Consider the following 57,671-nt stretch of genomic DNA (forward strand, 5'->3'; position numbering starts at 1 on the left):
CCGACCTCGGGCCCGGCCACCCGCCACCACTGACGAGATCCGTTGCACTGACCCCCACACGATTCCGCAACAGCCCGCCATATCGAAAAACCGTGCAACAACTGGCCATTCGGCGCCGGGTACGCTCATGGCATGCCAGATCCCACTTCCACAGACTGGGCAGCCGGCCATTACGAGGCTGTCGGTGAACGCATCGCAGGCATCGCGGCCCAGGTGGTCGCCACCGTGGATCGCACCCGGGCGCTGCGCGACGCGGCAGTTGTCGACCTTGCCTGCGGCACCGGCAGCGCGGCACTCGCAGCGGCCGCTGCGGGAGCCCGCGCCACCGGGGTGGACCTCACCGCCGAACTGATCGCGATCGCGAAGGACAAACCCGGCGCGGACACCGTTGCCTGGGTGGTGGCCGATGCGGCGCACACCGGCTTGCCCACAGCCGAATTCGATGCGGTGGTGTCGAACATGGGCATCATCTTCGTCGAGCCGGACAGCCTGGTCGCGGAGGTGGCCCGACTGCTGCGCCCCGGCGGCATCTTCGGTTTCTCGTCGTGGATTCCCGACGCGGACAGCCCGTTCTTCACCCCCATCGTCGAAACGCTGGGGCCGCCGCCGGACTCCGGCCACTCGCCCGATCAATGGGGCCGGGCCGACGTGCTGCGGGCGCGGCTCGCCGACGGCTTCGACGACATCACGATCGGAACCGGCAGCCATACCTGGTTGTTCGAATCACTGCCCACCGCAATGGCTTTTCTGACCAACGAGTCACCGATGCACGTCAACATGCTGGGCCGGCTGGACGACGCACAGCGCAGCGCGCTGCTGGGCGCCTTCGAGGCGGCGTTCGGTCGCCATGTCAAGGACACCGGCCAGGTGGTGTTCGACAGCCCGTACCTGATCGCCACGGCCCGTCGACGCGGGTAGCTTCGGCCCTACCCGAGACGTCGAGCGGCCAGTTATGGCACGCCGATCCCGGGAAATCCGTGCACAAGTGGCCACTCGCGGGCGCAATGGCGCGGCTAGTCCGAACGGGGACGGCCGGACAGCAGGGTTTCGACGCTGTCGGCGAAGGCGCCCGTGGTGAAGCACGTCGGCTCGGCGAACTCCTCCAGCGTGAGGGCATCGTTCCAGCCGGCATCCGCGGCGGCACGCAGCAGCGGCTTGGTCATCGCCACCGCATGCGGCGGCATCGCCGCGACGCGCGAACACCATTCGTCGGCCACGGTGAGCAGCTGATCGTGGGGCACGACCTCGTGGACCAGCCCGAGGCGGTGCGCCGTCTGCGCGTCGATGTGGTCGCCACGCAGGTAGTAGGCGAGCGCCCCCTGATACCCGAGCCGACGCGTCAACGCCCAGCTGGTGCCCACCTCCGGGATCAGGCCGAGGCGCCCGAACGCGGGCACGATCACGGCCCGTTCACTGGCGATGGCCAGATCACAGGTCAGCGCCCAGGCCAGGCCGACGCCGGCCGCCGGACCGTTGAGGGCGGCCACGAAGATCGTGTCGGATCCGGCGATGAGCCGCGCGATGCCGCCGAATTCCCGGCGGATCCACCGCCAGACGTCCGCGGTGCCCTCGGCCTCGTTCTGGCGCTGCACGGCCGTGCGCATCATCCGCAGGTCACCACCCGCGCTGAAGCCCGGATCGGTACCGGTCAGCACGACCGATCGAATGTCGTTGTCGGACACCAGCTCTTCCAGCGTCCGCCGCAGCTGCCGAACCAGCGGTGCGGACAGCACGTTGAGCCTGCCCGGCTCGTCCAGCGTGACCACCGCGCGGTCGTCGCGACGCTCGACGTGCACGCGCTGTGGCGCCGCCGGGGCATCCCCGTCGGCGATCATGTCGCGGTACAGACTCATTGGGCATCCTCCTCGATCGGCTTGGCGCGCAACGCGGCCCACGCCGCGTCGGCGAACGTGTCGATGGTCCCGGCCTCGATCTCGGTTCCATTGCCGGTGATCCAGTAGCGGGCGTACTCCTGGGCCGGGCCAAGCCACAACGCGGCGGTCACCCCCGGCTGCATCGCCACCAACGCTCCGTACGTGTGATGAGGACGCCACCAGTCGCGGATCGCGGCGAAGAAGACCCCGTTGGCCTCCTGCAACTCCTGGCTGTCCAATCGGTCGCCCAGCAGCAGGCGCACCTCGCCACGGTGTGCGGCAACCCATTGCAGATGCTGCCGGACGCCGGCGCGGATTCCCTCCTCGGCGCTGTCGCAATCCCGCAGTGCCGCAAGGAATACGGCCTGATATTCGGTCATCACCTGGGCGTACACCGCGGCCGCGAGCGCGGATTTGTCCGGGAAGTGGTGGTAGAGGGCGCCGACGCTGACCTGCGCCTCGCGCCGGACCTCGTCGAGCGTCGGGCCGAGCGCGCCGTCGGCCGCGAACCGCCGCCGCGCCACCGCCAACAACCGGCCGCGTGCGTCCAGCCTGGCAGCCTCAGACCCAGCCACGAGGAAAACTCTACCAGGACCGAGAAATCCTCTGCCGACGAGTTATATTGCGGGCCCTATTCCGCCTGGTAGAGAATGCCGCGTCCGATCGCCTCGCGGACCTCGGGTAACGCGGCCTGGGCCAGCGCATCGGCGTCGACACCGTGATGCGCCGCGAGCAACTGAATGAGGGTGCCGAGCGGGACCTCACCGCGGCAGCCGGCCATCAACGCCCGCAGCACCTCGTCCACACCGATGATCGCGCCGGGGCCGCCCGGGCGGCGCACGGCGGCCCCGAGCGATTGCCAGCCGTCCGGACCCGGCAGGAACTGTTCCTCCAGAAACACCGGCGCCGTCGAGAGCCGGGCGCCCAGCAGCGCGTCGTCGCCGGTGTCACGCAGATAGGCCCGACGGGCGAAGAACGCGTCCACTTCCGGCCCCGTCACCACCTCGTCGGCGCCGGTGATCTCCTCCAGAATCTGCTCGGGAGCCTCGTCGCCGCGCGGCTTCCGCAGCGAGATCATCCCCATGCCGACACCCGTAATACCCTGCTCGGCAAACCAATCCAGCCACGGACCACCGCGCTGCGCCGCCTGCTCCGGCGTCTCACCGGCGTCGGACAGCCACAGCGACACGTAGCTGACCGGATCGGCCAGCTCCCGCTGCACCACCCAGGCGTGCAGCCCGGTGCCTGCCAGCCAACCGCGCACCCGGTCACGCCAGTCATCTTCCCGCACAATCCAATTGGCCAAGATGTGAGCGGTGCCGCCAGGGTTCAGGTGATCGCTGACCTGTTCGACAATGCTCTGGCACAACGCATCCCCGGCGACACCCGAGTCACGGTAGATGTAGTCGCGGGCACCGGAACCCACCACGAACGGCGGATTGGAGACGATCAGGTCGAACCGCTCCCCTGCCACCGGCTCGAACAGGCTGCCGGCGCGCAGGTCCCACGACATGCCGTTGAGCCGGGCCGTGGCCGCGGCGAGCGCGAGCGCCCGGTCGTTGGTGTCGGTGGCAACGATCTGGGCGCAATGGGCATCGAGGTGCAGCGCCTGGATGCCACAGCCGGTGCCCAGGTCCAGCGCCCGGCCGACCGGGGTGCGAACCACGGCACGGGCCAGTGACATGGACGCGGCGCCGATGCCGAGCACGTGGTCGTGGCGCAGCGGCCCGCTGCGCAGCGCCGCATCCTGATCCGACACGACGTAGTACTCACGGACGCCGTCACTGTGCGGACGGATGTCGAGCGCCGCGCGCACCGTGCCGCCGCCGGAAATCTCCAGCACGCCGTTGGCAGCCAGCGTCGCCAACGGAGTCGACGGCAGCGCCGCCTGCACCTGCTCGTGCGGTTCATCGGCACCCAGCAGGAACAGCCGGATCAGCACCGCGAGCCGTTGCCGGGCGGCGGGAGCGGCACGTGTCGCCCGCAGCACCGGCCACCACACGCCACGCCCGAGCGCCGCGTTGGCCTGCTCGCCCAGCAGTTCGGCCACCCCGTCGATCGTGTACCCGGCCTCCCGCAGGTCGGCACCGATCGCGTCGACCACCGCGGGTTCGAGCGCGCCGGGTTCAAACGACCCGGTCAAAACAGTCCCGCCTCTTCGGGTTCTGGCTTGGCCGGCTCGATGAGCTCCGGGCCGTTGTTGCGCACGCTGTTGACCAGCCGCGTCACCTCACGGATGGCGATCCGGTCCAGGTCGCCGTGGCCTCGTAGCAGGCCTTCGTCGATCGGGGCGTCCGGGTCCAGCCAGCGGTCCCAATCCGATTCACTGATCGAGAGCGGCATCCGGTCGTGGATCTCGGCCAGCGGCCCGGCCGCGTCGGTGGTGATGATGGTGCAGCTCAGCAGTGGCGGCGCGTCCTTGGGCGCGCCATGTGGGCGCCACGTCGACCACAGGCCTGCCATGAACAACGGCTCGCCGTCGGCTCCGTACATGTAGAACGGGGTCTTGCTCGCCTTCTTGCCCGCCTCGGCGGCGTTGGGCCGCCACTCGTACCAGCCGTCCATCGGGATCAGGCAGCGCTTGTTCTTGGCCGAGTTCCGGAACGCCGGTGAGCTGGTCACCTTGTCGGCGCGGGCGTTGATCAGCAGCGGCCCCTTGTTGTCCGGGCCGCCGTCCTCGGCCGTCTTGACCCACGGCGGGATCAGCCCCCAGCGCATGGACCGCACCCGGCGCGTCGATTCATCGTCGGGTTCGGTGTGCCGCTTGACCACGCTGCTGATGGTCGTCGTCGGCGCCACGTTGTAGTTGGGACCCGCCAGATCCTTGTCGCCCGAGGCCGCCGAGCTCGATGCACTGGCCGCACTTTCGTCGAGGGCCTGGATTTTCTGCGCCAGCAGCGCCGGATCGGTGGTCACCGCGAAACGTCCACACATGGAGCCCATGGTTGCAGAACTCCCGGACAAGGCAGGATGTAGCTGTGCAAACACGCGGACGCGAGGAGCAGAAGACCTACTGGCCCGCCCCCGCGACAACGAGCCCGGTCGACGCCACGGTGACGGTCCCCGGCTCCAAGTCGCTGACCAACCGGGCGCTGGTGCTGGCCGCGCTGGCCACCGCCCAGGGCCCGTCGACCATCACCCGTGCGCTGCGCAGCCGCGACACCGATCTGATGATCGAGGCCATCCGCTCGCTCGGCGTCACCGTGGACGACAGCGCGGGCGACGGCACCAGCCTCACCGTCAGCGGGCGTGTTTCCCCGGCCGACGACGCCCACGTCGACTGCGGGCTGGCAGGCACCGTGTTGCGGTTCGTCCCTCCGGTGGCGGCGGTGAGCACCGCAAGCGTGACCTTCGACGGCGACGAACAGGCCCGCGCCCGCCCCATCTCGCCGCTGCTGAACGGGCTGCGTGAGCTCGGCGTGGACATCGACGGTGACGGGCTGCCGTTCGCGGTCCGGGGTCGCGGCACGGTGGCCGGCGGCACGGTCCGCATCGACGCGTCGGGCTCCTCGCAGTTCGTATCCGGCCTGCTGCTCTCGGGTGCGGCGTTCACCGATGGCCTCACCATCGTCCACACGGGCACATCGGTACCGTCGGCTCCTCATGTGACCATGACGGTGACGATGCTGCGCGACGCCGGGGTCAAGGTGGACGACAGCGTGACCAACCAGTGGCGGGTCGAGCCCGGCCCGGTCGCACCCCGCGCCTGGCACATCGAGCCTGACCTGTCCAACGCCACCCCGTTCCTGGCGGCCGCGCTGGTGACCGGCGGCATGGTTCGGATCGCCGGTTGGCCGCAGGTCAGCATCCAGCCTGCCGAAACCATCCTCGCCCTGCTCGCGAAGGTGGATGCGACTGTGCGCCAAGGTGATTCGGGCTTGGAAGTCACCGGCGCCGAAAGCTACGGCGGGTTCGAGGCCGATCTGCACGACGTCGGCGAGCTGGCACCCACGGTGGCCGCGCTGGCCGCACTCGCCGCGGAGGGATCGGTCTCCCGACTGAGCGGTATCGCCCACCTGCGCGGGCACGAAACCGACCGGCTCGCGGCACTGAGCACCGAGATCAACGGGCTGGGCGGCGAGTGCACCGAGACCGAGGACGGCCTGCTCATCACGGCTCGGCCGCTGCACGGAGGGGTGTGGCGGTCCTATGCCGATCACCGGATGGCGACGGCCGGCGCGATCATCGGCTTGAAGGTGCCCGGCGTCGAGGTGGAAAACGTCGAGACGACGGCCAAGACCCTGCCGGACTTTCCGGGGATGTGGGCGGCCATGGTGACGGGTTCAGGCGGGGAACAACTGATTTGAGCCCACGCGGCGGCAATTTTCGGGACTACGACGAATCCGACGTGCGCATCAGGCCGGGTCGGGGCACCCGTCCGCGTACCAAGACCAGGCCCGAACATGCCGATGCCCGCTCGGCGATGGTGGTCACCGTCGACCGCGGCCGGTGGGGCTGCGCCCTGGACCGGGACCCTGACCGCGTGGTCACGGCCATGCGGGCGCGTGAACTGGGCCGCACCCCCATCGTGGTCGGCGACGACGTGGACGTCGTCGGCGATCTGTCCGGGCGCCCCGACACCCTTGCCCGCATCGTGCGGCGCGGCGAACGACGAACGGTGTTGCGCCGCACGGCCGATGACACGGACCCCACCGAGCGGGTGGTGGTCGCCAACGCCGATCAACTGCTCATCGTGGTGGCGCTGGCCGACCCGCCGCCGCGCACGGGGTTCGTCGAGCGCTCACTGATCGCGGCCTATGCGGGCGGGCTCAAACCGATTCTGTGCCTTACGAAGTCGGACCTGGCGCCACCGGAACCGTTCGCGTCCCAGTTCGCCGACCTCGACCTGACCATCGTCAACGCCGGACGCGACGACCCGCTCGACGCGGTCGCCCCCCTGCTCGGCGATCAGGTGACGGTGTTCCTCGGGCATTCCGGGGTGGGCAAGTCCACCTTGGTCAATCGCCTTGTGCCCGAGGCAGATCGCGCGACCGGCGAGGTGTCGGGTGTCGGAAAGGGTAAGCACACGTCGACCCAGTCCGTGGCCTTGCCGCTGGACGGCGAGGGCTGGGTGATCGACACCCCGGGTATCCGCTCGTTCGGACTGGCCCACATCGAGCCCGACGATGTGCTGCTCGCGTTCTCCGACCTGGCCGAGACCATCGCCGACTGCCCGCGCGGCTGCGGGCACATGGGGCCGCCCGCAGATCCCGAGTGCGCGCTGGACCAGCTGTCGGGACCGGCCGCGAACCGTGTCGCCGCGGCACGGCGCCTGCTGGCCGTACTGAAAGAAACGTCAACTACCCGGCCATGACGGCGCCCTCAGGTACCGGTCAGTGCTTCTTGGTGGTGTCCTCAGCCGCCTGCGCCTGGTCCTGGGCCGCCTGCTGCTGCGCGGCCTGAATAGCCGCCCGCCCCTCGGGGCTGGCCGCGGAGTTGCCCGGCTGGGTCGCCGTCGCAACACTGGCGCTGCAGTTCAGGTTGAGCAGCACGGTATCGGTGACCGGCGCGAAGCTGTCACCCTTGATCCACGGCGCTTTCTCCGAGCTGGTCACCACACACTTGTCGTCGGGCTGCGTGTCCCCGGAGCGGGTGGCGACGACGCCCTTCATCCCGGCATCGGACAGTGCCGACTGCGCGTCGGCGTAGGTCTTGCCCGCGTAGTCATCCGCTGACGCCACGCCGGTCGCCAGGATTCCCACCGGAATGGCCGACGTACCGATTGCTATGGCAGCCATACCAACCAGCTTCTTCATCCCGTCCTCCTAGCCGTCTCACAGTGAGGGCCTGAGGTTATGTGGGGTAGCTGTCAAGACTCTGGGAATTCGTGGCACAGTTGCTTGGAATCCTCACAGCTTGGACTCGCAGGTCCGCCCATCCGCGTGATCATCCACATACCAGCAGCTAGCTGCGTTGACCATACCCAAATTGGACGATAAAGTTCAGTTTTGTTGAGCTCGCCAAGAGACAGGACATTCGAGATGACCACAGGCCGATTCCCCCGCCGACTCGCCGCAACCGCAGGCCTGGCAGCGCTGGTCACCCTGGGCGGGCTCACCGCTGCGTGCAGCACGTCAGGTGAGAAGGCTCCGAGCACGCCGACCACCACGACCACGACCACCACCACGACGCCGGCGCCCACGCCGACGACAGCGGCGCCCAGTGTGGCGCCCACCGAGAAGAGCATCAGCCCCGGCGGTGGCAACCTGTTCACCCCGACCGTGCTGGCGCCCGCCGCCCCGACCGAAGAGCCTGGTCGGCGCAAACACTAAAGCGCTTGCGCCCCAGTCTGATACGACTTGATCTGGGCGATAGCGAGGTTCAGCGCCGACTGCATCAAGCGCGGGTCATGCGCGGTTTGCGACAGTAGGTAGCCGCCCTCGACAGCGGCCAGCAAGCCGGTGGCCAAGTCTGTCGTGTCAATGTCGGCGCGCAACACACCGGTGTCGCGGATACGTCCCAGTGCATCGGCGATCAGGTCACGCCACTGGGCGAAGTGTTGCGCCAAGGCCACGCGTGCGCGGTCGTCGCTGTCCGAGAGTTCCGCGGCCAGCGACCCCAGCTCGCAGCCCCACAGGCCGCGACGCAGCGTGCAGCGTTGGACCATCGCGTCCCGCCACAGGTCCAGGCCGCGCAGTGTATCCACCTTCTCCAACCGCGGCCGCTGCCAGGACAGCACCTCACCGGCCTGCAGTGTGATGACCTCGTAGACCAGCTCCGACTTGTCCTCGAAATGCTGGTAGAACTGCGACTTGCTGGCCGCGCTGGCGGCCAGCACCTCATCGATGGTCGTTGCCGCAACGCCTTTGACGTACATCAGCTCCGCAGCCGCTGCCACGATCCTGCCGCGGGTGGCGGCCCCGCGGGGCGTCAACCGCCGACGCGTCACCGGCTGCTGTTCGGACACCATCCCACTGTAAACCGGACACTTCGGTCCACTTCACCCCGAAACGACAACTGCGGCGAGATCTCGGTCCGGATGGACCGCGATCTCACCGCAGTGTCAACGCGTCAGCTACGCAGCGTGCCTGACGGCACGCTTGGCCGCCCGGCGTTCACGACGCCATTCGCGGGCCGTCTCGAACGCGGTCTTGAGGCCGCGACGGCGCCCGGTGACGGGATCGGTCTGGCCGAATCCGCCTTCCACGGCATCGAGTTCGAGGAACATCCGCTCGCTGTGGGTCTCCGGCGCATCGTCGGCGGTGTCCCGCAGGAACCGGTCCGGCAGCGACAGTTTGGCGATGGTGCGCCACGACTTGGCGTACTGCACCAGGAACGAACCTGTGGTGTAGGGCAGGTCGTACTTGTCGCACAGCGCCCGGACGCGGATCGAGATCTCGTAGAGCCGGTTGCTCGGCAGGTCCGGGTACAGGTGATGCTCGATCTGGTGGCACAGGTTGCCGCTCATGAACCGCAGCACCGGGCCGTTCTCGAAGTTGGCGCTGCCCAGCATCTGCCGCAGGTACCACTGGCCACGGCTCTCACCGACCATGTCGGTCTTGGTGAACTTCTCCGCGCCGTCGGGGAAATGGCCGCAGAAGATCACGGCGTTGGCCCACACGTTGCGGATGATGTTGGCCATGGCGTTGGCCTTCAGCGTGGACTTGAACGTCGCACCGGGCGACAGTGCCGTCAGCGCGGGCCAGACGACGTAGTCCTTGGCCACCTGATGGCCTGCCTTGATGCCGAATTCCTTGACCCTGATCAGCGTGGCGTTGCGGTTGTCGCGGCCCTTGAAGATCTTGCCGAGCTCCAGGTGCTGCAGCCCCACGCCCCACTCGAACAACGTGCACAACATGGTGTTGTAGAACAGGTTGAGCAGGTTGAACGGCTTCCACTTCTGATCGCGGGTGACGCGGATCAGGCCGTAGCCCACATCGTCGTCCATGCCGAGGATGTTGGTGTACTTGTGGTGCATGAAGTTGTGGGTGAACCGCCAGTGCTTGGACGCCCCGCTCATGTCCCACTCCCACGTCGAGGAGTGAATCTCGGGGTCGTTCATCCAGTCCCACTGGCCGTGCATGACGTTGTGGCCGATCTCCATGTTCTCGATGATCTTGGCCACGCCCAAAGTCGCGGTACCTGCCCACCAGGCAGAACGCCGCGAGCTCGCCGCCAGCATCAGCCGGCCCGACACCTCGAGGGCGCGCTGGGCGGCGATGGTACGGCGGATGTAGCGCGCGTCGCGCTCACCACGGGAGTCTTCGATGTCCTGACGGATCGCATCGAGCTCGATGCCCAGGTTCTCGATATCGGCATCGGTCAGATGCGCGAACGCGGGAACGTCGGTGATAGCCATCGTCAGCCTCCTCTCTCTTGCCTACGGTAGCGTAACCTACGATACCGTAGGTTACCAGTCAGTAAAGCTTAAACGTCGAGTACACAATCGCCGGAAGCCGCCGAAACACAGGTCTGAATCCGGTTCCCGGGCTCATATTCCACACCTGTACGCAGGTCGCGGACGTGCCCGCCGACCAGACCCACGACACAGGACTGGCAGATACCCATCCGGCACCCGAAGGGCATCCGGATGCCGACCTGTTCGCCCGCGTCCATCAACGGCGTCGCACTGTCGACTTCGACGGACTTGCCACTGCGCTCGAACGTCACGGTGCCCCCCACACCGTGCACCGCAGCCCGCGACACCGCGAACCGCTCCAAGTGCAGATGTTCGGGGATACCCGCCGCAGCCCACACTTTCTCGGCGTCGTTGAGCATGCCTTCCGGCCCGCACGCCCAGGCCTGGCGGTCCTGCCAGTCCGGCACCACGTCGGCCAGCCGGGACAGATCCAGGCGCCCCTCGGTGCGGGTGCTGCGCAGGTGCAACCGGTAACCGGGATGCGCGTCGTGCAGCTCGGCGAGCTCGGCCCCGAACAGCACATCGGCCTCCGTCGGCGCCGAGTGCACATGGATGATGTCGGTGATCTGGTCGCGACGCACGAGCGTGCGCAGCATCGACATGACCGGCGTGATACCGGAACCGGCGGTCAGGAACAGCACCGACGCCGGCGCCGGATCGGGCATGACGAAGTTGCCCTGCGGGGCGGCCAGCCGCACCACGGTGCCGGGCGCCAGGCCGTTGACCAGGTGGCTGGACAGGAAGCCCTCGGGCATCGCCTTGACGGTGATGGCGATGGTGCGCTGACCGGCGATCGGATGCTTGTCCGGCACCGAGGTCAGCGAATAGGAGCGCCACCGCCACCGGCCGTCCATCAGCACGCCGATGCCGATGTACTGCCCCGGCTCGTAGTCGAACGAGAATCCCCAGCCCGGCTTGACCACCAGCGTCGCCGAATCAGCGGTCTCCTGCCGCACCTCGACGATCCGCCCCCGCAGCTCGCGGGCCGACCACAGCGGGTTGGCGAGCTTCAGGTAGTCATCGGGTAGCAGCGGTGTGGTGATCCGGCCCGCGATGGTGCGCAGAGCATGCCAGCCGGGACGCTCCTTGGCACCGGCGACAGTGGGACGGACGGTGTCGGCCACATTGGCCGAGACTTTGATGGAGTTCTTGGCCATGACAACCTACGGTACCGTAACTTACGGTGCCGTAGCTAGTCGTAGCATCCGGCCTGCGGCACAAATCATGGTTTGATTCTCCACCAGATCAACCGGTTCGGCGACTACGAGACCAGGGAGTTCTTGTAGATCTTCCCGTCCTTCATGATGATCTTGAAGTTGCGTCCCGGATCGGCGACCAACTGCAGATTGCTCAGCGGGTCACCGTCGACCAGCAGCAGATCGGCGAGCGCGCCCTGCTCCACCACACCCAGCTTGCCGCTGTACGGGCTGCGCTTGCCGGACAGTGCCAACAGCTCTGCGTTGGTGCCCGTGGCCATCGTCAGCGCTTCGGCCGGGGAGAACCATTTGCCCAGCTTCGCCAACAGCGCACCCTGCTGCGGCGCCAGCTGCGGGGAGAACAGGATGTCGGTGCCGAACGCCGTCTTGAGGTGGTACTTGCGGGCCAGCTGGTAGACGTTGGCCACGCCGTCGATGACCTCCTTGGCCTTCGCGGCCTCCTCCGAGCCCGGCGGGAACGCGCCGATCATCTCCTCCGGCAGCGGCTGGGTGCTCAACCAGATGCCCTTGTCTGCCATCTCCTTGGCGGTCGCGTCGTCCATCAGGTGGGCGTGCTCGATGCAGGCGACCCCGGCGCGGATCGCCTGCGAAATGGTGGCCGGCGTGTAGGCGTGCACCGTGACATAGGTGCCCCAGTTCGTCGCCGCCTCGACCGCGGCACGCACCTCGGGTTCGGTGAAGGTGATCACGTCGATCGGGCTGTGCGGCGAGGACACCCCGCCCCCGGCCGTCAGCTTGATCTGCGATGCACCTTGAAACAGCTGCTCACGCGTGCGCATCCGCACCTCGTCGGGGCTGTCGGCGACCACGGAAGCACCGAGTTCCTCCTGACGCGACACCGGACCGCCCGCAGTGCGCGGCAGGTCCGCGGGTGTGCGGAAGTCACCGTGGCCGCTGGTCACGGTGATGATGGCGCCCGAAGGGAAGATCCGCGGACCGGCGATGACGCCTTCGTCGACGGCCTGCTTGAGGCCGAAACTGGGTCCACCCAGATCACGCACCGTGGTGAACCCACGCATCAGGGTGTCGGTGGCCTCGGCACCGGCCAACAGGTTGAGGTATCCCGGATCCGCGGTTGTCAACTGTGTCACCGGCGGCCGCACGAGCATCGTGTGCCAGTGGTTGTCGATGAGGCCCGGCATCAAGGTCCGGCCGCCACCCTCGATGACGGTGGTGTCCGGTCCCGCAGGCAGCGTCTCTGTCGAGATCTTCTCGATCCGGTTGCCCGTCACGAGCACGTTCGACGGCGCCGACAGCTTGTCGCTGTGGCCGTCGAAGACGCGGACGTTGCGGAACTCCACCCGGGCAGCCGCCTTCTGCCCTGGTGCCGGGGGCGGTGCGGAAGGCGGCGACCCCGCGGGCAGCGGCGGGCTGCTCGGTGCAGACTGCCCGCCACCCGACGAACACGCGACACCCGCCAGTACGACGGACAACACGACAGCCAGGCGTAGATGTCGCATTCGGCTTCCCCTCTTCCCGGCCGCTACGGCGTCGCTAGAGCAGTTCGAGCAGAAACGGCAGTTCCTGCGGCGCATACCAAGCCAGGTCGTGATCCTGGGCGTCTCCGACGGTGAGCTCGGCATCCTCGTCTCCCAGGTCGGCGTCATCGATCACGTCCACTGCCGCCAGCACCGCGGATTCGGCGGCGGCGTTGTCGACGTAGGCCGCGATGATGTCGTCGATGGGCACGGGCCCCGACAGGCGCACGACCGCGTCGTCGAGATCGGGTCGCGGCGTCGCCGACGCCACCTCGGCGACCACCACCGCCCGTCGCGGCGGTAGCCCGGAATCGCCCCCGGAGGCCAGCAGGCGCAGCGAGGCCAACGCCGCCTCCTGCAGCGCCACCTCGGCGAGCTCGTCGTCGTCACCCTCGGCGTAGGCCTCCCGCAGTGTCGGCGTGACCGCGAACGCGGTCCCGTTCGTCACGAGCAGGAACCGGTCGGCGACGAGCTGCTGCAGGCCGGCCAGAGTCGCCGGGATGTACACGCGCACCCCGCGAGACTAGCCGTCGGGACCGGCGTTCACTCGCGGTCCCCGATCAGGGTCGCGACATGATCGTCGACGTATCGCGCCAGATCCCGCGACGGACGCCGGTAGTCGCCCGTCAGCACAGGTCGATCCGGCAGTGTCACGTCGGGCCGCTCGACGTCGTGGTAGTCGATGGTGGACAGCAGATGCGCCATCATGTTGAGCCGGGCATGCTTCTTGATGTCGGATTCGACGATGTACCAAGGACTTTGCGGCGTGTCGGTGTGCACCATCATCTGGTCCTTGGCCCGCGAGTAGTCCTCCCAGCGGTACACCGATTCCAGATCCATCGGCGAGAGCTTCCACTGCCGGACCGGATCGTCCTTGCGCGACCGGAACCGGCGCAGCTGCTCATCGTCGGACACCGAGAACCAGTACTTGCGCAACAGGATCCCGTCTTCGAGCAGCATCTGCTCGAATATCGGGGTCTGCCGCAGGAACAGCTGATGCTCGTGCGGCGTGCAGAAGCCCATCACCTGTTCGACGCCGGCCCGGTTGTACCAGGACCGGTCGAACAACACGATCTCGCCCTTGGCGGGCAGATGCGCGATGTAGCGCTGGTAATACCATTGGCCGCGTTCGCGTTCGGTCGGCGCCGGCAGCGCGGCCACCCTGGCGATGCGCGGGCTGAGGTATTCGGTGATCCGCTTGATGGTGCCGCCCTTGCCCGCGGCGTCGCGGCCCTCGAACACCACCACGATGCGGGCACCGGTGTGCCGCACCCACTCCTGCATCCTCACGAACTCTGTTTGCAGCCGGAACAACTCGGCCTCGTAGACCTTGTTCGAGAGCTTCGGCTTGCCGTTGCGCTTCTGCCCGCCGGCCGGTCCGTCGTTCGATGCTGCACTCATGCGCGAATTCTAGGTGCGCGCAGCGCCATTGCCGCGCGGATCGGGCCGTGCCGGATGGCGGCGGCTCATCTGGCCGCGTCGAGCAATTCCTCAAGCGATTCGCGCAGCAGGCTGGGCAGCACGTCGACATCGCTCATGGCATCCCGGTCGGCGTTGATCCCGAAGTAGAGCATGCCGTTGTACGACGTGACGCCGATGGCCAGCACCTGGTTCTGCAGCAGCGGCGGCACCGCGTAGGTCTCCAGGAGCTTGGTCCCGGCCACGTACATCTGCTTCTGTGCGCCCGGAACGTTGGTGATCAGCAGGTTGAACAACCGGGCCGAGAAGCCCGTGGCCACGCGGATTCCCATGGCGTGCAACGTCGGCGGGGCGAACCCCGACAGCGTGACGATCGTCCGCGCGTCGACCAGGCTGGCCGCGGTGGAATGCGATTCGGTGGCGTGGGCGATCTGCGAGAGCCGCACGACGGGGTTGCCCTCCCCCACCGGCAGGTCGACCAGGAACGGTGACACCTCGCTGATCGCCTGCCCGGGCGCGGTCGAGTCCAGTTCGGCGTCGGGATACACCGACATCGGCGCCATCGCCCGCACCGTGGTTGTGGGCGTGACCGGCTCTCCCCGGGACAGCAGCCAGTTGCGCAGCGCCCCGGCCACCACCGCGAGCACCACGTCGTTGATATCGCAGTCGTAGCGGGCGCGCACCGTCCGGTAGTCCTCCAGCCGGTGCTCGGCCACCGAGAACCTGCGGTTACGCGACACCGTGGTGTTCAACGGACTGTTGGGCGCGGTGCCGCGGGCCACGGTGCGTACGACATCGGCCACCCGCCGACCGACCGCCGCCAGCTCACCGCTGTTGGTGGCCAGATCGAACACTGCTTCCCGGACGGCGGCCAGCTGGCTGGTCGGCCGCGCGATCCACTCCCCGATGGCGCCGAGCACCAACTGCCTGTCGCTGGGTTCACGGGCCGGAATCCAGATGTCCTCGCCGAACTCCGGCGGCTTCTGCGTGCGGTCGGCGATCACATGGCCGATCTCCAGGGCCGTCATCCCGTTGACCAACGCCTGGTGAGACTTGGTGTAGATGGCGATGCGGTTCTTGGTGAGCCCCTCGACCAGGTACATCTCCCAGAGAGGACGAGTCTTGTCCAGCGGGCGCGAGCCCAGCCGGGCGACCAGATCATGCAGCTGAGCATCGCTGCCCGGCGAGGGCAGCGCCGAGCGCCGGATGTGATAGGTGATGTCGAAGTCACGGTCGTCGACCCACACCGGCCGGGCCAGCCCCAACGTCACCTCACGCACCTTCTGCCGGTAGCGCGGAATCTGCGGCAGTCGCTGTTCGACGGTCGCCAGCAGCGTTTCGTAGCTCAGTCCGGCGCGGGGTTTGCGCAAGATCGCCAGAGACCCCACATACATCGGGGTCGAGGTGTTCTCCAGGTGGAAGAACGTTGCGTCGGACGCCGACAGCCTGCTCACCATGCGGCGCCAACCTCCCCTTCAGTCGCCATGATCCCCGTCACGGTAACCGGCCCTTCTGGCAGCGCGCAGCACGGGTGCTGCGGGCCTGCTCAGCGCATGGGGGCGCCGTCGGCGATCGCGGTCGATACGGCGCCGTCGCGGGCAATGGCCGAAAGCTCCCAGTGCCCGCCGCCGGTCAACTGCAGCCTGCAGCGGTGATGGCGGTCGATCGTGGACCTGTGCCCCACGCTGACCACCACGCAGTCGGGCAGCCGCTCACGGACCAGGGTGTACATGGCGTCCTCCAGCCCCTCGTCCAGCGCCGATGTCGACTCGTCGAGGAACACGACTCGGGGCCGCACCAACAGCACCCGTGCGAACGAGACCCGCTGCTGCTCGCCCAGCGAGAGCACCGATGCCCAGTCCGCGTCCTCGTCGAGGCGTTCGGTCAGATGCCCGAGGGCCACCGCGCACAGCGTTTCCTGCAGTTCGCCATCGGTGACGTCGGCAATGGGCAGCGGATACACCACCGCGGCCCGCAGATCACCCAGCGGCAGATACGGCAGCTGAGGCAGGAACAACGTCGCCCATCCGGCCGGATACCGGGCCAGACCCGTTGTCTGCGGCCACAATTCGGCCAGACTGCGCAACAGGGTGGTCTTCCCGCACCCGGACGGCCCCTTCACCACCACGCTGTCACCCGCGGTCAGCACCATCGTCAGATCGGTGATCAGCGGATTGCCCTGCAGATCGCTGACCCCGACGTCGGTGAGCGCCAGCGAATCCTGTGCGGCGCCGACGCTGATCCTGGGCAGTTCCCGCGCGCGGTGGTCGCTGTCCAGCATCTGGTCGATGCGCATCAGCGCGGCGCGGTAGACGGTGAACTCGTCGTAGCTGTCCCGGAAGAACGACAGTGCGCCACAGACGTTTCCGAACGCGGCGACCGTCTGCAGCAAGCCGCCGAGGGTGATCTGGCCTGCGAAGAACCGCGGCGCCTGCACGATGTAGGGAATCATGCCGGTCGTCACATCGCCGACGCCGCGGTTCCAGCCGTTTAGCCGCAATTGGGCGAACACGATGCGCCACATGTTGGCGATGATCTCGGCGAACCGGGAGTGCAGCAGCTGCCGCTCACGTTCCCCACCCCGGTAGAACGCGACACGTTCGGCGTTGTCTCGCAGGCGCACCAGCGCATAGCGGAAACTCGCACTGAACCGTTCGTTGAGGAAGTTCAGCCGCACCAGCGGCCGGCCGATCCAGAACGCGATGAGCGTCACCGTGATCGAGAAGGCGAACGCCACGAACACCATGGCCCGCGGAATCACCCAGCCGCCCAACTGCAATGGGCCCGACAGTTGCCACAGCACGCCCGTGAACATCACGATCAACAACGACTTGTTGATCGCGCCGATGCTCATGTCCACCGACTTGGTGGTGAAGGTCTCGATGTCGGTCTGGATCCGCTGATCGGGATTCTCCACGGGCGGGTGCAGAAAACGGTTGCGGTAGAACGCATCCCCGGTCATCCAGTCGTCGACCAGGCGGGTGTTGAGCCAGATGCGCCAATGGATCGCGAAGACCCGGCGCAGGAACAGGTCCACCACGGTGTAGGTCACGGTCAGCAGCACCAGAATCCCGCTGATCGCAAAGGACGTCATGAACGCATGCCGCGCGGCATCCAGTTTGTCCGCATCATGGGTGGCCAGCGCCTCCGCACCGACCTGTACGGCGTTCATCAGGTCCGCGTACTGATAGGTGAAGATCACCACCACCCGCGCCGAATACACCGTGTGCCACAGCATGAATGCCAGCAGCGCCCACGTGCGCCAACTGCCGGCGAAGAACGGGGCGTTGACCCGCCAGAACTGTTGCCCCCACCGGGTGCAACGGGCCACGACGAACGCCACCGCGAGGAACACCACGAAGGTGATCACCCACGCCTGCAGTGTCCACACCAGCGAGCGCAGCGGCTCGCCGGGCCAATCGATGCTGGGTTGAACCATGTCTGCCCCCGTACGTCGGACACCGCAACGGTATCCGGCGAAACTGGGTGCTCGGGGCACCGATTCGGGATGCGATGATGGACGGGTCTGCACCTCTCCAGCAGATGTGTCCTGTACCTGATACCGCTGGAGATTGCCGTGCCCGTTCCCGAAACCACCCCGGCCCCGCCGTCACTGACGTCGCCGGTGATCGACTGCGAGCCGCCTGCGTATCTGCTCGCCCCGGCCCCCGCGGCCGCATCCAGGGCAAAGGCCTGCCCGACACCCACCGCATTGCACCGGCCGAGCCCGCGCCGGTTGCGGTTGGTCGAGCAGGCCGATCATCCGCCGCAGACGGAGGCCACCCAGTTCGCCGAGGCGGTGCTGCGCCGGGTGCTGGAGGTCGTCGACCGGCGCAGGCCACCCGCGCAGCTACGCCCGCTGATCAGCCCCCAGGTGTTCGATGCGGTGCTGGCACTCCCCCCGGCCCGGCAGGCGGCGGCAGCGACCCTGCGGCGGGTGCGGCTGCGCGCCGCACCCGGGCCCGGTGCCGCGGAGGTGTTCGCCACCTTCACTCGCGGGCCGCGGGTGCACGCCATCGCCGCCAAGGTCGAATTGCACAGCGGCCGTTGGCAATTGACAGCTCTGCAGGTGGGCTGATCTCCCGCCCCGCCGAGACTACGGTTGTTCGCGTCAAAACGCGGAAATCGCACAACAAACCGTAGTTTCGGCGAGGGAAGGGTTAGCCCTTGCGGTGTGAGCGCGTCGGCTTGCCGGTCTTGGCCTGCTTGCGCGCCGCTTCCCGACGCTCCCGGCGGCTGCCGCCCGTCGGCGCGGCATGTCGGCCGCCGCCGTTACCCGAGCGCTGCACCTCGACCGAACCGTCCTCCGACGGCCCGCTGTACGTGAGCGGCGGAGCGCTGTCCTCGATGCCCTTGGCCCGCAGGGCGGCCGGACGTTCCTTGGTGGCCACCGCGGCGGGCTCGGCAGCGGGTTCGGAGGACTCCGACGCCTTGGCCGCGGCCGCCGCGGCGAACTCGGCGAGGCCCTGCGGGGCGGCCACCGGGGCGACCTGAGCGCTGGGCGGAGCCGGGGCCGCCTCGACCTGAACGTTGAACAGGAAGCCGACCGACTCCTCCTTGAGCGCGTCGAGCATGCCGACGAACATGTCGTAGCCCTCGCGTTGGTATTCCACCAGGGGATCGCGCTGCGCCATCGCGCGCAGGCCGATGCCCTCCTTGAGGTAGTCCATCTCGTAGAGGTGCTCACGCCACTTGCGGTCGATCACATTGAGCAGAACGTTGCGTTCCAGCTGCCGCATGGCACCCTCGCCGGCGATCGCCTCCAGCTCCTTCTCGCGCTCGGCGTAGGCCCGCTCGGCGTCCTTGATCAGGGCGTCCCGCAGCTCTTCGCGGGTCAGCTCACCGGCTTCACCCACGGCGTTGGAGTCCACCAGATCGTGGTGATCGATGCCGACCGGGTAGAGGGTCTTCAGCGCCGTCCACAGCGTTTCCAGGTCCCAGTCCTCGGCGTAGCCCTCGGCGGTGGCGCCGTCGACGTAGGCGGTGATGACGTCGACCAGCATGTCGTGCGCCTGCTTCTGCAGGTTCTCGCCCTCGAGGATCATGCGGCGCTCTTCATAGATGACCTTGCGCTGCTGGTTCATCACCTCGTCGTACTTGAGGACGTTCTTGCGGACCTCGAAGTTCTGCTGCTCTACCTGGGTCTGCGCGCTCTTGATGGCGCGGGTCACCATCTTGGCCTCGATCGGCACGTCGTCGGGCAGGTTCAGCCTGGTCAGCAGCGATTCCAGCGTCGCGCCGTTGAACCGCCGCATGAGCTCGTCACCCAGCGACAGGTAGAACCGGGACTCGCCCGGGTCGCCCTGGCGACCGGAGCGGCCGCGCAGCTGGTTGTCGATGCGCCGCGACTCGTGACGCTCGGTGCCCAGCACGTAGAGGCCACCGGCGGCGACGACCTTGTCGGCCTCTTCGCCGGCCTCTTCCTTGATCTTCTTGAGGGTCTCGTCCCAGGCGGCCTCGTACTCCTCGGGCGTCTCGACCGGGTCAAGACCCTGCTGACGCAACCGCTGGTCGGCGAGGAAGTCGACGTTGCCGCCGAGCACGATGTCGGTACCACGACCGGCCATGTTGGTGGCCACCGTGATCGCGCCGAGCCGGCCCGCCTCGGCGATGATGCCTGCTTCCTGCTCGTGGTACTTCGCGTTGAGCACGTTGTGCGGGATCTTGCGCTTGGTGAACTGCCGCGACAGGTACTCCGAGCGCTCGACGCTGGTGGTGCCGATGAGGACCGGCTGGCCCTTCTCGTAGCGCTCCGAGACGTCGTCGACGACGGCGATGTACTTGGCTTCCTCGGTCTTGTAGATCAGGTCGGACTGATCTTCGCGGATCATCGGCTTGTTGGTCGGGATCGGCACGACGCCCAGCTTGTAGATCTCGTGCAGCTCGGCGGCCTCGGTCTCGGCCGTGCCCGTCATTCCCGACAGCTTGTCGTAGAGCCGGAAGTAGTTCTGCAGCGTGATGGTGGCCAGCGTCTGGTTCTCGGCCTTGATCTCGACGTGCTCCTTGGCCTCGATGGCCTGGTGCATGCCCTCGTTGTAGCGGCGGCCCAGCAGCACACGGCCGGTGAACTCGTCGACGATGAGCACCTCACCGTCGCGGACGATGTACTCCTTGTCGCGTTCGAACAGCTCCTTGGCCTTCAGCGCATTGTTGAGGTAGCTGACCAGCGGCGAGTTCGCGGCCTCGTACAGGTTGTCGATGCCGAGCTGATCCTCGACGAACTCGACACCCAGCTCGTGCACGCCGATGGTGCGCTTCTTGATGTCCACCTCGTAGTGGACGTCCTTCTTCATCAACGGCGCCAGCCGGGCGAACTCGGTGTACCAGTGCGAGGCGCCGTCGGCCGGACCGGAGATGATCAGCGGCGTACGGGCCTCGTCGATGAGGATCGAGTCGACCTCGTCGACGATGGCGAAGTTGTGGCCACGCTGCACCATGTCCTCGGTGGAGTGCGCCATGTTGTCACGCAGGTAGTCGAAGCCGAACTCGTTGTTGGTGCCGTAGGTGATGTCGGCGGCGTAGGCGATCCGGCGCTCCTCCGGGGTCAGCCCGGAGAGGATGACGCCCACGTCCAGGCCGAGGAAGCGGTGCACGCGGCCCATCCACTCGCTGTCGCGTTTGGCCAGGTAGTCGTTGACGGTGACGACATGGACGCCATCGCCGCTCAGCGCGTTGAGGTAGGCAGGCAGCACGGCGGTCAGGGTCTTGCCCTCACCGGTCTTCATCTCGGCGACGTTGCCGAAGTGCAGCGCTGCGCCACCCATCACCTGGACGTCGAAGTGCCGCTGACTGAGCACGCGCCAAGCCGCCTCGCGAGCTACCGCGAACGCCTCGGGCAGCAGGTCGTCGAGCTCCTCGCCGTCGGCGACTCGCTTCTTGAACTCGTCGGTCTTGGCTCGCAGCTCGGCGTCGGAGAGCTTCTCGACGTCGTCGGACAAGGTGTTGACATACTCAGCCACCTTCTTGAGGCGCTTGACCATGCGGCCTTCACCGAGACGGAGCAACTTCGACAGCACGCTATTTCCCCTGTGGGTATCGATGGATCTTTCGGTGTTGATCGTGGTCCATCGTAGGTGACCCGTCGAAATACCTGGTTGTACTCACTCGGCGAACACGAAAACGCACCCCGGATGGCTCCGGGGTGCGTTTTTGGCCGGTCCGACGGATCAGGCGAGTCGGATGAGGCCGTAGTCGTAGGCGTGGCGCCGGTATACCACCGACGGTTTGTCGCTCTCCTTGTCATGGAAGAGGAAGAAGTCGTGGCCGACCAGTTCCATCTCGTAGAGGGCGTCGTCCACGGTCATGGGCCTGGCTTCGTGCTCCTTGGTGCGGACCACCCGGCCGGGTTCGTGATCGTCGAGGCCCGCGGGTTCGGTGGCGTCGACCGGCTGCTCGGTGGCGGTATCTCCGGCCAGGTGGTCGGGGGTGGTCGCCTGGTGCAGCGATACGGGGGTCTTGTCGCCATAGTGGATCTTGCGGCGGTCCTTGCTGCGGCGCAGCCTGGCCTCAAGCTTTCCGGCTGCGGATTCGAGGGCCGCATAGAAACTGTCTGCACACGCCTCGCCGCGGACAACGGGGCCGCGGCCACGGGCAGTGATTTCGACATGCTGGCAGTTCTTGCGTTGTCGTCGGTTGCGTTCGTGGTCAAGTTCGACGTCGAAGAGGTAGATGGTCCGGTCGAATCGCTCCAGGCGTGACAGCTTCTCCGAAACGTAGATTCGGAAATGGTCGGGGACCTCCACATTGCGCCCCTTGACCACAACTTCTGCGTTGGGCTCAGGGTTGGCACCTGTGTCACGATCCTCGACCACCATCGCGGGGCCTGAATCCAGGGAATTGGTTGACATACTTGGCAACTCGTTTCTCTCACTCGTTGCACGCGATCTGCGTGCCGGGCTCTAACGAATCGCGGCGATGGGTCAGGGTTTTGTTGCTCTCCCCATCGGCGCAAGGTGTCGAGTACTCACCTCCTACCGGTGCGCGGTGAAGTGACGCTGTGATGGAGCGTCGCCGTGAGGTGTTCACGGGTGGTTGGTGCCGACGGTAGTCCGTGTTCACCGGTTCGTGCCACCAATTTCGACGACATGTTTGCAGTTCTTCATTTCTGTTTGATCGCGGGGTAATTGCCACAGGTGTCAGGCGTGCGCGACGACCAACACAGCGGCCACATCCGCCCCGGCGCGACGCAGTACGCGCACCGACTCGGCGGCTGTCGCACCGGTCGTCACGATGTCGTCGACGAGCAGCACCTCACCAGTCACAGCGGCCGCCACCCGCACCCGTCCGGCGATGTTGCGTTGCCGGGCGGTGCCCGACAGGCCGACGGAATCGCGGACCCACGGCCGCAACCGCAACGCCTGCATCGTCCGCACCTCGGGGTGTTCCGCGCACGCCGCGACGGCCATCGCGGTGACGGGGTCGCCACCGCGGCGGCGGGCGGCCAGCCTGCGGGTGGGGGCAGGCACCACGGTCAGCGGGGCGTCGACGACACCCCAGGCCAGCAGCCGGTCCAGACCGGCCCGCAGCGCACCCGCCAGCGGCGCCAGCAGATCCGAGCGGCCCTGCTCCTTGGCGGCCACGATGGCCCGGCGCCTGGCGCCCGCGTAGCGGCCGAGGGCGAACACCGGGACGCCGGGATCGGTGCGCGGGCTGATGAGGTGCGGTTCGTCGGCGCGGACCGTCAGTGCCGACGCGCACGCCGGGCACCACCGCGTCGACGGGGCGCCGCAGCCGCCGCACTCCAGCGGCAGGATCAGGTCGAGCATGTCGGCAGTGTGCTGGACAGGGGTGACATGTGACGTCGGCGCACACGGAGCCGCGAAGCCGATTCTCGCTGATACCCACTCGTCGCCTATAAAATTGCGCCGGACAGGAGTGGGCATGTCGGCACCGGACGTGGAGCGGCCCCGGGTCATCCGGCGCAAGATCATCGTTCCGGAGACACCGGCGGACGCGGCACCGCGGGAGCGTCTCGATCGGCTGCTCTGCCAACTCGTCCAGACCCACCGGATCATCGCGATCACGGCGACGGCTGGAGCAGGTAAGTCGGTGGCCGCGGCCCACGCCAGCCGCACCTTCGGCAAGCCGGTCGCGTGGCTGAGCGTCGACGCCACCGACGCCGCACCCGGTCGCCTGTTGACCTATCTCGAAGAAGCACTGGCACAACAACTTCCGTCCGTGCGGGGAGTCGCCACCGGCGCGCTGGCCGCCGGTATCCCGCATGCCGAGGCGGCAGGCCTGCTCATCGACGCGGCGGCCGACACCGAGCTCGTGTTCGTACTCGACGATCTCGAGCGGTTGCAGGGATCACCGGATGCGTGGGAGGTCATCGGCTCGGTGGTGCGCTACGCCGCACCCAGCACGCGCCTGATCCTGATCAGCCGCCAACCGATCCCGGCCGAGGTCTGGTCACCCGCGCTGGCAGGCGCGGTGGCACGTGTCGACGATGCCGATCTGGCATTCAACGTCGACGAGGCGCGCGTGGCGCTGCAGCAGCTGGGCCGCTCGGGGTCGGACGCATCCGAGGCTGTGCAGGCCACCGGGGGCTGGGTGATCGGGGTGCTGTTCGAGGCGTGGCGTTCCGCCGGACACGGCACCGGCGGCACCGACCCCGAAGCCATGGGCGCCTATCTGGGCGCACACATTCTCGGTGAGCTCGGCGCCGACGACCGGGAGTTCCTCGTCAGCACGTCGGTGCTGGACGAGGTGAGCGTCGATTCGGCGGTGGCACTTGGCATCGACGACGCCGCGCGGCGGCTGGCGTCGCTGCGACGGGCCACGATCCCCGCGCAATGGTCATCCGATCCCCTGGCCATGCGCTGCCATTCCCGGTTTCGGGAGTACCTGCGTGGACTGCTGGACCAGCGTGGCAGCACGGCGGTTCGCGAGCTGCGAGCCGCCCATGGACGGCTGCTGGCGTCCAACGGGTTCCACGAAGAGGCAGTCGAAGAGCTGCTTGCGGTGAGTGCGCTCACCGATGCGTACGCCTCGGCCCGGCATGCGATTCTGCCTGTTCTCGGCCGTTTGGATTTCGCCGTGGCCGACCGCTGGATCGATGCGCTCGCACCCGTCGTCCCCGTCGGCGACGACGGATTCGCCGAGGCCCGATTGATGTTGGTCGTCGCACGCGACGACCAGCGCGACGGCGCTCGTATCGCGGACGAGTTGGCCGCTCTCGGACTGCGAGATCGACTCGCCGCGGCATCGGAGCATGCCGCCGCGCTGATGGCATGGTGCTACCTGCTGGCCGGGCGCATCGACGAGATGAACGCCGTCCTGCGCGCGGCGCCCGCAGGCCCCGACGTGAACATCGTGCGCTATGCGCTGGCGCTGGTGGATCCCGAAGGGGGCCCGGCGAGGCCTGAGCCCACCGGGGGGCTGCTCGACGGCATGCTGTTCGGCATCGACTACTTCCGCGGCCGGGTGCACGAACTGACCGGCGATGCGCCGTCGCCGTGGACGCGGGCCGCCATGGGCGCTGGGCGGATCGGTGCGCTGCGCGCGACGGGACGCACCGCCGAGGCGCTGCAGGAGTACGAGACGGCAGCGGGCGGGGGCTTCTTCCGCGGCGTGGTGGACTCCGTGATCGCGCCGGATGTGCTGCTCGATGCCGGGCGGCCAGAGGAGGCCCGCGCCGCGCTGGCCCGCGGGAGCACGTTCATCCAGGCCAACGGATCACCGATACTGACGGCGCTGCATCAGGTGCTTGCGGCGAAGCTCATGCTGCGCGCCGACCGCGACACCGCAGGTGCGACCGCGATTCTGAACCAGATCGATCGTGACCCCGCCCGGCGCTACGCAGTAATTTTCGAATTCGCCCAGACCTGGCACGGGCTCGCTGCGCTCATCCGCGACGATGTGGACGGTGCCTTGTCGTCGTTGCGCGCCGCGGTCGCCGGTATGCGGTCAGGCGGCCGGATCTTGGAATTGCCCACGGCGGCGGTATATCTGGCGGAGGCCGAGTGGCGCGCCGGCAACCCCGACGCCGCGGACCGTGCAGCCGACATCGCACTGCAGGCCGCGCGCAGGCACGGATCCAATCACGTACTGCTGCAGGCACTTGCGGATTTCCCGGCGGTGGTGGCCCGGTGTATCGACGCGCAACCGGACGCCGATTCCGCATGGCACGCGATCGGACGCGCCCTGGCCGCCCAGGGTGTCGCGGTGGGCACCCGTATCCCGACCGCGGTCGAGTTGATCGAATTCGGCCGCACCGCAATCATTCTCGACGGCTGCGAGGTGCAGCCCAACCTGTCCAAATGCTACGAGTTGCTGAGTTTTCTGGCGGTGCGCAGCGGCGCCCCGGCCGGCCGTGACGAGTTGCTCGACGCCTTGTTCGACGGCCGCGGCGACGAGTCGGCGCGCTCCTACCTGCGCAAGACGGTCATCGGCGTACGCCGCGTGCTCCCGCCCGACGCGCTGAGCGTCGGCGACGACGGTCGCGTACGCCTCGACCCGGACGTCGCCCTGGCCAGTGAATCCGCCCGCGTCGAACACGAACTCGCCGCGGCGGCGCGCCTGCAGGGCGAAGCGCTCGTGGTCGCCACCGAGCACGCGCTGGAGCCACTGGCACACGGCGACTACCTACCCGGTATCAGTTCCGCCTGGGTCGATGAGCGCCGCGATCAGCTTGCCGAGCTGGCCGCCTCGGCCCGCGCCGCCGCTGCCGACGCTGCGTTTTGCGTCGACCGCTACGACGACGCCAACCGCCTCGCCACCGCGGTGCTCGACCGCGACCCGCTGCGTGAAGCGATGTGGCGCCTGCTGATGCGCGTGCGGGCCGCCGTCGGCGACTACGACGGAGTCATCACCACGTTCGCCCACTGTGAGCGGGCACTGCAGAGCGCAGGGATCACACCCGCCGCCAGCACACGCACCCTGCTGGACCGGTTGCGCCGCTGAGATTTCGGTGAATTCCCGGCCGTCCTGATCCACGATCCCGCTGGTCGCGCCCCGGGTGTTTCGGGCGCCCCGGCCCGCTTTCCACCCCCGGCGGCCGACGCCGCCGCCACCGCGATTTCGGCTCTTTCCCGCCCCCGTCGGCAGCATCTGTGGCGAGCCGTGAAGGCCAGATCAGCAATGCGGCGGCAGCGGGCCGCCAAGAACCGAAGGACAGAAAACCGATGCCGTATCAGACCGTCAACCCGTTCGACAACCAGGTGCTGGCCAGCTTCGAGGAGCTGACCGACACCGAGGCCCGGCAACTTCTCACGAGGGCGCACACGACATTCGCGTCGTGGAGCCAGACGTCTTTTGCGCACCGCGCCGCTGTCATCGCGCGTGCCGCGGCGATCCTGCGCGAGCGGGCCGACGAGTTCGCCCGGCTGCTGACCCTGGAGATGGGCAAGCTCTACGCCGAGGCCCTCGGTGAGGTCGAACTCAGCGCGCAGATCCTCGACTACTACGCGGTGAACGCCGAGACGTTCCTGGCCCCCGAGCCGCTGGAAACCGCGGGCGATGACAACGCCATGCTGGTCAGCGCGCCGCTGGGCGTGATCCTCGGCGTGCAGCCGTGGAACTTTCCGTACTACCAGCTGGCGCGGGTGGCCGGGCCGAACCTCATGGCAGGCAACGTCGTCATGGTCAAGCACGCGTCCAACGTGCCCCAGGCGGCCGCCGCCTTCGAGGCTCTGCTCGCCGAGGCCGGTGCACCCGCGGGCGCCTACACCAACCTCTACGCCACCAAGGATCAGATCAACCTGCTGATCGACGATCCGCGGGTGCGCGGGGTCGCGCTCACCGGCAGCGAAGGCGCAGGCGCCGTCGTCGCAGCACGCGCGGGCCGGAATCTCAAGAAGTCCACCATGGAACTCGGCGGTTCGGATGCGTTCATCGCGCTCGCCGACTGTGACCTGGACAAGACGGTCCAATGGGCGTTGCACGGCCGGGTTTTCAACGGTGGGCAGTGCTGCGTGGCCTCCAAGCGCATCGTCGTCGTCGACGAGATCGCCGACGAGTTCCTGGCGAAGTTCCGGGAGGCGATGTCCGGGTTGACCGCCGGAGATCCGTTCGACGCGGCCACCACGCTGGCGCCGATGTCCAGCCAGAAGGCCGCCGACGACCTCAACGCACAGATCACCGCCGCCGTGGAAGCAGGTGCCAAGGCGATCGTGTGCGGCGAGCCGGTGCCCGCCACCGGTGCGTTCGTGCAGCCGACGATCCTGACCGACCTCACCCCGGAAAACCCGGCGTACTACGAGGAGTTCTTCGGGCCGGTGGCGCTGTTCTTCCGGGTCGCCGACGAGGACGAGGCCGTGCGGCTGGCCAACGACTCCCGCTTCGGGCTGGGCGGGTCGGTGTTCACCAAGGATGTCACCCGCGGCATCGAGATCGCCAAGCGCATCGACACCGGCATGGTCAACATCAACCATCCCGCCCGCCTGAAGGCCGACCTGCCCTTCGGCGGCGTCAAGATCTCGGGATACGGCCACGAACTCGCCCACCTGGGCATCGAGGAGTTCGTGAACAAGAAGCTCATCAACGTCGTGCCGATCGACGCCCCGGCCTGACCAATCCCCCACTGAGACAAGGAAAGACAATCATGGCTGACTTCACCGTTGGCAAGTACCTGGCGGCCCGGCTCGAGCAGATCGGACTCAAGCACTACTTCATGGTCCCCGGGGACTACAACCTGGTCCTGCTCGACGAGCTGCTGACCAACGAGAACCTGGAGCAGATCGGCTGCTGCAACGAACTCAACGCCGCCTACGCCGCCGAGGGCTACGCCCGGGTCAACGGGGCCGGCGCCGTGCTCACCACCTACAACGTGGGCGCGTACTCCGCGCTCAACGGTGTCGCGGGCGCATACGCCGAACGGCTTCCGGTGATCTTCGTGTCCTCCGGGCCCAACACCAATGACCCTGTGGCGAACCACATCATGCACCACACGATGGGCACCCACGACTTCTCCGATCAATACGAGGTGTGCCGCCAGGTGACCTGCGACGCGGTGCGCATCCTGCACGCCGACAACGCGCCGACACTGATCGACCAGGCGATCAGCACCGCACTGCGCGAGCGCAAGCCGGTGTACATCGAGATCGCGTGCAACCTGTCGGCGGCGCCATGCCCCGAGCCCGCCCCCGTCGACATGACCCTGGCCTCGACGATGCTGTCCTGGCAGCCCACCAACCCGCAGGCCCTGACCGGCGCCGTCGACCAGGCCCGCCAACTGCTGGAGAAGGCGAAGAAACCGGTCCTGCTGGCCGGGGCGCACCTGCGCTCCTACGGCGCGGTCGACGCCTTCCGGGAGTTGGCCGAGGCACTGGGCTGCGCCGTGGCGGTGATGCCGAACGCCAAGGGTTTCTTCCCCGAGGACCATCCGCAGTACGCCGGCATCTACTGGGGCGAGGTCAGCACGCCGGGTTGTCAGGCCATCGTCGACTGGGCTGACCTGATCGTCGCGGCAGGGCCGGTGTTCTCCGACTACACCACCGTCGGGTGGAGCGCGCAGCCCGCCCAGCAGCGGATGATCAGCGCCGAGCCGCAGGTCGTGCGGTTCGACGGCGCTGAATACACCGGTGTCGCGCTGGCCGACTTCCTGTCGGATCTGGCCAAGAAGGTCCCGGGCAACGACGCCACCCTGCGGCAGTTCCACCGCTTGCGGGGGGACGCGCCCGCCGCGGCACCGGCACCGGAGGCCGACGCCGACACCCCGTTGAGCCGGCGTGAACTCTGGCGTCAGATCGAGGCCGACCTCGATGCGCATTCCACGCTGCTGGTGGAGACCGGCATCTCGTGGTGGGACGGCGTGTACACCCGGCTGCCCGGCGGTGCGCGGTTCGAGATCGAGATGCAGTGGGGCTCCATCGGCTGGTCCGTGCCCGCCGCCTTCGGCTACTCGCTCGGCCTGGAACCCGGCCGGCGCCTTGTCGCCGCGATCGGCGACGGGTCTTTCCAGCTGACTGCCCAGGAGGTGTCCAACATGATCCGCCACGGTCAGGAGATCCTGATCTACCTGGTCAACAACCGTGGCTACGTGATCGAGTCGGCGATCCATGACGGCCCCTACAACTACTACAAGAACTGGGACTACGCCGGGCTGATCGACGTGTTCAACGCCGACGACGGCCGCGGGCTGGGGCTGACCGCCACCACCCCGGCAGAACTGGCCGACGCGATCGCCACGGCCCGGGCGCACCGTGGTGGTCCGGTCCTCATCGAATGCCAGATCCCCAACGAGGACGCCGGCCCCGAGGTCATCTCCTGGGGGTCCAAGGTCGCCCACGTCAATTCCCGTCCCGCCCAAAACATCTGAAAGAGACACATTCATGACTGACCAACTCATCGGCGCCCACAACGCCCACAACGACCTGCACAGCGAGCAGGGTGCCCGCCCCGGAGAACACCCGGGACGCAGCGCCAACCCGATCATCAAGGTGACCGACGTCGCCTGGCTGGAGTTCGAGAAACCCGACCTGGTCAAGGCCGAGGCCTTCGCGCAGTCGTTCGGCTTCGCGACGGCGCTGCGCACCAGCGACGAACTGCACCTGCGCGGCAGCGATGCCGATGCGCCGTGCGTGCTGATCCGCCGCGGCCAGCGCGAGAAATTTCTCGGCCCGGCATTCGTCGCCGCGGAGCAGTCCGATCTGGTGCGGCTGGCCGACGCGACCGGTACCACCGTCCGTCCGCTGCCGGATTCGCTGGGTGGGCTGACCGTGGATCTCGTTGACCCGAGCGGTCTTCCGGTGCGGGTGGTGTCGGGCACCCATCAGCTCGACGCGTTGCCGGCACAGACCCCGCACGTGTTCAACTTCGGCCACGAGGTGGCCCGGGCCAACGCCACCCAGCGTCCACCGCGGGTGCCCGCCACCGTGCGGCGGCTCGGCCACATCGTGGTGCAGACCCCGAAGTACATCGAGGCGCTCAACTGGTACCTGGAGAAGCTGGGCATGATCGTCAGCGACTTCTGCTTCTACCCGGGCCAGCGCGACCGCGGCCCGATCATGAGCTTCATCCGCTGCGACCGCGGATCACTGCCCGCCGATCATCACACCCTGGCGATGGCGCTGGGCCCGGTGAACCGCTACGTGCATTCGGCGTACCAGGTAGCCGATCTCGACGCATTGGCAGCCGGCGGCGAATACCTGCGCGAGCGCGGGTATTTCCGCTCGTGGGGTATCGGCAGGCACATCCAGGGCAGCCAGATCTTCGACTACTGGCGCGATCCGGACGGCTTCCTGGTCGAGCACTTCGCCGACGGCGACATGTTCGACAACACGCTGGAGCCCGGTTGGGCCCCGTTGGCTGCCTCCGGCCTGTACCAGTGGGGACCTCCGCCGAGCCGCGACTTCCTGGGCGTCGGGTCTGCGCGCGAGACCGCGAGTGAACTGGCCGCCATGGTCGATGCACTGCGCCACGACAACGAATTCGACCTGTCCGCCCTGCGCGGGCTGTTCGCCGTAGCGAATTCCTGATCCGCACAGCATAACTCACAGAAGGAGCCATCATGACCATCTCAATCCTGCGCACCGCCGACGCCTGGTGGGTGCACACCGTCTCGGGCGCGGCGCGCGTCGACACCGACGCCGCGACCACCCGCGAACTGCTGGCGGACCGCGCGGCCATTGCCGCTGCGGCCGCGAGCGCCGGTACCGTCCCGGTGGACAGCCTGCAGCTGCTGTCGCCCATCACCACCCCGTGCCGGGTGGTCGCTCAAGCCACCAACTTCGCCTCGCACGTCAGGGACGTCGGCCGCGACCCCGCCAAGACGTCACTGACGTTCTTCCGCAAGGCATCCGGCTCGGTCACCGGACCGTTCGGTGACGTCATCAAACCCGCGCACGTCATGCTGCTCGACTACGAGGTGGAGATCGGCCTGGTGATCGGCCGCGCACTGCCCGTCGGCACCGAGGTCACCGAGGCCAACCTGGCCGACTTCGTGGTCGGCCTCGTGCTCACCAACGACATCTCGGCGCGCGACGTCCAGCTGTCCAAAATGCAGTTCTTCGAATCGAAGTCGTACCCCACGTTCACGCCGGTCGGCCCCGCGCTCGTACTGCTCGACGCCGACGAACTCGCGCGGTTCGGCGACCTACGGTTGCAACTGTCGGTCAACGGAGCATCGCGGCAGGACATGCTCGTCGCGGGCGACATCATGTTCCCTCCCGTGCAAGCGCTGCAAGCGCTTTCGAAGTTCCAGGAGCTCGAGCCGGGCGACATCGTGCTCACCGGCACCCCGGTGGGCACCGCGCTCACCACGCACGGTATCGCCCCGAAGGGTGACATCGACCTCGCCGCGTTCCTGGCCGGGCAGGCCGCGCACAATCCGAACTATCTGCATGACGGCGACGTGATCGAAGCCACCGTCGCCACCGACGACGGCGCCATCGACCTCGGGGTCCAGCGCAATGTGGTGGTGTACAAATGACCGCGCACAACACGGCCCTGCCGGAATTCGTCCCGGTCGTGATCATCGGTGCCGGCCCCGCCGGCATCGCCGCCGCGACCCTGCTCGGCCAGTACGGCGTCGAAACCCTCGTGCTGGACCGCCATGAGACCGTCTACCCGCTGCCGCGGGCGGTCCACGCCGACGACGAGGTTTTCCGCATCCTGGCCCGGCTGGGAGTCGGCGAGGAGTTCGCCGCCCACAGCCGGCCCGCGCACGGCCTTCGACTCGTCGATTCCCAGATGCGGGTCCTCAGCGAAATCTCGCGCAGCACGGAACCCAGTGTGGCCCACGGGTTCCCGCAGATGAACATGTTCGACCAGCCCGAGCTGGAAGCGATGCTGCGCGCGAACGTCAAGCACTACCCCGCCGTGACCGTCCACGGCAACGTGGAGGTCACGTCGGTCACCCAGAACCAACCGGGCCGCGTACGGGTGAGCTTCCTCGACCGCGTGCGCGGTGGTGAGCAGAGCGTGCAGGCCAACTACGTGCTCGGCTGCGACGGCGCGAACAGCGCGACCCGCGCCGCGATCGGCGCGCATCTGTACGGGTTACCCTTCACCCAGAACTGGCTGGTCATCGACGTCAACACCGAGGCTGCACTCGACCAGTGGGAGGGCTGCCACCAGCTGTGCAACCCGCAGCGCGCCGGGACGTACATGCGGATCTCAGAAACCCGCTACCGCTGGGAATTCCAGTTGCTCGACGGCGAGACCGTGGCCGACTACCAGAGCCTCGCCGACGTCGAGACGTTGATCAGGCCCTGGCTGGGCGACATCCCGATCGACGCGTTGGAGCTGGTGCGGTCGACCGCCTACACGTTCCGCGCGCAAGTGGCCAGCCGCTGGCGTGATCGCAACGTGTTCATCCTCGGTGACGCCGCCCACCTGACGCCGCCGTTCGTCGGGCAAGGCATGGCAGCCGGCTTGCGGGATGCCCTGAACCTGACCTGGAAACTCGTTGGGGTGCTTGAGAAGAGCCTGCCGGAAAGCGTGCTCGACACCTACGAGCAGGAACGCAAGCTACACGTGGCCGCCATGATCCTGATGGCCGTGTCGGTGGGTACCGCGATGACCGGTGGCGGCCGCGCCGGGGATCTGATCCGCCAGGTGGTGTTCCCGCGCATGCCGGGCCTGCGCCTGCCGGGTACCAGGGCCAGCGCGGTCGAGGGGGTCACTCCCGGCCTGCGCAGTTCGGACCTCGTGATCAAATCGCGCAGGCGCGGCGGGCTGGCCGGCACCCTGTGTCCCAATCCGGTGCTCAGCGATGGCGTGTCGTTCGACGAGATGGTGGGTAATCGGTTCGCGCTCGTCACCTCTGTGCCGCTCACGGATGCGCAACGAGGGGAACTCGAGAGCCGCGGAACAGTCGTGCTGGCGGCCTCCGCCGGCAGCGAGCTCGACCGCTGGCTCCGCGAAGGACGGGCCACGGCCGCCATCGTCCGGCCCGACCGGACGGTCATGCAGGCGAGCGACGACACGGCGGCCATCTGCCGTGCCGTGCCCGCGTTCGCCGGCACGCGTGGCGCGCCGGTGGGTTACGACAGCTCGGCACGATGACGATGTGCAGGCCGACACGCGGAAGACAACCTATCGAACAATCTGCCAGAAGAATGTAGTCACACCATGGATATTGCCGCGGTTGCGGATGCCGGGCCGGTTGAACTGGCTGCGCGATTTCAGCGAGACGTCGAACCACTGCGCCATACGCTGTACCGCCGAGCCATGAGCTTGTGCCGCAATCATGCGGATGCCGAGGATCTGGTACAGGAGACCATGATCAAGGCGTACAGCGGTTTTCACACGTTCACGCCGGGCACCAACCTCAAGGCTTGGCTGAGCCGGATCATGACGAATACCCATATCAGCGGCTACCGCCGCAGCCAACGGCAACCGATTTCGTATTCGATGGAAGGGCTCTCCGATGAAGAGCTGGTGAACCATGCACAGCGCAGCGGAGCCGGACCGGTCTCGGCCGAGGACGAGGCGCTGGCAGCGTTGCCGCACACCGAAATCAACGCGGCGCTGCAGGCGTTGCCCCGGCAGTTCCGGGCAGTGGTGTACTACGCCGACGTCGAGGGCATGCCACACCGGGACATCGCCGACATCATGGGTACCCCGCGCGGAACGGTGATGTCACGACTCGCGCGTGGACGACAACACCTCCGCAGGCAGCTGACCGCAGTCCATAGAACCACAACGCACACAACAGAACTGGAGAACATTCAGATGACCGAACACCAGACCGGCCTCGGCGGCCGGCTGCCACTGGCAGATCCTGCCGACCTCAGTGCAACGCAACGGGAACTCTTCGACAAGATGACGAGCACCGTGGTGCCGTGGGCCGACGAGACCGGATTCCACAGCACCACCGCTGACGGACGATTCATCGGCCCGTTCAACCCGGCGTTGCACAATCCGGAGATGACATCCGCGGCCGCTTCGCTGCTGCTGAGCGAGCGGGAGCACACGTCGCTGAGCCCGCGGGTGCGCGAAGTGGTGATTCTCGCCGTCGGCGCGGCCTGGCAGTCCGAGTACGAGATGTACGCGCACACGGCCGCCGCGCGCAAAGTCGGCCTCTCCGAGGACGCCATCCGGGCGCTGGTCAGCGGCGCCGTGCCGGATGACCTGAGCAAGGACGAGACGATCGCCGCGGAACTCACCCGCCAGCTCTCAACCGCTCACCGGGTCGACGAAGCGCTCTACCGGCAGGCCGAAACATGTTTCGGAGCAAAGGGATTGACTGATATCGCGATGTTGATCGGCATCTATCACACGGTCAGCCTCACTCTCAATCTGTTCGAGGTACCCGCACCGCGGTAAGCGGTGCGGTGACACCACGATGGCGAGCTTTTTGCGGGCGTTGGCCGTGTTCGCCCTTCTGTGCGGCAGCACGGCCACCGGCCTCCTGTTACGGTGCCAGGTGCTCGGGAATTCCGCCGAGAAGCCCGGGGCCGATTCAACGAATCTGGTCATCTCGTTCCTCGTGACCATCACTGCCATCGTCATCGGCCTTCTCATCAACTCGACGAAGAGTTTCATCGATGCCACCGAACACCGGTGGGCGGTGTTCGCCGGGCAACTGCTGCAGCTGGATCAGTCGTTGCGAAACTACGGACCGGAGTCAGAACCGACGCGGCGCCAGCTCCAGAGCTTCACCGCCGGTGGGATCGCCAATTTCTGGCGGGCAGACGCGATTCCGGCCGGTGTGTCGTACCCGGACGTGCGCCGGTTGTCCCGAGACGGCGCAAAGCAGGTCCTCACCGAACTTCTCGCCCGGATCGAGCTGGGGATCATCCGATTGGCGCCGGCCGATCCGTTGCACGAACGGCTGGCAGGCGACTGCTTCGACCAGTTGAAAGAGCTTGCCAGGGCGCGTTGGTCGCTGCTGCTGGCCCCTCAGAGTTCGCTGCCACCGGCATTCCTGCGAGCGCTGATCTCGTGGTTGATGATGATCTTCGCGTGCTTCGGAATGCGGACACCGGCCGACCCTTTTGTCGTCATCATGGTTGTCCTGGCGGCAATCACGTTGAGCAGCATGATCTTTGCGATCATCGATATCGTCGATCCGTACAAGGGGCTGTACAACATCTCGAGCAAGAACATGCATCAGGCCCTGGACGCAATGCTCGGCCGTCAGCCCGGCAGCACCGGTATCGCGCCCGGCACCATCAGCGGGCGCACCTCCGACCAGCCGGGGTTGTCGGAGCTCGCCGATGCCGAAAGTTGCAGAACGCCACGCTGATCGGCGACATACACCGTCGACGGGTTGGCCGCGACGGTGGTCACCGGCATCACCAGGTTGCGGCTCGGGCCGTCGGAGTTGACGCCGTCGATGTTGACGTAGGACACCGGATGCTGCGGATCGGTGCGGGAGACCACGATGTCGTCGCCGGTCCGCCAGGCCAGCGACACCACGGTGTTGCCCATCCCGAAGCCGAGCCGGCGCGGATAGGTCAGCTGGAACTGGCCGTCCTGGTTCTGCTCGACCCCGGCGAGGATGACCTGGCCGTTGATGACCATTGCCGCCCTGGTGCCGTCCCGGGACAACTGCAGATCGATGATCGGGCCGGGATAGCGGGTGGCCACCGCGGTCGTGTCGACCGGGATCCGGCCCGGGGCACCTGAAGCGTCCTGAATCGCGCGCACCACGTTGATGCCGTCGACCACGACCCAGACCGCCTGGTCCAAGGCCCAGCTCGGGCGCGACAGGGTCCGGCCTTCCAGGGCCTGCGCCGCACCGCCGCCCAGTGGGCCGATCCACAGGGTGGCGGGGGGAGCCGCGCCGGGCGGCACGACGACCACCGACGCGGCCTCCTGACCGTTGCGCGACACCGACGCCGAGACCTGGTTGGGGGCCAAACCGAACGAACCGGAGACCCGCGGGGCCTCCTGGCCCTCCAGCGACACGAGCGATCCGCCCACCAGCGCGTGCAGACCCGCTGCCGCGCCAGGGGCGGCGCCGGGATCGGTGGCCGCGACGTCGGAGGTCTCCCAGCCGTCGGCGAACCGGTCGTCCAGCGGCGCTCCGTCGGCGTTGATCACATACGGCCCGCTGATACCCGCCCGCGCCAAGGTCCAGATGATCTGTGCGGCCAGCAGTTGTCTGCTGTGCGGGTCGCCTGCCGAGAGGTTCTCCAGATCGATGCGGGCGCCCCCGTAGCCGCGGCCCACGCCGGTCTTGCCGCCGTCCGCGCGGGTGACGGGCCCGCGCAGTTTCAGCTGAGCGCCCAGCAGGTTGTGCACGGACTTGGCCATCTCGGGCCGCGGGCCTGCGATCAGCTTGGTGACCAGTTCGGTGGCCAGCTGATCGGGGTCGGACACCGCGACGTAGCGCGGATCGGGCACCACGGTGTTGCCGGTCGGGTCGACGAAATACAGGTTGTTGCGCTTGTAGGTCGACTGAAACTGTTGCCAGTCAAGGAAAACCCCGTTGGGCAGCCTGTCGATGCGCCACCCGCCGCTGGTCTTGACCAGTTCGATCGGTCCCGGGTCGGGCAGCGCGCCCTCTCCTGTCTCGAACACGCCGAGGTCGGAGAACGACCCGAGGATGTCGGCGTGCATGGTCACCGAAACCCGGTCGGAGCTACGGGTTTCGACGAACACCACACGGTCGATCAGCAGGGCGCTGCCCGCGTCGTCCCACGAGCTCGACGCCGATTCGGTGAGGAACTGCCGCGCCGCGAGATGGCGATTGGCGGGATCGGCCGTGGCCTTGAGGAATTCCCGCAACAACACGTCGGGATCCATCTCGGGCGACGGCTTGGGCAGGTTCTGCGGTGCGGGGCGCTCGACGGTTCCGATCGCCTGCGGCGAGGACGTGTTGGGAATCCCGGCGCAGCCGGACGTGAGCACCACCAGGCCGGCGATCGACGCGGCCAGCTGGCGCTTCACACGTTCTCCTCTTCCCTGACCGGTCGGCGTGGGTTATGTTGCGGTTCAATCGGTTTGAGCGGCAGCGGACTCGCCGTCACCTTGTGCCCGCGGACCAGCGGCAGGGTCAGCCGGAAGCAGGCACCCTTGCCGGGTTCACCCCAGGCCTCGAGCCTGCCCTGGTGCAGCCGCGCATCCTCGATGCTGATGGCCAGGCCGAGACCGGTGCCGCCGGAACGCCGCACGCGCGACGGGTCGGACCGCCAGAATCGGCTGAACACCAGCTTCTCCTCACCGGGACGCAGCCCGACGCCGAAGTCACGGACAGTGACGGCGACGGTGTCCTCGTCGGCCGCCATCCGGATCCGCACCGGCTTGTGTTCGGCGTGGTCGATCGCGTTGGCGATGAGATTGCGCAGAATGCGCTCCACCCGTCGGGGATCGACCTCGGCGATCACTTCCGTGCCCGGCATGTCGACGTCCAGTTCGATGGCGGCATCGGCGGCCAGGTGCCCGACATTTTCCAACGCGTTGCGAACGGTGCCACGCAGATCCACCGACTCGACCGACAGTTCGGCCACACCGGCGTCGTGCCGCGAGATCTCCAACAGGTCGGCCAGCAGCGTCTCGAACCGGTCGAGTTCGTTGACCATCAGCTCGGTCGAGCGGCGCAGCGCCGGGTCGAGATCGTCGCTGTGGTCATAGATCAGATCGGCCGCCATCCGCACCGTGGTGAGCGGGGTGCGCAGCTCATGGCTCACGTCAGAGGTGAAGCGGCGCTGCAGGTTACCGAACTCCTCGAGCTGCTGAATCTGCCGGGACAGGCTCTCGGCCATGTCGTTGAACGACACCGCCAGCCGGGCCATGTCGTCCTCACCGCGCACCGGCATCCGCTCGGTCAGATGACCCTCGGCGAACCGCTCTGCGATACGCGACGCCGACCGCACGGGCTGCACGATCTGACGGGCCACCAGCAGCGCGATGGCCGCGAGCAGACCGAGCAGCACGACGCCACCGGTGGCCATGGTGCCGCGCACCAACGAGATGGTGCTTTCCTCGTTGTTCAGCGGAAAGATCAGGTAGAGCTCAAGATTGGGCACCGACGACGACGCCGGGGTGCCGACGACGAGGGCCGGCCCGGAAAACCCATCGGTGCGGACCGTGGCGTACTGATAGCTGACCTGCCCGGCCTTGACGAAGTCCCGTAATGCGTTGGGCACCTGGGTAACCGGGCCCGCCGCGGTGGCCGCTCGGGGCCCGTCGCCAGGGACCACCAGCACGGCGTCGAACGCTCCTGCCAGGTCACCGCGGACATCGGCCTTGCGGTCGACCAGGGTGTTGCGCGCCAATTGCAGGCTGCTGTCCAGGGACCGCGACTCTTCCCCACCGACGATGCCGCTCACGGTGTTTCTGGCACGCTCTACCTCTTCGGTGGCGGCCTTGACCTTCACTTCGAGGATGCGGTCGGTGATCTGACTGGTCAGCACGAATCCCAGCACCAGGATGACGGCGAGCGAGAGCCCGAGCGTCAGCGTCACCACCCGCAATTGCAGCGAGCGGCGCCAAATCAGACCAACAGCCCTGCCCAGCGTCCCCAATCCGCGCAATAGTGGGCCGGAACCTCCCCAGCGCCCACGAATGCGCCGTCTGGAACCAAAGATCACGGGGGTCCGGCCTTGTATCCCACTCCTCGAACGGTCAGCACCACCTGCGGGTTCTCCGGGTCTTTCTCGACCTTGGCCCGCAACCGCTGGACATGCACGTTCACCAAACGGGTGTCAGCGGGGTGGCGATATCCCCACACCTGTTCGAGCAGCACATCACGAGTAAACACCTGCCGCGGTTTGCGCGCCAACGCCACCAGCAGGTCGAACTCCAGCGGTGTCAGCGAAATCTGCTCACCCTGCCGGGTCACCTTGTGGGCCGGGACGTCGATCTCGACATCGCTGATCGACAGCAGCTCGGCGGGCTCATCTTCGTTGCGGCGCAAGCGCGCCCGCACCCGGGCCACCAATTCCTTCGGCTTGAACGGCTTCATCACGTAGTCGTCGGCACCGGACTCCAGCCCGAGGACCACGTCGACGGTGTCGGTCTTGGCGGTCAGCATCACGATCGGCACACCGGAATCGGCGCGCAATACCCGGCAGACGTCGATGCCGTTCATGCCGGGCAGCATCAGGTCCAGCAGAACCAGATCCGGTCGCAGCTCGCGGACGGCGGTGAGCGCCTGGCTGCCGTCGCCGATGACCGCGGTGTCGAAACCCTCACCACGCAACACGATGGTGAGCATCTCGGCCAGCGATGGGTCGTCGTCTACGACAAGGATCCTTTGCCTCATGGAGTCCATGGTGTCACCAGAATGCGATAAAACTCGGGTACCACACGCGGTGATCTTGGGTTGGTCTGCGTGGGGACCCCGATGAGTCCGGCCCCGTCCGGTCGCGAGTGTGCGTCGGCTGCGATAGTTCGGCCGATTTTTCGCAGCAGATTCACACTCGCGCGTCGTGCTTGACCAGCGGCAGGCTCAGCCGAACTGTGCAGCCAGCGCCGCCGGGTCCACGTCGGGACCTGCGAGCGCCCACCGCCCGCACCAGTCGGCGGCGGCCAGTGCCGTGTACACCTCACCGGTTCGGCGCTGCAGCCCGGCGTCGCGCTCGTAGGTGTCCTTGGCCCGGTCGGCCTCGGTGTTGGCCCGATGTTCGGCACGCTCGGCGGCCAGCTCGGTGGGCACATCGAGCAACACCTGCCAGTCCGGCTTCGGCAGCTTCAGCCGGTCGTACTCCAGCTCACGCACCCAGGACACCACCTCCCCGGCGGCGCCCTGGTGCAGCCGCGCCGCGCTGTAGGCGGCGTTGGAGGCCACGTATCGGTCGAGGATGACGACGTCGTAGGCCGCGCACAGATGCTCGATCTCCTCGCGGGCGCCGGCGCGGTCCAACGCGAACAGCACCGCCATGGCATGCACCGACTCGGCGAGGTCGCCGTGCGCGCCGTGCAGCGCCTCGGCGGCCAGGTCGGCGGGCACCGAATGGTGATAGCGCGGGAACGCCAGGGTGCCGACGGACTTGTGCGCGGACTCGAACGCCGCCCGCAGCCCGTTGGTCAGAGTGCGTTTGCCGGCGCCGTCGACGCCCTCGATCGCGATCAGCACGTCCGCGAGCCTAACTATCCGGCGCGGTCGTCGGCGTTCGCGGCACGCATCAGATCGTCGCGTGCGCGCGCCACCCGCGACCGGATCGTGCCGACCGGGCAGCCACACACCTCGGCGGCCTCTGCGTAGGACATCCCGATCACCTGGGTGAGGATCAGCGCTTCGCGGCGGTCGGCGTCCAGGTCCGCCAACAGTATCCGGATCTCGACCATGTTCTCGATACGCGCACCACGTCCGCCGGCCCCGGTGACGTCGTCGAGATCGATCACGTGCACGGTGCGCGGCCGGCTGGTGTTGTACCGAATCTGGTCCACCACCACCCGCCGGGCGATCGACAGCAGCCACGTGCGGGCGCTGGACCGGCCGCTGAATCGCGGCAGCGAGCGCATGGCCCGCAAGAACGTCTCCTGGGTCAGATCGTCGGCGCTGCCGGGATCCGCCAGGTAGGCCACCGTACGCCAGACATCCCGGTGGGTGGCCTCGATGAACTGGGCAAGCGCGGCCTGGTCGCCGCGGCCCGCGGATTTGGCGAGGTGAGTAATTTGGTCGTCGTCACCTGTCGCCACGGCTAGTCACCCTAGGCCATCGCGCCCGGGAACTTTTCGCCGCGTTGCACCGACCAGTAGGCGCATGGGCAGAGTCCGGCGGCCCAGGTCTCGGAGGAGGTAACGGACAGGATGTCGATCTCGGCACCGGTATGCGACGACACGGTCGGCACGCAGCGGATCCAACTGGACGTCAGCGGGATGTCCTGCGCCGCATGCGCCAACCGCGTGGAAAAGGCGCTGAACAAGCTGCCCGGGGTGCGGGCCTCGGTGAATTTCGCCACCAGGGTCGCGACCATCGACGCCGATGAGCAGATCGGCTCGCAGGAGCTGTGCGAGGCCGTGCAGCGGACGGGATATGACGCCGAACCCCGCAAGGCCGGTGTCGACGAGGGCGGGGATCCCGACGCCGACCACGCGCACAGCCTGCTGATCCGGTTGGCCGTCGCGGCCGTGTTGTTCGTGCCGCTGGCCGACCTGTCGGTGATGTTCGCCGTGGTACCCAGCACGCGTTTCGCCGGCTGGACGTGGGTGCTCACCGCCCTGGCACTGCCCGTGGTGACGTGGGCGGCGTGGCCGTTCCACCGCGTCGCGCTGCGCAACGCACGGCACCGCAGCGCCTCGATGGAGACACTCATCTCGGTCGGCATCACCGCGGCCACCATCTGGTCGCTCTACACCTTGTTCGGCACCCACCACAGCACCGACCGCCGAGGCATCTGGCAGGCGCTGCTGGGCAGTGACGCCATCTACTTCGAGGTCGCCGCCGGGGTGACGGTGTTCGTATTGGCCGGTCGGTATTTCGAGGCACGGGCCAAGTCGAAGGCGGGCGGGGCGTTGCGCGCGCTGGCCGCGTTGTCGGCCAAGGATGTCACCGTGCTGCTCGCCGACGGTTCGGAAATGTCGCTCCCGTCCGACGAGCTCAAGGAACAACAGCGGTTCGTGGTGCGCCCGGGGCAGACCATCGCCGCCGACGGACTGGTGATCGAGGGCACTGCGGCGGTCGACATGAGTGCGATGACGGGTGAGGCCCGGCCAGTGCGCGCCGACGCCGGCTCGAGTGTCATCGGCGGCACCGTGGTACTCGACGGCCGGCTGATCGTCGAGGCCGCCGCGGTGGGCGCCGACACCCGCTTCGCCGGGATGGTCCGGCTCGTCGAGGATGCCCAGACGCAGAAGGCCAATGCACAGCGCCTCGCCGACCGCGTTGCGTCGGTGTTCGTGCCCGCGGTGTTCGTGCTGGCGGCGCTGACCGCCACGGCGTGGCTGCTCGCCGGCGGCGGGCCCGACCGTGCGTTCTCGGCGGCCCTGGCGGTGCTGGTCATCGCCTGCCCGTGCGCGCTGGGTCTGGCGACGCCGACGGCCATGATGGTGGCGTCCGGTCGCGGCGCCCAACTCGGCATCTTCCTCAAGGGCCACCAGTCGCTGGAGGCGACCCGGGCGGTGGACACCGTCGTCTTCGACAAGACCGGCACCCTCACGACCGGACGGCTCAGCGTCAACACCGTTGTCGCGGTGTCAGGGTGGCGGCCGGAGGACGTGCTCGCGCTGGCCGCGGCCGTGGAGTCGGCATCCGAACACGCCGTGGGCCTTGCCATCGCCACGGCAGGCGGCCGCGGCGAACCCGCGCAGGACTTCCGCGCGGTAGCGGGCCGCGGAGTCAGCGGAACCGTGACCGGCCGGGCCGTGCGGGTCGGCAAACCGTCCTGGATCGCCCCGCACTGCGATTCGCCGACCTTGACCGCGGGCCGCCGAAGCGCCGAATCACGCGGTGACACCGTCGTGTACGTCGAGGTCGACGGTGAGGCGTGCGGGGTCATCGCGGTGTCCGACGCCGTGAAGGACTCGGCTGCCGATGCCGTCGCCGCGCTGCACCGACGAGGCCTGCGCACGGTGTTGCTCACCGGGGACAACCCCGCGTCGGCCGCCGCGGTCGCCGACCGTGTCGGCATCGACGAGGTGATCGCCGATGTGCTGCCCGAGGGCAAGGTCGACGTCATCGAGCAGCTGCGCGACCGCGGCCGTGTCGTGGCGATGGTGGGCGACGGCATCAACGACGGGCCCGCACTGGCCTGCGCCGATCTCGGCATGGCCATCGGACGCGGCACCGACGTGGCGATCGGCGCGGCCGACATCATCCTGGTCCGCGACAATCTCGACGTCGTCCCGCTCGCGCTGGATCTGGCCGCGTCCACCATGCGCACCATCAGGGTCAACATGGTGTGGGCGTTCGGCTACAACGTGGCGGCCATCCCCATCGCCGCGGCCGGGCTGCTCAACCCGCTGATCGCCGGTGCGGCGATGGCGTTCTCGTCGTTCTTCGTGGTGTCGAACAGCTTGCGGTTGCGCAACTTCGGTCGATAGCTACCGCGAGTGTGCATCCTCTGCGAAAAATCGGCCGCGCAATCGCAGAGGATGCACACTCGCGACAAGGCTGGGCCCCTCATCGACCACCAGTCCGCATGTCCGGCTGGGATCGTTCGATGGGTGTGAACACGAGCGTCAACCAGTGGCCCGCCAATGCCATGACGGCCAGATCCGCAGCCACCAGCCAGGCCAACCCGGTGGCGTGGTGTCCGGTGCGCAGCCACCACAGTGCGCCGACGCCGACGACGGTGGCCAGTCCGCTGAAATACGCCGCGGCACAGCACCAGCGGTAGCGGCGCCGAAGCAAGGCAGCTGCCGAGGCGACCGCGGCGAGCGCGAACATCACCAGGCCAACCATCGGAACGCTGTGCGCCGCACCGGTATCCGCGAGGAACCACCACGTCACCGCGCCGACCACAAGCACCAGCACGGCCAGGACACCGGCGGCAAACCGCCACCGCCCCATCCACACCTCATCGAGCACACGGCCTTCGATCGTCCGCAGAGTGTCCATGAATGCGTCGCCCGCCACTGCTGATCCTCCTTCACCCTCAGCCGATTTCGTCGTCCGCATATCTGGTCGCACCGAAGTCGCCTGTGGTTCCCGGGCGCTAGATGTCAACGTCGGTCGCGGGACAGCTCACGCAGCATCGCGTTGTAGGCGTCCAATTCGTCGTCGGCATACGAGGAGTCGGCGTGGCGATCCGAGCGTGACGCGGCGCGGCGGTCTTGACGGGCCCACTGCGCCACCAAGGCGACGACCACGATGATGACGGGCAGTTCACTTGAGCCCCAGGCGATTGCACCGCCCAGATGCTGGTCGTCCTCGATGCTGCCGAGCCACGGCAGGCCCACGTTGCGGTAGAACGGCCCGCCCATCACCGAGGTCATGGTCATGGTCGCGATGCCGAAGAAGGCGTGAAACGGCATGACCGCGAACAGCAGCCCGAGCCGGCCAAGGAACGGCAGCTTCCGCGGTCCCGGGTCGATGCCGATGATGCCCCAGTAGAAGAGATAGCCGACGAGCAGGAAGTGCAGGCTCATCAGCTCGTGGCCCCAGTGATACCGGGCCAGGGTGTTGAAGATCGGCGTGAAGTACACGATGTACAGCGACGCGACGAACAGGACGAACGCGACAATCGGATTCGCCAGCAAAGCCGTGACTTTCGAGTGCACCAGCCACAGCAGCCATTCGCGGGGCCCAGGTGGCCGACTGTCACCGGCGGCGGGTAGCGCACGCAGCGCCAGGGTCACCGGGCCGCCGAGGACGAGCAGCACGGGGATGAACATGTTCAAGATCATGTGTTCGGCCATGTGCACGCTGAACATCGCCGACCCGTACGCCCGCACCCCCGACCCGGTGGTGAAGACCAGCAGGGCGCATCCGGCCAGCCACGCCACGAGCCGTCCGGCCGCCCAACCGTCGCCGCGCCGGCGCAGCCGCAGGTAGCCGGCGAGGTACAGGCCGGCCAGGACGACGGCACCGACGCCGATGAACGTGTCGAACCGCCATGTGGTCAGCAGCGTCAGCACGCTCGGCGGCTCGGGCAGTTCGTACCCGAGAAACACGTCCCAGGCGGTGAACCGGTGCGCCAGCAGGCGCGGGGCAGGTTGCGTGGCCATCGCGGCGACCAGGGCCATCACGCCGATCAGGGCGACCGGGTCGATCACGCTCTTCGCGCGCATCAGGTCACGACGCCACACGGCAACCACGTCACCGAGCCATACGGCGAGCAGGAGCACACCGGCGCCCAGACCGGCCCGCCCGTAACCGGTGTCGGCCGGTAGAGCCGATCCGGCAAGCAGGGCCAGCAGGATGGTGCCGTAACCGAGTGCGACGGCGCCGCTGAGCGTTTCGAGCAGCAGCACCCGGCGCGCCACCTCGGGGATGGGTGGTCCGACGACCGCCGCCAGCTTGAGGCCTGCCAGCGCAGCGAGCGCGACGACAAAGACGATCGCGGTGCTCGTCGCGTAGTCGTGGTCGGGTCCCTGGCCCGCGTTGCCGCTGACCGCCACAGCCACCACGGCCACGACGGCGGGCACCAGCAGCACCACATGAGTGATCCATCTGACCGACAATCGTGCGGCGATCGCCACAAGAGCTGCCGCGGCGGCCACCACGATCCACGCCCTTGAGGTCTCCGAGGCAGCGACTGCGGGAATCACGGTGCCGCTCAACATCAGTCGTACGACGTCGGCACCGGCGGCGCTGGCGGCCGACACCGCGATCATGAGCAGCGCCGTCACCGCCCAGATCACCGCGGCCCGCTCGACGAGCACGTGCACCCGGAACGCTCGTTCATCGATCACGCCGGCGGTGTCGGGCCGGGCGGTGGTGACGACGTACAGCAGGCCGCCCAGGCACGCGGCGCCGCCCAAGGTGGCGATGAACTGTCCCACCGGCAGCGCCACCGCGGTCAGCGCCCCGGGATAGGAGTCGCCGGTGGCTGCGTAGACGCCTGCGCGCCCGGTCAGGCCGTAGGCGACGAGGCCGACCAGCGCGGCCACGATCGCCGCCGCGGCGCTCTTCGCCCGCGGGCGCTTCTGGCTTGATTGCACCGGGGTGACGCCCTCCGTCGGAGACAGGTACTCACCGACGAGTCTACGACCGCCCGTCGTAGAGATTGACGGCCGCGGGAACTATCCGCAGGCTCCGGCCGACCAATGCACACGTGAGCCACACTCCGTTGGAAGATCCCGTCGACGCCGACGGGCCCGCTGCGCCGAACTCGAAGCCGGTGCCCGCCTCGGCATGGGCCAGATTCCGCCCGGTCCTGATGCGCCTGCATTTCTACGCTGGGCTGTTCGTCGCCCCCTTCATCCTGATCGCGGCGGTCACCGGCCTGCTGTACGCGCTGATCCCGCAGATCGACACGTTCGTCAACCGGCACGAACTCACCGTCGAGCACGTCGGCGATCACCGGCTCCCGTTGTCCGACCAGATCGCTGCAGCGCGTCGGGCACACCCCGAAGGCACGGTGGCCAGCATCCGGCCGCCGGCTGCGGCCGACGAGACCACGTGGGTGACGCTCAACGTCGCCGACGTGCCGCCCGACTACGCCCGCACCGTGTTCGTCGATCCCTACACGGGCGAGATTCGCGGCGCGCTCACCACATATGGGCAGTGGCTGCCGCTGCGGGCGTGGTTCGACGAGTTGCACCGCAACCTTCATCTCGGGGCGGTCGGGCGCAACTACAGCGAGCTCGCGGCCAGCTGGCTGTGGGTGATCGCCGGTGCCGGTCTGCTCCTGTGGATCGGACATCGGCTCGGCACCGGGAAACTCCGCCGGATCGCCGTCCCCGGCACCGGCGTGACCGGCCGCCGCCGATTGTTGTCTTGGCATGGCGCGCTGGGTGTCTGGGTCATCGCGGCCCTGGCACTGTTGTCGGTGTCGGGCATGACCTGGTCGCGTTTCGCCGGCGCGAACGTCAGCGAGATCCGCTCGCACCTGACCTGGTCGACGCCATCGGTGGACACCACGCTGCCCGGCGGCACACCGGGCGCAGTCGTCGGGCATCACGGAACTCCAACGGCTACAAAAGGATTAGATGAAGCGCAGGCGTTGCGCGGCGCCGACACGGCGTTGCGCGCGGCGCACGATGCCGCGCTGAGCAATCCGATCTGGATGTATCCGCCGGCGTCGGTGACCCAGGGCTGGCAGGTCGCCGAGAACAAGCGGGACTGGCCGACGCGCTACGACGCCGTCGCGGTCGACCCGCAGACCGGCGCGGTGACTGCCCGCGTCGACTTCGCCGACTGGCCGTTCATGGCCAAGCTCGCCGACTGGATCGTCGGGGCCCACATGGGGATCCTGTTCGGCGTCGTCAATCAGGTGCTGCTGGCCGCGGTGGCCATCGCGTTGATCGTGATCATCCTGCTCGGATATCGGATGTGGTGGCGCCGCAGACCCACTCGGGCAACAGGTTTGGCCCTGCCCGCCGGTCCGCGCCGCGGCGTGCTGGCGGGGCTGCGGCCTTACGAGGCCGTGCTGCTCACCCTCGCGCTGGCCGGTTTTGGGTACTTCGCGCCGCTGTTCGGGGTGTCCCTCGTGGCGTTCGTCGCGGTCGACGCCGCGCTGGGTTGGCGGCAGGCCCGGAGGGTGCGGCAGTGATCGGCGATCTGTTTCTGCGCTGGATCGTCACGGCGTTGTTCGTCATCAGCGCACTGGAATGCGGGTACGCCATCGTGTCGGGCCAGCGGGCCTGGACACATGTGGTGGGTCATCTGCTGCACTTCGTCATGGCGGTGGCCATGGCGGTGATGGCTTGGCCGCGGGGCGCGGCGCTGCCCACCACCGGCCCGATGGTCTTCTTCGCCGCGGCCACAGTGTGGTTCGTGGCCATCGCCGTCGCGGCGACTGCGCACCGCGCCGTCGCCGGGTATCACGCGTTCATGATGCTGGCGATGGCGTGGATGTACGCCGTGATGAACGGTGGGCTGCTGCCGGGCCGGACGATGTCAGGGCATCACGACACCCAGGCCTTGGCGATGGCGATGGACATGCCCGGCATGGACATGCCGGGCGCCGCCGCAGCGTCGTCGGGCCCGGGCTACCCGGGCTGGATCGACGCCGTGGACTGGTTGTGCACCGTGGTGTTCGCGGCCGCCGCCGTGTGGTGGCTGTACCGCTATTTCGCTGCACGCCAAGCTGATCCGGCTCACCGCCAGATGGGTACCGCGTGCCAGGCCATGATGGCCGCGGGGATGGCGGTGATGTTCGGCGTCATGCTCTAGTCAGGGCTGATAACGCCACAGGCGCCAGTCGCCGGTGACCGGATCCCAGTCGAGCACCTTACCGTCGTGCATGACGATGAGTTGTTGGGGCGCGTGGATACTGAACCAATTGCCGATGTCCACCGGCGAACCGGGCAGCACGTCATGCACGCTGGCGGCGTCGTAGTTCCACAACCGCCATGTGCCATCTCCGGGCACCCAGTCCAGCACCTTGCCGTCGTGCATCGGCACCAGGGTGTGCCCTGAGCCGATCGTCTTCCAGGTGCCGCTGGCCACCGGATTGCCGGGCAGCACGTCGTGCACGTGGGTGGCGTCGTAGTTCCACAGGCGCCAGGTGCCGTCGGCGGGCTTCCAGTCCAGCACCTTGCCGTCGTGCATCGGGATCAACTCGTGACCAGAACGAATCGTCTGCCACTGCCCACTGGCCACCGCGCTACCCGGCAACACGTCATGCGTGCTCGTCGCGTCGTAATGCCACAGTCGCCACGTCCCGTCGGCGGGCTTCCAGTCCAGCACCTTGCCGTCATGCATCGGGATCAACTCGTGGCCCGACCGGATCGTCTGCCACTGCCCGCTCGCCACCGGGTTACCCGGCAACACGTCATGCGTGCTCGTCGCGTCGTAATGCCACAGCCGCCACGTCCCGTCGCCGGGCACCCAGTCCAGCACCTTGCCGTCATGCATCGGGATCAGTTGGTGCGTAAGCAGGATCGTCTTCCAACGCCCTTGTGCCACAGCCGGTCCGGGCAGGATGTCGTCGCGGTACCACAGCTGCACCTCCCCGTGGGCCGGGGAATTGTCGACGATGACGGTGTGCTGGCCGCAGTCGGTGATCTTGTCGACGGGGCTCCAGCTCAGCGGGGCCGCGGAGCCGTCGCTGTCGGTGATGGCGATGGCCCGCATCCGGGTGTCGGTCGAGCTCGGGTAGTCCGAGGCCCGGGTGATCGAGTAGCACTCGAGCGTCTGCACACAATCCAGCAGCTCGTCGGTGGTCAGGATGGTCAACTTGCTGCCGGCGATCCCGACGAACTCGCACGTCCACAATGCACCCAGCGGTAGGCCGCCGGTTCCGGTGACCCGCGTCATCCGGCCGACCAACGTGTCACCGACGTTCACCGTCACCGGCGAGGTGTAGGACGCCGCACCACCTTGACCGTCGGCGTACCAACTCGCGACGCACCAGTGGTCGCCGCCGAAGATGCCGTTGTCCCCCCACTGCAGGACGGGCTGCAAGATCATCGAACTGTTCTGCAGGCCGTTGAACAGGTACAGCAGCTGCCCGTTCTGCGTCTGTGGCGCGCCGGGCACCACCCACGACGTGACGAACGACTCCAGCGGTTTACCGCTCTGAAAGTTGGCGAAAGTGATCCAGCCGGTTCCGAAGTCGGGTAGCTGCCCGGGCGGTTGAATGACGTTCGCAGGCATCAGCGGAACACCCTGCTCATGCGGCGGCACCGGCCCGACATCGCGGAGTAGCTCCCCCGCCCGCGTGACATGGCGCATCCTGCCGTCGGCGACATGGACCACCTCGTTCGGCGCGACTTGATGCACGACCTCCGCGGCGCGCCGCCCACCCGGTGTGATGACAAACTTTTTCGACATGACGCCCTCCGAGCCGTCGTTGTCGAGCAGGTGATTGAGCCGAGTCCCTGTGCCCGGACCCGTCGACACGGATCAGTCTGGCCCTGCGGGCATGCCGGAGTCCCGCGTAGTCCACTACTCGAAATTCAACCCGAGGGCTAGGCGGCCGAACCGTCGGTCGGCCACAGATGACCACGCCGACGACCTCGGGAAGCATTGTGCGGCAGGGTGATATCCGGTTCGGCCGCGTGCCGTCCGGGTTCCGGCCCTGACGCCGACGCATCGCGCCACACCAAGACCGCGAGGACCGCGCCGAGCAGCACGGGCAGATGCGTGAGCATTCGCACCGGCGTGACCGCGCCCATCGTCGCGTCGACCGCGACGTACACCGTCAGCACCGCGGCGAACACGCTCAGCACCCCTGCCAGGCCGGCGGCCGCGACAGGTCGCAGCGCCGCACCGATCATCACCGCGCCGAGCGCGACCGACCACGCCGTCGACTCGTTGAGCAGGTGCCCGCCGCCCATGCCGTGGTCGTGGGCCAGCCCGACGCTCAGCCCGAGTCCCTGAACCGCCGCGAGCAGGATCTGCACCACGCCGACCGCGAGCAGCGCCCCGCGCCGCCAGCCCAGCCCCGCTCGCCGGGGCCGCTCGGCGGAGTGTTCGAGCGCGGTGAGTGTGGGCCGACGCTCGGCGAGGCGGCGCAGGTCGAGCGCCTGATCGGTGACGGCGTCACGCCAGGCGCGGCAGTCGGCGCACTCGCGCAGGTGCTCGTCGACGCGCGCTGACGGCACGGGCTCGCGCTCACCGTCGAGCCGGGCCGACAGCGCCTCGCGCGCCACCTCGCAGTTCACCCTCCTATAGTCGCGCAGCGGCGCCCGATCGTTCCCCGCGGGGCTCAGCCGATGACCGGCAGGGTGATGGAGGACGGATGGGCCGGGTCATGCAGGACGGTCTGCGTGGCCTGCTGGGTCCTGGCGTCCTGCCCGAACGGTGCCCCGGTGTTGGGATTCGGCGCAAACTGCGGGTAGTCGCTGCTGGAGACCTCCAACCGGATGCGGTCGCCCGCCCGGAACAGGTAGCTGGTGGGCCAGACCTGGATGCGGTACTGGTAGGGCTGCCCCGGCGTCGTCGGTGTCGGATCGGACAGCGAGTCCCGGAACGATGTCCGCAGGATGCCGTTGTTGAGGTTGACTGCCTGCCCGTCGGGTTTGACGACGAGGAGTTTCGCGGTGAAGTCGGTGTCGACCGCGGTGGACTGGGCCCACAGCGTCACTGTGACCGGGCCGGTGACCTCGGTGTCCTTGCTCAGCGGCCCCGAGCTGTACACCAGCACGTCGGAGCGTTGCTCGACGGGAGTCTGGTCGTAGGGCCCCTGCTGGCTCTTCGACGCCCCGCAGCACGAGTGCCCGCCGAGGCTGGGCGCCGGGAAGGCCGGATCGTAGAGATACGTGTCGGGCGGTTGAGCGGCCGGCGGCTGGGCCGTGAGTTGCCCCTCCCGGTCGGCCAACCCGCCGGGGCCGGAGAGATACCAGTTGGTCCAGTGTGTTTGCGGCAGAGGCCAATTCGGTGCGGTCTTCCAGACGTTGGCACCCATCAGGAAGTAGTCGACGCGGGGCGGCCCTGCCGCGCCGTTGTCCTGGCCCTTGAGAAAGTGGTCATACCAGGCGAGTTGGAGTTCGTTGATGGGGCTGTTCGCCACCGGGCCGATGTCCTTGAGCATCGGTGCGGCCACCGAGTCGGCTCTCCCCCAACCGACGTGGTCCCACGGCCCGATGACGAGCCGCTGGTTGGTCCGCGCCAGATCACTGCCGCCGTGGGTCGTCATCCCGGTGAAGTTCTCGATGCCACCGGCCAGGAACGCGTCGTACCAGCCCTCGACGTGCAGCACGGGGATCTTCACTGCGGGGTAACGGTCTCTGATGCTGAACCGGCGCCAGAAGTCGTCGCGCGTGCTGTGCCGGATCCAGTCGAAGTACCACGGCGCGACCACGGGGTTGGCGGGCTGCATCGGGGGAAGGTCTTTGAACGGACGGAAATTCAGCCATCGCGTCGGATCGGCGGCTGCGGCCTTCAGCTGCGCCACGGCCTGCTTGTCATCCCGGTTGATCGCGGCGGTGGTGGCGATGTCCTCGATCGCCCACGGCAGCACGAACCCCAACCGGAACTCCCCGCCCTCGTAGTTCCATCCGTCGTAGTAGTCCGATGCGGTGTTCGCGGGGACGATGGTCGTCAGGTGCGGAGGCGTGGTCACCGCCGCGAGCCACTGCGTGGCCCCGACGTAGGACGACCCGTACATACCGACCTTGCCGCTCGATCCCGGCAGAGCGGCCGCCCATTCCACCGAATCGTAGCCGTCGGCCATGTCATGGGTGAACTCGCTGAACACGCCACCCGAGTTACCCTGCCCTCGAATGTCCTGCACCACAACCAGATAGCAGTGCGACGCGAACCAATCGGGCGGCTCGAAGCGGTCCACGTCCGTCTGCGCGGCGGACTTGCCGTACTGGGTCCGCATCAGGATCACCGGTACCGCGTCGGGGGTCTTGGGCCGGTAGACATCGGCGCGCAATATGGTGCCGTCCCGCATGGTGGCCGGTACGTCGTGCTCGGTCGTCACTTCGCACGGTCCTCGTCCGGCCGCCGCCGGGAACGGGCGCCGCGTGTCCGTGCCGTGCCCGCTCGTGCAGCCGGTCACGACCAGGACGGTGCTGACCAGGATGGCGATGACGGCGCGGATCGCGTGGGGCACCCAGCGAGCGTATCGCTGCCGTGTCGGATCAGAACTGCCCGCAGTTGGGCGTCGTCGGTATTCCGTTGAACCGGTCGGCGATCCACTGCATGGCCGCCTCGCCGTCGACCAGCATGGGCAGCGCGTGGTTGATCACCAGCTTGTTGAGAAACGGAGGTTCCTCGTTGGTGCGGAATTCCACGTCGGCGCCCTTGTCACACCAGTCGCGGCCCAGTTGGTTGGCCGCCGTCCACGGCACCAGCGGGTCGTAGCGGTTGCTGTTGATCAGCACCGGCGCGTCGGGCCGGTAGCGGCCGATCTTCTGCAGGTCGAACAGACCGCTGAACGGTTCCTCGTCGACCAGCTCGTGGATGTCTTCGGTGAAGTACGGCTGCAGATGCCGGAACATGAACTTGGTGATGGTCTCCGCGATGCATTGACCGGCCACCTTGTTGAGCAGGTCCTCCCCGCGCGGCGTGAGCTTGTCGTGAATCGCTTGCGCTGCTTCTGGATACGCTTGCAGCACCCCGTTTATGGCGTACCCGACCACGCCGACCAGGGCACTACCGTCGGCGTAGGGGAACAGTTCCTTGAGGTCTGCCGGTGGCGCGCCCGCGTAGGTGCCCACCACGTGCAGGTCCGGCGCGTACGAGGCGGCCAGCTCGGCAGCCGACGCGGCTGCGCCGCCGCCCTGGGAGTAGCCCCAAAATGCCACGGATCCATGGGGATCCAGCGATGTGCCGGGAAGCTTGAGAGCTGCACGCCCCGCGTCGAGCATGGCGTTGCCCTCCGCGACACGGTTGACGTAGGTGTGCAGGCCCGGCGTTCCCAGTCCCTGATAGTCCGTCATCACGATGGCGAAACCGCGGGCCACCATGGTCGCGACGAACAGCTCCTCGTAGTTGAACGCGATGTCCAGCCACGGCGACCAGTGGATGCCCTGATTGAACTGCCGCGACGGCGCACACTGGTCGCCCTGGCCCTGAGTGCCGGGGCCGTAGACGATCAGCGGCCGCGGACCCTTGCCGGGCCAGTCGTTCTCGGGCTCGAAGTAGGTGCCGGTCACCGCCATCGGATTACCCCGAGCATCGTTGCTGCGGTACATGATTCGCGTTCCCGTGGCCATGATGGCACCGAGCTGCCCGGACGGTTCAAGCACCAATCGGGACGGCTCGGTGCGAATCAGATCTCCGGGCGCACCGACGGGCAGCGGGTCCGGCGGCGTGTAGAACTCGGCGTATTGATCCTCATTGAAGATCGGGTCATGGTTGCACAGGGTGGGGTCGGGGTCGGCGTGCACCTGCGGCGTCGCACCCACACTTCCGAAAAGCAGCAGCACGCACAAAGCCCCCCACAGCCGACGCATGGTCGGCAAGGTTAACAGATTGGCGTGCAGATGTAACGAACGCGCGGGGCCGGCGGTACCCGCGTTCGGCACCGCCGGCCTGCGGCACCGTCAGTCGGCCGCGGTGTCGTTCAGTTCGGCGCGGAACTTGGCTTCGCGGGCGACGTGCGTGGGCCGACGCCGCAGCACCGACCAGGCGATGCCGAGCACGATGAACCACACCGGCGTGACCAGCAGCGCGTGCAGCGTGTCGGGCTTCTGGGTGAACGCCCAGACCAGGAACACGAAGAAGGCCAGCACCACGTAGCACATCGCGATGCCGCCGGGCATCTTGAACTTCGACGCCTCATGCAGGTGCGGCCGCCGCCGGCGGTACACCAGGTAGGAGGCCAGGATGATCGTCCAGACGAACATGAAGCACAGCGACGAGATGGTGGTGACGATGGTGAACGCCTCGATGATCGAGTCACCGACGGCCACCATCACCACGCCCGACAGCAGGAACACCCCGGACAGGAACAAGGCGTTGGCAGGCACCCGTCGCGAGGTGAGTTTGCCGAATCGGCTTGGCGCATCACCTTCCTGAGCCAGGCCGTAGACCATGCGTGAGGTGGAGTAGATGCCGGAGTTGGCCGAGGAGGTCGCCGAGGTGAGCACCACGAAGTTGATCACCGATGCGGCGATGCCGAGTCCGGCGAGGCTGAACATGGCGACGAAGGGACTGCGGTCGGCGCTGATTTCGCGCCACGGGGTGACCGAGATGATGACGGCCAGGGCGGCGACGTAGAACAGCATCACGCGCACCGGGATCGAGTTGATGGCCTTGGGGAGGTTTTTCTCGGGGTTCTTGGCCTCGGCCGCGGTGGTGCCGACCAGTTCGATGCCGACGAACGCGAACGTGGCGATCTGGAAGCCGGCCACGAATCCCATTGGGCCCGTGGGGAAGAAGCCGCCGTCGTTCCACAGGTTGGCGAAGCTCGCGTGCGCGCCACCGGGTGCCTGGAAGTGGTTGAGCACCATCACCAGACCCACGACGATCAACGCCCCGATCGCGACGATCTTGATCAGGGCGAACCAGAACTCGGTTTCCCCGAACGCCTTCACGGTCGGCAGGTTCAGCCCGATGAGCAGCACCACCGCGGCCAATGCCGGGATCCACAGCGGCAGGTCGCGCCACCAGTACTGCACGTAGCCGGAGATCGCCACGACGTCGGCGACGCCGGTGACGATCCAGCAGAACCAGTACGTCCAGCCGGTGAAGAAGCCGGCCCACGGGCCCAGCAGGTCTGCGGCGAAATCGGCGAACGACTTGTAATGCAGGTTGGAGAGCAACAATTCGCCCATCGCCCGCATGACGAAGAAGAGCATGAAGCCGATGATCATGTACACGAAGATCACCGACGGGCCCGCCAGGCTGATCGTCTTGCCCGAGCCCATGAACAGTCCGGTGCCGATCGCGCCACCGATGGCGATCAGCTGGATGTGCCGGTTGGAGAGCTGGCGCGAGAGCTGCGGCTCACCGGACGACGGAGTTGGTTGCGCTACTGGAACAGTCAGATCATTGGATTGGGTCACAACATCCTCAGGGATCAGGCGCGATGGAGAGCGCGGACTATGGCGCCTCCCCGACTCTGTCCATTGGACCTGAGAGTTTTCACGAACCGCCGACTGAATCGTGCAACGGTCCGCTTGCCCCTTCGGTGAGCCAAACCCCATAGGGGTTGGCTGCTTTCCAGAGGTGCCTAGTCGCGGCGGTATCGATTGCCTGAGAGATTCCCGGGGAGGATTTGCTCCTGCGGCGCCCACCCACTGGATGTGGTGGGACTCTCCCGCCGCGCCTCAACGGCGTCTTGAGTTGTGAGCCCACTTCAACCTCGAAGTGTGCCGCGCGTCACTCTATCCGCCGAACCGAGGTTGCGCAATCGGATGCGGCCCGACCCGCCGTCAGACCGCGCGCCAACACCGGAAACCACATACAAAACCGCCCAAACCCGCAGGGGTTTGGGCGATTTCGTATCGACTCCGGCTAGCTCAGTAGCGGTAGTGCTCCGGCTTGTACGGGCCTTCGACGTCGACGTTGATGTACTCGGCCTGCTCCTTGGTGAGCTTGGTCAGCGTGCCACCGAGAGCCTCGACGTGGATGCGGGCCACCTTTTCGTCGAGATGCTTGGCCAACCGGTACACGGCGTTGTCGTACTCGTCGTTCTTGGTCCACAGCTCGATCTGAGCGATCACCTGGTTGGAGAAGCTGTTGCTCATCACGAATGACGGGTGGCCGGTCGCGTTGCCCAGGTTCAGCAGACGACCCTCAGAAAGGATGATGATCGACTTGCCGTTGTCGAACGTCCACTGGTCGACCTGCGGTTTGATGTTGAGCCGCTTGGCATCCGAGCGTTCCAGGGCGGCCATGTCGATCTCGTTGTCGAAGTGGCCGATGTTGCCGAGGATGGCCTGGTCCTTCATCGCCTTCATGTGGTCGAGGGTGATGATGTCCTTGTTGCCGGTCGCGGTGACGACGATGTCGGCCTGGGAGATGCCCTGCTCGACCGTGACGACGTCGAAGCCGTCCATCAGCGCCTGCAGCGCGTTGATCGGGTCGATCTCGGTGACCGACACCCGCGCACCCTGGCCCGCAAGCGATTCCGCGCAACCCTTACCCACGTCGCCGTAGCCGCAGATCAACACCTTCTTGCCACCGATCAGCACGTCGGTGCCGCGGTTGATGCCGTCGATCAGCGAGTGCCGCGTGCCGTACTTGTTGTCGAACTTGCTCTTGGTGACCGAGTCGTTGACGTTGATCGCCGGGAACGGCAGCTCGCCGGCAGCCTCGAACTGGTACAGCCGCAGCACACCGGTGGTGGTCTCTTCGGTGACCCCCTTGACCGACTCGGCGATCTTGCTCCACTTGGTCTTGTCGGTCTCGAAGGTCTTGCGCAGCACGGAAAGGAAGACCTTCCACTCCGCGGGATCGTCGTCCTCGGCGGGGGGCACCACACCGGCCTTCTCGTACTGCGCGCCGCGCAGCACCATCATGGTGGCGTCACCGCCGTCGTCGAGAATCATGTTGGCGGGTTCGCCTTCCCAGGTGAGCATCTGCTCGGCGGCCCACCAGTACTCCTCGAGCGACTCGCCCTTCCACGCGAAGACGGGCACGCCCTTGGGCGCCTCTTCGGTGCCGTGCGGGCCGACCACGACGGCCGCGGCGGCGTGGTCCTGGGTGGAGAAGATGTTGCACGACGCCCACCGGACTTCGGCGCCGAGCGCGACGAGCGTCTCGATCAGCACCGCGGTCTGCACGGTCATGTGCAGCGAGCCCGAGATGCGTGCCCCCTTGAGCGGTGCCACGTCGGCGTACTCGCGGCGCAGCGCCATGAGGCCGGGCATCTCGTGCTCGGCCAGGCGAATCTCCTTGCGGCCGAAGTCAGCCAACGACAGGTCAGCGACCTTGAAATCGATCCCGTTGAGACTGTCCGCCTTCAACTCGGTCATGTAGAGCCCTCTTTCAGTCGTGATTGCTTGCCAGCACACGGGTGCGCGCACGGCGCGACGCCACATGCAGATACCTCTAGCCTGCGGGCTCGCGGGACAGGCGCTCATACGCTTTTTACTGCGGCGGCGCTCTGACAGCTAAGCGGTATCTATCACACCGTAGCGCTCGGCGAATGGCGTCATGAGTCGGGCCAGGTCACCGGCCACATCATGATCAGCCTCGGGCGGCATCGACACGTAACTCATCGCCAGTCGCACGATCGCGCGGGCCAGCACCCCGGCGTCCCGGTCGCTGGCCTTCATCCAGCTGTTCTGGAACGTCCCCGTCAGCCGGTCCGAGCAGCGGCTGATGATGGGGCCGCTGCCGGTGGTGATGATCTGCAGCAGGTCGGGTTTGGACGCCCCGGTGAGCAGCGAGATCACCAGCGGATCCGCGGCCGACTCGGCGAAGAACGCCCGGAAGCCCTCCAGGAACGCCGCGTGCACCTCGCCGACGTTGTGGTTGATGGCCTCGTCCACCGCATCCACCAACCTGTCGGCGAGCCGCATCGCGTACCCCTCGGCCAGTCCCTGCCGTGAGCCGAACTCGTTGTAGATGGTCTGACGGCTGATGCCGGCCGCG

46 protein-coding genes, 1 pseudogene and 1 riboswitch (1 of these 48 running past the window's edge) are annotated in these 57,671 nt (G+C 67.6%); of the genes and pseudogenes, 17 read left to right on the top strand and 30 right to left on the bottom strand.

Annotation, left to right across the window (positions count from 1 at the left end; genetic code table 11):
* Positions 1-132: 132 nt before the first annotated feature.
* Entirely contained in the window at positions 133-918 is a 786-nt protein-coding gene (locus BST13_RS27615; RefSeq protein WP_083167817.1) for a class I SAM-dependent methyltransferase, read from the top strand.
* Between the two features lie 95 nt (positions 919-1,013).
* Here the strand turns inward: BST13_RS27615 and BST13_RS27620 are convergent, their stop codons facing one another.
* The 4 genes from BST13_RS27620 to BST13_RS27635 are packed head-to-tail and all read right to left on the bottom strand — an operon-like array spanning position 1,014 to position 4,808.
* Positions 1,014-1,853 (bottom strand): enoyl-CoA hydratase/isomerase family protein, encoded by an 840-nt coding sequence (locus BST13_RS27620; RefSeq protein WP_083167820.1) that lies wholly within the window; start codon positions 1,851-1,853, stop codon positions 1,014-1,016.
* Entirely contained in the window at positions 1,850-2,449 is a 600-nt protein-coding gene (locus BST13_RS27625) for a TetR/AcrR family transcriptional regulator (RefSeq protein WP_245839828.1), read from the bottom strand. The genes BST13_RS27620 and BST13_RS27625 overlap by 4 nt, the downstream gene beginning before the upstream one ends.
* 56 nt (positions 2,450-2,505) lie before the next feature.
* Positions 2,506-4,017 (bottom strand): DUF7059 domain-containing protein, encoded by a 1,512-nt coding sequence (locus BST13_RS27630; RefSeq protein ID WP_083167822.1) that lies wholly within the window; start codon positions 4,015-4,017, stop codon positions 2,506-2,508.
* On the bottom strand, positions 4,014-4,808 hold the full coding sequence (locus BST13_RS27635; RefSeq protein WP_211296198.1) for an SOS response-associated peptidase: 795 nt from the start codon (positions 4,806-4,808) through the stop codon (positions 4,014-4,016). Before BST13_RS27635 ends, BST13_RS27630 begins: the two co-directional genes overlap by 4 nt.
* Positions 4,809-4,852: 44 nt before the next feature.
* Between BST13_RS27635 and aroA the strand changes: the two genes are divergently transcribed.
* Entirely contained in the window at positions 4,853-6,181 is a 1,329-nt protein-coding gene (gene aroA, locus BST13_RS27640; protein WP_245839829.1) for a 3-phosphoshikimate 1-carboxyvinyltransferase, read from the top strand.
* Positions 6,178-7,188 (top strand): ribosome small subunit-dependent GTPase A, encoded by a 1,011-nt coding sequence (rsgA, locus tag BST13_RS27645; protein ID WP_083167827.1) that lies wholly within the window; start codon positions 6,178-6,180, stop codon positions 7,186-7,188. The genes aroA and rsgA overlap by 4 nt, the downstream gene beginning before the upstream one ends.
* 19 nt (positions 7,189-7,207) lie before the next feature.
* On the opposite strand, the gene BST13_RS27650 is transcribed toward rsgA, so the two are convergent.
* The gene (locus tag BST13_RS27650) at positions 7,208-7,630 is read right to left on the bottom strand and encodes a PASTA domain-containing protein (RefSeq protein WP_083167830.1); all 423 of its coding nucleotides are present in this window, start codon (positions 7,628-7,630) and stop codon (positions 7,208-7,210) included.
* A gap of 225 nt (positions 7,631-7,855) precedes the next feature.
* On the opposite strand from BST13_RS27650, the gene BST13_RS27655 reads away from it, so the two are divergent.
* Positions 7,856-8,146: a hypothetical protein gene (locus tag BST13_RS27655; RefSeq protein ID WP_029373647.1), complete on the top strand. Its 291-nt coding sequence runs from the start codon at positions 7,856-7,858 to the stop codon at positions 8,144-8,146.
* Here BST13_RS27655 and BST13_RS27660 read toward each other — a convergent pair.
* The 8 genes from BST13_RS27660 to BST13_RS27695 all read right to left on the bottom strand — a co-directional run bounded on the left by BST13_RS27660 (position 8,143) and on the right by BST13_RS27695 (position 17,786).
* Positions 8,143-8,784: a TetR/AcrR family transcriptional regulator gene (locus tag BST13_RS27660; RefSeq protein ID WP_083167832.1), complete on the bottom strand. Its 642-nt coding sequence runs from the start codon at positions 8,782-8,784 to the stop codon at positions 8,143-8,145. The genes BST13_RS27655 and BST13_RS27660 overlap by 4 nt on opposite strands.
* Positions 8,785-8,889: 105 nt before the next feature.
* Positions 8,890-10,173, bottom strand: coding sequence for a fatty acid desaturase family protein (locus BST13_RS27665; protein ID WP_083167835.1), 1,284 nt, complete (start codon positions 10,171-10,173; stop codon positions 8,890-8,892).
* A gap of 68 nt (positions 10,174-10,241) precedes the next feature.
* Complete coding sequence (locus BST13_RS27670; protein WP_083167838.1) at positions 10,242-11,390, bottom strand: ferredoxin reductase; 1,149 nt, start codon at positions 11,388-11,390, stop codon at positions 10,242-10,244.
* Positions 11,391-11,494: 104 nt separating this feature from the next.
* Positions 11,495-12,910, bottom strand: a complete 1,416-nt coding sequence (locus tag BST13_RS27675) for a metal-dependent hydrolase family protein (RefSeq protein WP_083167840.1) — start codon at positions 12,908-12,910, stop codon at positions 11,495-11,497.
* Positions 12,911-12,944: 34 nt separating this feature from the next.
* Positions 12,945-13,442 carry a DUF6912 family protein gene (locus BST13_RS27680; protein ID WP_083167842.1) on the bottom strand — a complete coding sequence of 166 codons (498 nt, stop codon included), beginning with the start codon at positions 13,440-13,442 and terminating at the stop codon, positions 12,945-12,947.
* Between the two features lie 29 nt (positions 13,443-13,471).
* Positions 13,472-14,329, bottom strand: a complete 858-nt coding sequence (gene ppk2, locus BST13_RS27685; RefSeq protein ID WP_083167845.1) for a polyphosphate kinase 2 — start codon at positions 14,327-14,329, stop codon at positions 13,472-13,474.
* A gap of 65 nt (positions 14,330-14,394) precedes the next feature.
* The gene (locus BST13_RS27690) at positions 14,395-15,804 is read right to left on the bottom strand and encodes a WS/DGAT/MGAT family O-acyltransferase (RefSeq protein ID WP_083167847.1); all 1,410 of its coding nucleotides are present in this window, start codon (positions 15,802-15,804) and stop codon (positions 14,395-14,397) included.
* 89 nt (positions 15,805-15,893) lie between these two features.
* On the bottom strand, positions 15,894-17,786 hold the full coding sequence (locus BST13_RS27695) for an ABC transporter ATP-binding protein/permease (protein WP_083167850.1): 1,893 nt from the start codon (positions 17,784-17,786) through the stop codon (positions 15,894-15,896).
* A gap of 138 nt (positions 17,787-17,924) precedes the next feature.
* On the opposite strand from BST13_RS27695, the gene BST13_RS27700 reads away from it, so the two are divergent.
* Positions 17,925-18,425, top strand: coding sequence for an Rv3235 family protein (locus BST13_RS27700; protein ID WP_083167852.1), 501 nt, complete (start codon positions 17,925-17,927; stop codon positions 18,423-18,425).
* A gap of 82 nt (positions 18,426-18,507) precedes the next feature.
* Here BST13_RS27700 and secA read toward each other — a convergent pair whose 3' ends face one another.
* The 3 genes from secA to BST13_RS27715 form a co-directional block, all read right to left on the bottom strand.
* A complete protein-coding gene (gene secA / locus BST13_RS27705; RefSeq protein WP_083167854.1) occupies positions 18,508-21,363 on the bottom strand; it encodes a preprotein translocase subunit SecA in 2,856 nt (951 codons plus the stop codon).
* Positions 21,364-21,513: 150 nt separating this feature from the next.
* A complete protein-coding gene (gene hpf, locus BST13_RS27710; RefSeq protein WP_245839832.1) occupies positions 21,514-22,161 on the bottom strand; it encodes a ribosome hibernation-promoting factor, HPF/YfiA family in 648 nt (215 codons plus the stop codon).
* A gap of 321 nt (positions 22,162-22,482) precedes the next feature.
* Entirely contained in the window at positions 22,483-23,112 is a 630-nt protein-coding gene (locus BST13_RS27715) for a ComF family protein (protein ID WP_083167859.1), read from the bottom strand.
* 115 nt (positions 23,113-23,227) lie between these two features.
* Here BST13_RS27715 and BST13_RS27720 point away from each other — a divergent pair, with 115 nt between their 5' ends.
* The 9 genes and pseudogenes from BST13_RS27720 (at position 23,228) to BST13_RS27760 (ending at position 35,477) form a co-directional block, all read left to right on the top strand.
* Positions 23,228-26,248: an AfsR/SARP family transcriptional regulator gene (locus BST13_RS27720; RefSeq protein WP_142282855.1), complete on the top strand. Its 3,021-nt coding sequence runs from the start codon at positions 23,228-23,230 to the stop codon at positions 26,246-26,248.
* A gap of 221 nt (positions 26,249-26,469) precedes the next feature.
* On the top strand, positions 26,470-27,855 hold the full coding sequence (locus BST13_RS27725; protein ID WP_083167937.1) for an NAD-dependent succinate-semialdehyde dehydrogenase: 1,386 nt from the start codon (positions 26,470-26,472) through the stop codon (positions 27,853-27,855).
* 32 nt (positions 27,856-27,887) lie between these two features.
* Positions 27,888-29,603 carry an alpha-keto acid decarboxylase family protein gene (locus BST13_RS27730; protein WP_083167865.1) on the top strand — a complete coding sequence of 572 codons (1,716 nt, stop codon included), beginning with the start codon at positions 27,888-27,890 and terminating at the stop codon, positions 29,601-29,603.
* 13 nt (positions 29,604-29,616) lie between these two features.
* A complete protein-coding gene (locus BST13_RS27735; protein WP_083167867.1) occupies positions 29,617-30,762 on the top strand; it encodes a VOC family protein in 1,146 nt (381 codons plus the stop codon).
* A gap of 32 nt (positions 30,763-30,794) precedes the next feature.
* Positions 30,795-31,715 (top strand): fumarylacetoacetate hydrolase family protein, encoded by a 921-nt coding sequence (locus BST13_RS27740; RefSeq protein WP_083167870.1) that lies wholly within the window; start codon positions 30,795-30,797, stop codon positions 31,713-31,715.
* Entirely contained in the window at positions 31,712-33,292 is a 1,581-nt protein-coding gene (mhpA, locus tag BST13_RS27745; protein ID WP_083167872.1) for a bifunctional 3-(3-hydroxy-phenyl)propionate/3-hydroxycinnamic acid hydroxylase MhpA, read from the top strand. The genes BST13_RS27740 and mhpA overlap by 4 nt, the downstream gene beginning before the upstream one ends.
* Positions 33,293-33,358: 66 nt before the next feature.
* Positions 33,359-33,925, top strand: a pseudogene (locus BST13_RS27750) (sigma-70 family RNA polymerase sigma factor); the annotation flags it as partial.
* Between the two features lie 231 nt (positions 33,926-34,156).
* Positions 34,157-34,555 carry a carboxymuconolactone decarboxylase family protein gene (locus BST13_RS27755; RefSeq protein WP_245839833.1) on the top strand — a complete coding sequence of 133 codons (399 nt, stop codon included), beginning with the start codon at positions 34,157-34,159 and terminating at the stop codon, positions 34,553-34,555.
* Between the two features lie 19 nt (positions 34,556-34,574).
* The gene (locus tag BST13_RS27760; RefSeq protein WP_083167875.1) at positions 34,575-35,477 is read left to right on the top strand and encodes a bestrophin-like domain; all 903 of its coding nucleotides are present in this window, start codon (positions 34,575-34,577) and stop codon (positions 35,475-35,477) included.
* Here the strand turns inward: BST13_RS27760 and lpqB are convergent.
* The 5 genes from lpqB to sigC form a co-directional block, all read right to left on the bottom strand.
* Complete coding sequence (gene lpqB, locus BST13_RS27765; RefSeq protein WP_425437062.1) at positions 35,369-37,114, bottom strand: MtrAB system accessory lipoprotein LpqB; 1,746 nt, start codon at positions 37,112-37,114, stop codon at positions 35,369-35,371. The genes BST13_RS27760 and lpqB overlap by 109 nt on opposite strands.
* 8 nt (positions 37,115-37,122) lie before the next feature.
* A complete protein-coding gene (mtrB, locus tag BST13_RS27770; protein ID WP_083167880.1) occupies positions 37,123-38,769 on the bottom strand; it encodes an MtrAB system histidine kinase MtrB in 1,647 nt (548 codons plus the stop codon).
* Complete coding sequence (mtrA, locus tag BST13_RS27775; protein WP_029373661.1) at positions 38,766-39,452, bottom strand: two-component system response regulator MtrA; 687 nt, start codon at positions 39,450-39,452, stop codon at positions 38,766-38,768. Before mtrA ends, mtrB begins: the two co-directional genes overlap by 4 nt.
* A gap of 177 nt (positions 39,453-39,629) precedes the next feature.
* Positions 39,630-40,256, bottom strand: coding sequence for a dTMP kinase (locus tag BST13_RS27780; RefSeq protein WP_083167883.1), 627 nt, complete (start codon positions 40,254-40,256; stop codon positions 39,630-39,632).
* A 14-nt stretch (positions 40,257-40,270) separates the two neighbouring features.
* Complete coding sequence (gene sigC / locus BST13_RS27785; protein ID WP_083167886.1) at positions 40,271-40,822, bottom strand: RNA polymerase sigma factor SigC; 552 nt, start codon at positions 40,820-40,822, stop codon at positions 40,271-40,273.
* A gap of 111 nt (positions 40,823-40,933) precedes the next feature.
* Here sigC and BST13_RS27790 point away from each other — a divergent pair, with 111 nt between their 5' ends.
* Positions 40,934-43,165: a heavy metal translocating P-type ATPase gene (locus tag BST13_RS27790; RefSeq protein ID WP_083167888.1), complete on the top strand. Its 2,232-nt coding sequence runs from the start codon at positions 40,934-40,936 to the stop codon at positions 43,163-43,165.
* Between the two features lie 79 nt (positions 43,166-43,244).
* Here BST13_RS27790 and BST13_RS27795 read toward each other — a convergent pair whose 3' ends face one another.
* Complete coding sequence (locus BST13_RS27795; RefSeq protein ID WP_095533731.1) at positions 43,245-43,700, bottom strand: hypothetical protein; 456 nt, start codon at positions 43,698-43,700, stop codon at positions 43,245-43,247.
* Positions 43,701-43,786: 86 nt separating this feature from the next.
* Positions 43,787-45,727, bottom strand: a complete 1,941-nt coding sequence (locus tag BST13_RS27800; protein ID WP_083167893.1) for a cytochrome c oxidase assembly protein — start codon at positions 45,725-45,727, stop codon at positions 43,787-43,789.
* Positions 45,728-45,840: 113 nt separating this feature from the next.
* On the opposite strand from BST13_RS27800, the gene BST13_RS27805 reads away from it, so the two are divergent.
* Together BST13_RS27805 and BST13_RS27810 are read left to right on the top strand one after the other, a co-directional pair.
* Positions 45,841-47,280, top strand: coding sequence for a PepSY-associated TM helix domain-containing protein (locus BST13_RS27805; protein WP_245839831.1), 1,440 nt, complete (start codon positions 45,841-45,843; stop codon positions 47,278-47,280).
* Positions 47,277-47,903 (top strand): DUF5134 domain-containing protein, encoded by a 627-nt coding sequence (locus BST13_RS27810; RefSeq protein WP_083167943.1) that lies wholly within the window; start codon positions 47,277-47,279, stop codon positions 47,901-47,903. The genes BST13_RS27805 and BST13_RS27810 overlap by 4 nt, the downstream gene beginning before the upstream one ends.
* On the opposite strand, the gene BST13_RS27815 is transcribed toward BST13_RS27810, so the two are convergent.
* The 7 genes from BST13_RS27815 to BST13_RS27845 form a co-directional block, all read right to left on the bottom strand.
* Positions 47,904-49,505: a hypothetical protein gene (locus tag BST13_RS27815; protein WP_142282856.1), complete on the bottom strand. Its 1,602-nt coding sequence runs from the start codon at positions 49,503-49,505 to the stop codon at positions 47,904-47,906.
* 137 nt (positions 49,506-49,642) lie between these two features.
* A complete protein-coding gene (locus BST13_RS27820) occupies positions 49,643-50,338 on the bottom strand; it encodes a zf-HC2 domain-containing protein (protein WP_083167899.1) in 696 nt (231 codons plus the stop codon).
* A 44-nt stretch (positions 50,339-50,382) separates the two neighbouring features.
* The gene (locus BST13_RS27825) at positions 50,383-52,236 is read right to left on the bottom strand and encodes a CocE/NonD family hydrolase (protein WP_083167902.1); all 1,854 of its coding nucleotides are present in this window, start codon (positions 52,234-52,236) and stop codon (positions 50,383-50,385) included.
* 28 nt (positions 52,237-52,264) lie between these two features.
* The gene (locus BST13_RS27830) at positions 52,265-53,581 is read right to left on the bottom strand and encodes a lipase family protein (protein ID WP_083167948.1); all 1,317 of its coding nucleotides are present in this window, start codon (positions 53,579-53,581) and stop codon (positions 52,265-52,267) included.
* A 90-nt stretch (positions 53,582-53,671) separates the two neighbouring features.
* Positions 53,672-55,117: a D-serine/D-alanine/glycine transporter gene (gene cycA, locus BST13_RS27835; RefSeq protein WP_083167950.1), complete on the bottom strand. Its 1,446-nt coding sequence runs from the start codon at positions 55,115-55,117 to the stop codon at positions 53,672-53,674.
* A gap of 185 nt (positions 55,118-55,302) precedes the next feature.
* Positions 55,303-55,402, bottom strand: a riboswitch (glycine riboswitch).
* 189 nt (positions 55,403-55,591) lie between these two features.
* A complete protein-coding gene (ahcY, locus tag BST13_RS27840; RefSeq protein WP_083167904.1) occupies positions 55,592-57,049 on the bottom strand; it encodes an adenosylhomocysteinase in 1,458 nt (485 codons plus the stop codon).
* Positions 57,050-57,187: 138 nt separating this feature from the next.
* On the bottom strand, positions 57,188-57,671 hold the 3' portion of the coding sequence (locus BST13_RS27845) for a TetR family transcriptional regulator (RefSeq protein ID WP_245839834.1). Its footprint extends 59 nt past the window's final position; only the last 484 of its 543 coding nucleotides appear in the window; its start codon lies off the right edge, out of view; the stop codon is at positions 57,188-57,190.

Source organism: Mycobacterium aquaticum (genome assembly GCF_002086485.1).
In the GTDB taxonomy this organism is placed as follows: domain Bacteria; phylum Actinomycetota; class Actinomycetes; order Mycobacteriales; family Mycobacteriaceae; genus Mycobacterium; species Mycobacterium aquaticum.

What these genes read in the sequence shown, in the direction of transcription:
- BST13_RS27615 (WP_083167817.1), top strand. Translation starts at nt 133, where the DNA reads ATGCCAGATCCCACTTCCACAGACTGGGCAGCCGGCCATTACGAGGCT.
- BST13_RS27620 (WP_083167820.1), bottom strand. Translation starts at nt 1,853, where the DNA reads ATGAGTCTGTACCGCGACATGATCGCCGACGGGGATGCCCCGGCGGCG.
- BST13_RS27635 (WP_211296198.1), bottom strand. Translation starts at nt 4,808, where the DNA reads ATGTGTGGACGTTTCGCGGTGACCACCGATCCGGCGCTGCTGGCGCAG.
- BST13_RS27650 (WP_083167830.1), bottom strand. Translation starts at nt 7,630, where the DNA reads ATGAAGAAGCTGGTTGGTATGGCTGCCATAGCAATCGGTACGTCGGCC.
- BST13_RS27655 (WP_029373647.1), top strand. Translation starts at nt 7,856, where the DNA reads ATGACCACAGGCCGATTCCCCCGCCGACTCGCCGCAACCGCAGGCCTG.
- BST13_RS27660 (WP_083167832.1), bottom strand. Translation starts at nt 8,784, where the DNA reads ATGGTGTCCGAACAGCAGCCGGTGACGCGTCGGCGGTTGACGCCCCGC.
- BST13_RS27665 (WP_083167835.1), bottom strand. Translation starts at nt 10,173, where the DNA reads ATGGCTATCACCGACGTTCCCGCGTTCGCGCATCTGACCGATGCCGAT.
- BST13_RS27670 (WP_083167838.1), bottom strand. Translation starts at nt 11,390, where the DNA reads ATGGCCAAGAACTCCATCAAAGTCTCGGCCAATGTGGCCGACACCGTC.
- BST13_RS27675 (WP_083167840.1), bottom strand. Translation starts at nt 12,910, where the DNA reads ATGCGACATCTACGCCTGGCTGTCGTGTTGTCCGTCGTACTGGCGGGT.
- ppk2 (WP_083167845.1), bottom strand. Translation starts at nt 14,329, where the DNA reads ATGAGTGCAGCATCGAACGACGGACCGGCCGGCGGGCAGAAGCGCAAC.
- BST13_RS27690 (WP_083167847.1), bottom strand. Translation starts at nt 15,804, where the DNA reads ATGGTGAGCAGGCTGTCGGCGTCCGACGCAACGTTCTTCCACCTGGAG.
- BST13_RS27695 (WP_083167850.1), bottom strand. Translation starts at nt 17,786, where the DNA reads ATGGTTCAACCCAGCATCGATTGGCCCGGCGAGCCGCTGCGCTCGCTG.
- hpf (WP_245839832.1), bottom strand. Translation starts at nt 22,161, where the DNA reads ATGGTGGTCGAGGATCGTGACACAGGTGCCAACCCTGAGCCCAACGCA.
- BST13_RS27715 (WP_083167859.1), bottom strand. Translation starts at nt 23,112, where the DNA reads ATGCTCGACCTGATCCTGCCGCTGGAGTGCGGCGGCTGCGGCGCCCCG.
- BST13_RS27720 (WP_142282855.1), top strand. Translation starts at nt 23,228, where the DNA reads ATGTCGGCACCGGACGTGGAGCGGCCCCGGGTCATCCGGCGCAAGATC.
- BST13_RS27725 (WP_083167937.1), top strand. Translation starts at nt 26,470, where the DNA reads ATGCCGTATCAGACCGTCAACCCGTTCGACAACCAGGTGCTGGCCAGC.
- BST13_RS27730 (WP_083167865.1), top strand. Translation starts at nt 27,888, where the DNA reads ATGGCTGACTTCACCGTTGGCAAGTACCTGGCGGCCCGGCTCGAGCAG.
- BST13_RS27735 (WP_083167867.1), top strand. Translation starts at nt 29,617, where the DNA reads ATGACTGACCAACTCATCGGCGCCCACAACGCCCACAACGACCTGCAC.
- BST13_RS27740 (WP_083167870.1), top strand. Translation starts at nt 30,795, where the DNA reads ATGACCATCTCAATCCTGCGCACCGCCGACGCCTGGTGGGTGCACACC.
- mhpA (WP_083167872.1), top strand. Translation starts at nt 31,712, where the DNA reads ATGACCGCGCACAACACGGCCCTGCCGGAATTCGTCCCGGTCGTGATC.
- BST13_RS27755 (WP_245839833.1), top strand. Translation starts at nt 34,157, where the DNA reads ATGACATCCGCGGCCGCTTCGCTGCTGCTGAGCGAGCGGGAGCACACG.
- BST13_RS27760 (WP_083167875.1), top strand. Translation starts at nt 34,575, where the DNA reads ATGGCGAGCTTTTTGCGGGCGTTGGCCGTGTTCGCCCTTCTGTGCGGC.
- mtrA (WP_029373661.1), bottom strand. Translation starts at nt 39,452, where the DNA reads ATGGACTCCATGAGGCAAAGGATCCTTGTCGTAGACGACGACCCATCG.
- BST13_RS27790 (WP_083167888.1), top strand. Translation starts at nt 40,934, where the DNA reads ATGTCGATCTCGGCACCGGTATGCGACGACACGGTCGGCACGCAGCGG.
- BST13_RS27815 (WP_142282856.1), bottom strand. Translation starts at nt 49,505, where the DNA reads ATGTCGAAAAAGTTTGTCATCACACCGGGTGGGCGGCGCGCCGCGGAG.
- BST13_RS27830 (WP_083167948.1), bottom strand. Translation starts at nt 53,581, where the DNA reads ATGCGTCGGCTGTGGGGGGCTTTGTGCGTGCTGCTGCTTTTCGGAAGT.
- ahcY (WP_083167904.1), bottom strand. Translation starts at nt 57,049, where the DNA reads ATGACCGAGTTGAAGGCGGACAGTCTCAACGGGATCGATTTCAAGGTC.